The organism is Mesorhizobium sp. M5C.F.Cr.IN.023.01.1.1 (genome assembly GCF_003997585.1).
GTDB classification, from domain to species: Bacteria; Pseudomonadota; Alphaproteobacteria; order Rhizobiales; family Rhizobiaceae; genus Mesorhizobium; species Mesorhizobium wenxiniae.
This window is the reverse complement of the sequence record NZ_RZSU01000003.1, coordinates 1-57,671: the sequence shown is the minus strand read 5'-3', so window position 1 is coordinate 57,671 and position 57,671 is coordinate 1. Positions and strand designations below refer to the sequence as shown.

Below are 57,671 nucleotides of genomic sequence, written 5' to 3'. Positions count from 1 at the left end.
CTACAATCGGTTGGGCGTGGCGCAGACATTCGCGGGTCAGACGGCGGAGGCGCAGGCCACTTTTGCTCAGGCGTTGAAACTCGCGCCCGGGGATCTCGACGTCGAGAGCAACATGGCGCTGGCCGCAGCGCTCGAAGGCAATTCCACCACGGCACTGCCGCTGGTCCAGAAGATCTCCGCCGCAACCAATGCGCAGTTGCATCACAAGCGCAACGTCGTGGTGGTCTACGGACTTCTTGGCCAGGCCGATCAGGTGAGGGCCTCGCCGCCGATCGGCCTGGCGACCAAGGAGGTGGACACCTTGCTTGCGCGTGCCAGAACCATCCGTTCGAAGGGCAGCACTCAGACCAGAGCGAAAGCGCTCGGCTCTATCCTTGGCTAGCGCAGCGGACCGGAAAACGCGAAGCTGATTTGGGTCGAGTCCGACGCCAAAACAAATGGATAAAGTAGTGCTACGCGGGCAAGGCCGCATCGGCTCACTCGACCGGGAGCGTTGTTTGCGGAGTCAGCGGCCCGCTATTGGCTCCACCCATGGGAGCCTCTTCGCCATTGAGGTAGCGCCGGGCGGCATTTGCAGTCGGTGCGGCCGCCGCCGCCCCCATGCGCCGGCCCTCGACGAGGTCGCGCTGGCTTTCGGCCATGCGTTGAAGGTTGTAGGCGTTGGCGCAGCCGGACGGCAGGTGCGAGCCGACGCCGGAGACGATCGTCAGATCGGTCGCAGCGGCAGAACGGTCGTCATCGGCCGGTTCGTTCAGACATGCATTGGGAGCAAGGACGGAACCGCCGACGCCCTTCTCGGAGCCGCCGGTGTCGGTCGAAACATAGCTGTAGCCGGGAGAATATTCCTGCGGCTGTTGCGGGCTGTTCACGCAGCCGGCCAGAAGCAGCACCGAAACAGAGCACAAAGCGATGCGAAATGTCATGTTCGGTTCCCACTACTTGATGATCAGGCCCATCGCCGCCGCGTCATTGGCGCGCTTCCGGCTGTGGCGTTTGGCTGCCGGACGATCGAGCGGCGTCGCGAGACTGTCGCGCACCGGCTCGACCAGATAAGGCGTGATCAGGATCACCAGTTCCGTCTCTTCGCGCTGGAAACGCTGTGACTGGAAAAGCGGGCCAAGGACCGGCACATCGCCGAGAACCGGAAACTTTTCCAGATTACGCGAGGTCCGCTGCTGGAAAAGACCGGCGATCGCAAAGGTCTGGCCGCTCGCCACTTCGACCGTGGTGTCGGCCCTGCGCACGACGAAACTCGGCATGGCGAAGCCGTTGGCGCTTACTGAGCCTGCTTCCGACAAGGAACTGACTTCCGGCTGGACATGGAGCGCAATCCGATTGCGGCCGATCAGCGTAGGGGTGAACCCGAGGGAAACGCCGAAGGGCTTGTATTGAACGGTCACGACGTCGGTTCCTTGCGGAATCGGAACCGGAATTTCGCCGCCGGCAAGAAAGCTTGCGGTCTGACCGGTCATCGCCGTCAGGTTCGGTTCGGCCAGTATCTTGACGATGCCGTTGCGTTGCAGCGCTTCGATGAGAATTTCGAAGTTGATGCCATGCGTCTGGTCCATGTTCAAACCGAAATTCCCGGTGCCGGAGGGCACACCATTGTCCTGGAACATGTTGAATTCGAAGCCGCCGCTCCTGTATCCGACAGACCAATCGACGCCATATGATTGCAACTCCGTGCGTGAGACTTCGGCGAAGCGGACCCGGATGTTGACCTGCTGCGACCCCTGCACGGTCATGTTGTTCAGCGGCGGCTGTTCCGGCGGCGAGAACGTGCGGGCGATGTTGTCGACATCCGTTGCCTCCTCGACGCCTCGTGCTTCGCCCGTCGCAACAATGCGGGTTCCGAAAATCGAGAGATTTGTCGCCGAGTTCGGTTGCATTGCGTATTTCGCTTCATTGGCAGGCGTGACATCGGGGGTGACGCGGAACTGGGCCGTTGCCTCGACCCGCTCATCGGCTGTGATTGCAATGAGGTTGGTCAGGCCGGGCTTTAGGCCGAAGACATAGACCATTCCCGGCGACACGACCTGAAGGTCCGCGATCGTGGTGTCCGCGATCAGGACGGATTCGACGGGTTCATTGAACCGCAGCAGGCGTCCTTGCCCGACCGGCAGGTCGACCGTTGGCTTGCTCGGCAATGGCGATATGTTTTGTGCCATCGTGTCGGCAAGTGTGAACAAAAACGCCAGCAAGACGCCAACCGCCGCGATAGCGAGCCAGCGCATAGCCGTCCGCCCGGCGAAAGTGGCGGATCGAACGCCTGCTGCGGTATCGTGGATTATCATGCCGTTCCCCTCTTGAGCATGTAGATTCCCCAACTGTCCCAATCCGCCCGGCCGACATCATGAGGCTGCCTCTTGTCCGGCTTTCGCCTGAGCTGCTGGCAGCGACTGAGAGACATTGCGTGCTATGCCCGAGCGGCCGGTTATCGTCGCCAGTGGCTGGACGTTGAATTCTTGTGCGAGTTCCTGAAAGGACAGAACCGGAAGTTCGATGGCATTGTGCGTGAGCAGGCTTCGCATATGACGGCGTACATCCATCGCCGCGAGGACGACCGGTGAGACATCGGTGGCGTTCTGCGACAAGGCTCGTTCGATTTCGGCGATCAATGCCTGTGCATCGTCATCCGAAAGGTTCAGGAACGTGCCGGTCGATGTGCTTTGCACCGCGTTTCGCAGGATATCCTCGGCCGAGCGCTGCAGAACATAGGCTGCGATGATGTTGTTACGACCAGCGAAGCGGAAGCTGATCTGGCGTTTCAAGGACGTGCGGATATATTCCGTAAGCAGAACGACGTCCTCTTCGCGTTGTCCCCATTCGATCAGCGCTTCGAGGATCAGGCGCAGGTTGCGGATCGGCACGTTTTCACCGACAAGTCGCCGAAGCACCTCCGCGATCTTCTGCAGCGGCACGATCTCCTGCGCCTGTCTGACCAGATCCGCATAATCCGGCTCCATGTCCGACAGGAGCCTGCGTGTCTCCTGAATACCGACGAAATGGCCGGCATAGAGCCGAAGTGCATTTCCGGTCCATTTGGCCGCTGTTTGCGCCGGTGTGGAGAAGACGAAGCCGGCTTCCTTCAATGCCGAAATGTGGCGATGATCGACCCACATGAATTTGCGCTGACCGGCAATCGGAGAACCTTTTTCGTAAGTCACATCGAGCAGATCGAGATGCGTTGGGTCCGCTTCGACAAGAACGCGCTCGGCGGGGATTTCGGTATCCAGGATGGGTGCGCCCTCCAGATCGATCCGCATGCTTCTCGCTGAAAGCATCTCGTCGACCTGCAGGCCGATAGCGGGAACATCGACACCGAGATCGCCGAAGAGTTCGCGGCGCACGCCATCGGCAAGCGTGGCGAATTCGGGTTCCGGGATCGAGCGCCCGAGGTCGGTTCCGAAGCGAACGACGATGCGGGATGAAGAAGGCAGTGTTCCGACGGGCGTTGCTGAAAGCGACGCCGGACGTCCCGGTTGTTCGGTCATGGCGATCTGGCCGATGCCTTTGTGCTCGGATTCCCGGGCGGTGCGGCGATTGATTGCATAGGCGCCCGCTCCGAAGCAGGCACCAAGGATCAGGAATACAATGGACGGAAAGCCCGGCACTATGGCAAGGCCGACCATGATCACCGCCGCGAGTGCCAACGCCCGGGAGTCCCGCAGCAGCTGGCTGGTTATTTGCCTGCCAAGGTCGCTCGTGCCGTCCGAGCTGCCGACGCGCGTCACCATCGTACCGGCGGCCACAGCGACGAGCAGTGCCGGTATCTGCGCAACCAGCCCGTCACCCACAGTGAGCAGTGAGTAGGTCGCGGCGGCGTCCCCTAGCGACATATCGTGCTGCAGCGTTCCGATCGCGAAACCACCGATCAGGTTGACCAGAATGATGACAATGCCGGCGATGACGTCGCCTTTGACGAATTTCATCGCGCCGTCCATCGCGCCGAACAGCTGGCTCTCACGCTCAAGCTGCTGGCGCAGCCGGCGTGCCTCCGCCTGATCGATGTCTCCGTTGCGCAACTCCGCATCGATGCTCATCTGCTTGCCCGGCAGCGCATCGAGGGTAAAGCGCGCGGCAACCTCGGCAACGCGTTCCGCACCCCGCGCAACCACGATGAACTGCGCAACGGTTATGATCAGGAAAATGACGAGGCCCACCGCAATACTGCCGCCGACGACGAATGTACCGAAGGCGGAAACGATCTCGCCTGCGTCGGCCTGAAGCAGGATCAATCGCGTCGTCGTGATCGTGATCGCCAGCCGGAACAAGGTAGCGATGAGGATGACCGATGGCAGCGACGAGAACTGGAGCGGATGAGAAACGTAAAACGAAGCCAGCAGGATAAGCACGCTGACGGCGATATTGGCGGTGATGAGAATGTCGACGAGGAAAGTCGGCAATGGAATGAGCATCATCACCACCGCGACGAGCATCAGGACGGCAATGACCAGATCGCTGCGGCGTGACAGCTTGGCAAGGAAGTGCAGAAGTCGCTCCGACACCGTCATTCGGCGGCTCGACGCGATAGGAAGTTTCGCAAGGCATTGTGCGCCTCGGCCTTGCGGCCGGCTACAAGCAACGCGCGGCTCTTCAGCAACGCTAGCGTCGGGTGGTCCATTCCCTCCAATGTCTCCAGCCTGGCAATCGTGGCAAGCGCTTTGTCCGCTTCGCCATCGAGTATGAGCAGATGCGCCAGTGTCCGCAGGACGCCGGCATTTCCCGGCGACAGCTGTGCAGCGATAAGCAGGTATGCCGCGCCCCGCTTTGCCTGCCCGTGACACCCGTAGAGATAGCCCAAGACATGCAGCAGATGCACTGTGTCACGCGGATCGGTCAGGTTTCGATTCCTTCCTGTATCCGGCCAAGCAGATCGCGATGACGCTCGATTTCATCCTCCATCAGCGTTCTGGCAAGTGTCTTGAGTTGCTCGCCACCCTCAAGGCCGGGAACCAGATGCGTTACAAAATGCTGGAGAATAGGTACTGAGCGACGCAGGATGGCTGGCTCGGGAATACCCGGCATGACGAAGTTGATGAGTGCCTCGTCGAGCGATTCGCTACTCGTGCCTTGAGAGGGCTGGAATTCCGCGTTTTGTGGCTTTTCCGTACCAGCGGCCGATGTCGTCCCCTGAGCACGGCTGGCGGCTTTGTCGACGCCATTCATCCGCCGCCGGTTGATCGCCTGACCGCGCACACCTTCCGCCTGCCGCACTTCGCGGCCGGTTGTATCGATCCTTGACGTATCGAATCGCGGCCCTTCAAGCCGGCGGTTCACGGATATTTCAGCGCGACCGTGGCGCCGCCCTTCGTCAGGAGAAGTTCCGTCTCGCCAATGTGCTTGATGGTCCAGCCGTCATTCGTGAATGCACCTTCATGATAGCGTGCGCCGTCGGCGGCGATGACGTAGGGCCGCTCGCCATACCAGATCGCCTGCAGTCTCAGGCGCGGAGCCTGCTCGGCGTTGCCGATCATAACATTGGAAACGAGGGGAATGTGCGCGCCGAACGTCTGGTCGAACCAGGATTGCGTTTCGGTCCAGGCACCATCCTTGTCATTGGGGATCATACCCGAGACCGCGAGCCGTCCAGGTGATCGCTGAACAGCCAAAGTGCTGATGCCAGATTGATCGAGGCGCAGCCTGAGCTGGCTTTCCGCTTCGGCAGTACTGGGTATTTGCGTTGGCGATGAATCGTTCAGGACACTTTGCCCGGTCTCGCCAGCAAAGGCCACTCTGATCGGGTCACGGTCTTGAGCGGATATCTTTTTGCCAATGTCGGGCTTGGCGAAAGAGAACCCATTCGCAGCGACGGAAACAGCGAACACGGCAAAGAGCACGCTGCCTGCAACCAGGAGGGGGCGATCAGAAACGGACCAGCGATTCGGCGGGCGTTCTGGGTTGACCAGCCGGAAATGGGCATCGCCGATTCTTATCGTGAGCGGCAGCTTGCAGCGGCTGCCTTGGCCTTCATGGATGATCTCGCCCGTGGCGAGTGTGACGTCGCCGCCGACGGCTTCAATTTCAATTTGGCTGCCCTTGCGCCGCAACCTTGCGTGGACCGGCGCGATGCCAGCATCCCTGAGGACAATGTCGGACTCCGTGCTGGAGCCAACAGTATACAGAGGCTCGACCAGACTGAGTTGGGCGCCCGCGTGAAATCCGTGAGTTACGCTGAGCGCAATGGAACGTCCGGATCTTGGGGCGTGGGTGATAATCGATCGGAGCCGGCGCGCGGGCTCCGCATCCCAATATTTGCCGATAGAGTTAGCGGTCATGCCACTTCATCTCCCGCCGATGACAATTCAGACGCAGCCTGACAACGGCGTCGAAGCATTCTTGCCGTGCACGTGCGCCGCCGGGTGCTTGCGGCGGCGCAGGGTTCGAGAATCCCCGCCTTAGGCCTTTTCAGCCGACTGGCCGAGCGTCCTAGCGGTGCTCATCAGCATGTCATGTTGGGATTTCGCGATCTCTTTTGTGATCTCGAGGCTAAACATGCGCTCCTGATGCTTGATCATCTTGTCCAGGTTCTGTTCCGGCGACCCGGCAGAGCCGGACGTAATGGGAGGGGTAGCAGCCATCATTGTCTCCTTGAGGGGCCGTTCAAGTTACAAACTCCGGGATCACGTCGAAGCGATCCGGCAGGTTGCAAATGCAGCTTAAGGCAGGGCGATCGAAAATGAAAGTCCACTTGGAATATATGAACCACTTCAGTTCCAACTGTTGCATTGCCGCCATTCGGGGAGTAACCTGCCATCGGGGTGAATGGGGTATGTTAGAATGGAACAAGGTCCTTTGGCGGAGCTGTTGGTCGAACGCTTCGAGAATATGCCGCCGCAGTTGCGGGTCGCCGCGCGTTTCGTGCTGGATCATCCTAAGGACGTCGCACTGATGTCGATGCGCGAGCAGGCGCACCAGGCCGGCGTTTCGCACAGCACGATGATGCGGTTGGCGCGATGGCTTGGCCTTGAAGGCTACGAGGATATGCGCAGCCTTTATGCGCGCGCGCTGCGTGAGACAGGCACCGGTGAGCCGGCGCGACAGGGTATGGGGCAGGACGGCGATCCGGCATGTTCGATTGCAGGGGTCGTCGCCGACACGCTCGCGGCCCAGATTTCAAGTCTAGGTGAATACGGCAATGCCTCACAATTCGTTGCCACTGCCGAGCTCCTTGCACGATCGCGCAATCTGTTCGGTCTCGGCTCGCGCTCCGGTTATCCGGTCGCGAACCACTTCGTTCACATCATGTCGTTTCTGGCTGGCGGTGACCGCAAGGTGACGCTTGTCGGCGAGATGGGGGGACATGGTCTGGATGCCTTGCAGGGTGCGGGACCGGGCGACGTCCTCCTTGCTGTGGGCATGTCTCCTTATGAACGCACGACGATCGACGTGGCGCGCCAGTCGGCCAGGCAGAGTGTCGGCGTGGTGGCAATCACCGATAGCAGCGTGTCGCCGCTGGCCCGGATCGCGCGGGAAACAATCATCGTTACGTCAAATTCGCAGTCGTTCTTTCGCAGCATGGCGCCGGCGTTCGCTGCCGTCGAAATTCTGGCGGCACTGACGGCTGTGCAGTCTGAAGTGAATGCTGCAGAACGAGTAAAACGGTCGGAAGAGCAACTCGCTGCTTTCGGCATTTATTGGAAGCCGCCCCGGTAAGCGGCCCGGGCATCCACTGTCGGGCGCGGGGGCGTTGACGGCAGGCAGACTGCCTGAACCAGGACTGGACCGGCTCCGGAGGTTGTTTGATGATCCGCCCGATTAACACCCTCAAGCCCCCGCCGCCGCCCAGGGTCGACCCAAAGGCCAATGCCGAGCAGATTACGCGGCTGCAGGCAGAAGCCACGAAATTGCACAATGAAATCCGGCTCGCCAACAAGATGGGCGAGGCCGACGCGGCCGCGAGCGCCCGCCAGCGGCTGACGCAGGTCAATGCGGAACTGACGACGGCACAGCCGACGCCCCCGGCGGCGCAGCCAGGACCGGAGCTGCCTGCCGCAGTCACCGCGGCAAACGGCAACGGCGGCACCACTGCCGCGCCTGCGCTCTTCACCACGCAGAATTTCGGCGGTACGCCAAACCTCCTGCTGACCAGTGGTGAGCCCGACGCCGGCGGTGTTTCACCGGACGTCGCCACGGCGAATGACATTCTCAATGCGATCGAGGGCGGCAAAAGTATCGACAACATCGCCCACGAGCGGAACATGTCTCCCGAGCAGGTGGTGGCGGCTCTGAATGTCGACAAAATGACGGCGACGGCGACCGAACATGCCAACGGCGACACCCGTATGGTGGTGATCAAAGACGGCAACGGCCGCACGATCACCGAAAACCAGGACTATCACCACGGCGGCTACTACACCGAAGTGACGGGTCCCGACGGACACGCGACCTCCTCGCCGATCCGTGACGATCTCGGCCGCAAGGAAACCACCAGTGTCGACGCGGCGACAGGCGCGATCACGACCAAGTTCGTCGACGATCTCGGCGACGGCTCAGTCACCGAACGCACGACGAATCCCCAAACTCGTATAACCACAACCACCGAAACCAACGGAGACGGTGCCGTCACCGTCACCAAGAACCTGCCGAATGGGTCGACCGTGGAGACGGTGACGCCCGCCGGCGGCCCCGCATTGCCGGTAACCACGGTCACGGGTCCAGGCGGCGAGGAAACCATCCTGGCGCATTCGCAGGCAGCGGACGGCTCGGGCGCGCCATCGATCCAGGAACAGCTTGCCGAAGGCAAGAGCTTCGAAGAAATCGCCGAGGCGAGCAATCTCACGCCCGAGCAGGTGATCGCCGAGTTGAACGCGGCAGGCCTCGAGGTCACGCAGGGCGGCGACCCAGGCGAAACCCTGCAGATCGTCGTCACCGATCCGGAGACCGGCAACACGGTCACCTACAACAACGACTACCAGCACGGTTCGACTTCGGTGACGACCGTCGATGGGAATACCGAGACGACGGATACGGTCGACGGCAACGGCAGGACCAGCCATACCGAGCGCAACACCGAGACCGGCGAGCAGACCACCACCATCGTCGATCCCAAGAACAACACCGAGACGACGATCGTCTTCGACAAGGACGGCCGGCGCACCGAGACCATCGTCGAGAAGCTGGGGGACGGCGAGCCGATCGATTACGAGGTCCAACCCGGTGACAATCTGAGCGACATCGCCGAGGCGCATGGTGTGACGCTGGAGGATCTCGCCGAAAGCAATCCGGAGCTGTTCACCTCTCCGCGCGACCCCGACCTTATTCATCCGGGAGAGACGGTGGTGATCGAGGATGCTACCAAGACCACCGTCAATGTGACGTTTAATGGCTACACGCTGACCACGTCGCCAGACGGCAAGATCACGCTGACCAACGATACGACCGGCGCCGTCACGGATATCGCGGCCGGCACCGCACAACAGGCGCTGGCCAAACTGCTGCTTTCCATCAATCCGAACGGCAGTGATCCGGAGCAGGCGAAGGAGGATCTGGTCGTCAAGACGACGCTGGACGGCATATTCGGCGGGGCGACGCCAGAGCTGACCACGGAGGCGCTTGAAAAGCAGCAGGCCGTGGTCGCTGCAATGGAACAATATGGTCCGGGACAGGACGCAACGGGCGCGACTCTCGACGGTGGTCCTACGTCGGTTGGCCCATACGGGGATCCACCGTCCCCCACCGCTCCTTCAGGCGGGAAGTGGGTGCCGTTGCTGGTCGACGGGAGCTGGAAATGGTTCGACCCGGAGGTAGCCATGGCGATCGCAGCCGAGAACGTGGCGATTGCGAACCTCGGCGAGGCACAAGCAAAGTCCCAGCAGATCGCGGCACAGCTCGATGTTTATGCGCTGGACCCTGAGTTCAAGAACGCCATGGAGGGTGCCGAGTCAACGCTCGACGAGGCGTTGGCGCCTTATGGACTGGATTGGAGGCCGCCTGAGCCGAAGGGCACGCTGGCAGATGCGCAAGACCGGTTGACCCTCGCCAATAACGCGCTCGAAAGCGCCAGCACTGCCCGGGCCGAATACGAGCAGGGCCAGACGTCACTTCTCGAAGCGATCGACAAACAGGCAGACCTGCCGACGCTCAGCGATCCCAACCAGACGGCTGTCCGCAGCCCGGATGGTCCCAGCGCCGAGGAAACCAACCAGCAAGGAAAGGCCGCGCACGCGGAGGTCGCCGAGCTCTTTACAAACCTTTCGCTACACACCGCCAACGGCAACAAGGCCACGATCGACCTAATGATCAGCTCGACCGAGCTGGAGCTGAAGCTTACCGATGCCAAACCTGGAAGCCCCGAATACACGGCCATCGAAGAGCGGCTTGAAGGTCTGCAAACGCTCCAGGGGGCCGCGGCCAATCAGGTGACGCTGGCCGAGTCATATCAGGAGTATGGGGTTGCACAGGCAGAGGCGGCGGATCTTGCCGTAACCATGGAGCCTCTCAAGCAGCAACTGCTTGCGCAGGCGCAGGAAAGGAACCCGCACCATTTCGATTGGGAAGGATATACCAATGGACGTGGCGAGTTTACCGGCAAGATAAAATCGCAGGACATAGTAGAGGAGAACGGTCAGCTCTATGTCGTTACCGTCTATGAGAACGACACCTTCACCGACGAGAACGGTGATGACACGAACGTACATAAATCTGCCCTGACATACGACCTCAACGACGAGGGTATCAGGGAAGATTTCCGTAACGATCCACTGAACAAGCAGTGGCAGGAGATGCTGGCCTCGACGCAGGACATATCGTCGGCGCCGGTATGCACACCCAACGGCACGGGATCGCAATCGGCGCTGGACGCGGCCAAGTCGAAGATTGTCGGCGTGCAGGTCGATCAGCTTGATGCCGGGCTGAGAGATGCGAAGACGGCGCTCGTCGACGCGACGACGGCACGCGACCAGGCGATCACCGACTACGGGCCGGGAACCGTAGAGGCGCCCGCTGGCACGCTCAAGCCGGGCGAGACGGCGGTGAAGATCACGGTGAACGGCCGCGACCTGTGGGTCGCGCCGGAAGTTGCCGCGGGCGCAATCGGCGACAGCGGCAAGTGGGTCCAGATCGAGATGGACGGCCAGAAGCTGTGGGTGCACCCCGAAGTCGCGGCCGCGGAAATCGATCGAGGCCAGGCGGAGACCGAAAAGAACCAATTGGAGGACTGGGAAGAAAACGTGCGGCCGGCGATGGTGGCTGGGCGCGACTGGTACGCTTTTTCCGCAAGCCACCCCAAGCTTCTCGAATACGGTTCCGCCGAGCACGAGGCGAAACTCAAGTACGAGTATTTTGAAGAACACAAGGACCAGGCGCTGGCTGGATATCAGGTCCAGTTCGAGAACCTCTACGAGGCCGGCTACACCGGCGAATACGAGACATATACGCCGGACCAACTCAGCACTGCCGTTGGTCAGACCCTCGGGCTCGACGCGCCGAGTGAAGACGTCCGAAAGGTCACCGAAGAAATCACCGACCGCGCCGGCAACGACGCCGAGGTCAAGATCGTGCCGGTGTTCTCCCTCGACGGCGGGAAGGAATCGACGACGGCTTTGTTCGCGATCAAGAGCGGCGGCGACGAAATCGGCTATGTCGACAGTTCTGGTAAATATTACAGCACCTTCGATGAATTCCAGCACGAGAACCGCATCTTCAGCGAGAAGGGCAATCTGGTCATGGCCAAGGGCGGCGACATGTCGCTCGGCGAGGATGGTTTTTCGCTCGACGAATTGGAAGTGGCCGACGCGCGCAAGGTGGATTTCTGGGACAAGGCTACCGACATCGGCCTTGGCATCGTCGCCGGTGTCTCCACCATCGTCTCGTTCGTGCCGGGCGGTCAATGGGCGATTCCCATCGCGATCGGCTCCGGTTCAATCCTTGGCGGCAAGGCTCTGATCAAAGAGGGTGATCACCTCCTGCAGGGCGGCGACTTCGACAGCCAGTCGGCCTGGAATGTCGCGACCGGCGTAACCGCATTCCTGCCCGTGGGCGCGGGTGCCCTGCGAACATTCGGCTTGGCAAAGACAAGCCTGTCCAGATCCCAGGCTTTCGCGGGCGGCTTCGGGATGACCCGCATGAAGGATGCCAGCTGGGGCATCGGCAGATTCCAGGTGAACGTAAAGGAGGCCTCTTATGCCGGTAAGGTCTCGGAGTTTATGCAAGGCGGCAACAGGCTGACCACCGCTGCGTGGCGCCTCGATGCCGGCGCCGTGGTTACCGGTGTTCCGTTGCTCGGCAAATCGGTGGAAGATCTCGCGGCGCATGGCGGCGAGATGTCCCTGCTCGAGCTCGCGAACGCAGTCGTGGGCATAGGCGTCGGCACTGTCGGCACAGGCCTGGGCGGCCGCTCGCTGTTGTACAACATGCCTGGAACGGGCGGTACACGGAGCGGAACTTTTCCTGGCGGACCGGATTCGGGGCCGCAACCGCGGGCCGTCTACGAGATGGGCCCCGACGGTGTCTACAGGCCTACCGGCGAACAGGTCATGCCGGATCCAGATGAGATCATCATCGATGGCGACGTGGTCGGCGAAACGTCCGGCCAGCAGGGACCTGGCTTCGGTGCCCGGAACGGTTTTGACAACACGGGAGGGGCTAACAGTCCACCCGGTCCACGGGCGCTGCCGGCCGGCGAGTCAGACGGTCCGAACCCGCCGCCACCCACGGGCGGCAACGATGATCCATCAGGCGGCGGCCAGCCGTCGCGGCCGATGGTCGTGCATGAGCAGGGGCCCGACGGCGTCTATCGCCCGACCGACAAGCTGGTCTTCCACGATCCCAGCCACCCCGTCGTCGAGGGGACGGTTATCAACGTCCACGATGAAGGGCCGAGCGCCCCGGGCGAGCGCGGCGATCCCGAGAATGCCAGCGACCGAGACGCCCAGGGAGCGCGTGAGCAGAATGTGCGCCCCCCCGCCGACGGCGATCCGATTGTGGTTCCGCCGGTCCGCGGCGACGGAACGACGCGCCCGGCCGAGAGCGGCTTGCGGCTCGTCTGGGACCCGGCGACCAAGACGTTCACCGGCATGCCAAGCCCAAATCCCGCGGAATACGTCTACACCAGCGGCAAGGATCCGCAGCAGACGGGCTACCTCGACGGCGCACGCCCTTCTGACCCGGCCGTGCTGGCCACCCCGGACAAGCTCCTGCTCCAGTCCGAGACGGAAACACGCGGGGCGGAAGGCACCCGCCCATTGATGCGCTACACTTTCGGCAACCGCCATACCGGCGAGATGCTCGTCGATTTCAACCTACCGGAAGGGCAGAGGGTTGTCGCCATACCCGAACCCAAGGCGATCACGGCCGCGCCGGAGCCGGTGCCGGCTCCTGTCGAGCTCGACCCTTCCTTGCCGGTGCTTTATCTCGGCGCCGACGGCCGCTGGACAGCCGATCCGAACGCCCGCACGCAGCCGCCGGCCGTGACGGAAACCGGGCATCCCAGTCCGGCTCGGCCCGACGGCACGCCGATCATCAACAATTTCTCGTCAAACCCGTACAGCTTCGGGCAGACGTTCAATGCCGTCAAAGCCGGCCTGCGGCGCATCGGCACGCGTTACCTGAATACTGAACCCCGCTATGACTATCCGAAGCTCGGTGAGTTGGTCGACAGCATCTATCACCGGCCGGTTCCGCAGGACGGCGTCACCGCCGGACAGGACATCTATGTCGAGGCCGGCGGCGAATATCTGCCGGCCAAGGTCATCGTGGCCGGCCCACAGGCGAGCATGACCCGCGACACCGTCCTGCCGGGCGAGCATGCGACGGATGCCGGCTACCTCAGTTCCGGCCCGACCGTCGAACGCGCCAAGCGCGGGTCCATAACCACACCGAACGGCCAGCTCAGGGTCAACACGCCGGCACGAGAAGTCCATACGTTCGATCCTGCCGACAATCCGGAAGTCAGCCATCGCTCGGCGCTGGGCGAGACCCTGGCCGCGACCTTGCCGGCGCTTCCCGACGATGCGGCGACGCCCGCGCCGACCTGGATGCCCGAGCAGGTGGAACTCGTCGGCGACTACCTCCATTCCCTCGAAGGTTCCAGCGATCCTGTCGTCCGCAATGCGGTGACCATGACCAGAGTGCAACTCGGGGGCAGGGGCTTGCCTCAGTCCGGCACGGCAATGACGCAGGCTCAGCATCATGCGCTTGGCGAAATGCTCAACGCCGACCGGAACAGTCCGTTCACCGGCTCCAAGCCGGTCGGCCAGCTTTCGATGAACGGCTTGACGACCCTCCAGGTGTTCAGCGCTCAGGGCAAGCTGCCGCATCTGTCGCCAGGAGAAGTGATCGATCAACTCGGCCTGTCGTCGGACGGCAGGCTGCCGCGCGGCGAGCAGTTCCTTACCGCCGGGGCGCTGCCAGGAGAAGCCGGCTGGACCGACGCCGGCCGTGGCATCGTCGGCGATTACCTCAAGGCTGCGTCAGGCTCCACCGATCCGAACCTTGCCGCCGCGGCAAATGCCGCCTCGCCGTTTTTCAAGGGGCGCGCCACGAAGCCCGGGAAGGCCGTGACCGCCGCGCAGCAGGATGCGCTCATGCAAGTCCTGGAGGCCGACAGCGGCAGCACGTGGGTCTACGGTCCGAAGCTTCAGCCGGAGTCCTCGTTCAAACCCGCCGGCAAGCTTTCGCCGGAAGGCCGCTACAATGCGAAGGTTCTGTCCGGCCACGAGACCTGGACACCGTATCTTTGGCGAGAGATGCGCGGTTACGCCGCCAACCAGCAGAAGTCCGCGGACCCCGCGGTCCAATCGCTCGCCCGCGCCTTGGAGAACGCGCTGCCCCCAAGCAAGCCCAAGGCCGGGACCGAAATCAACAGCGAGGTGCCTGTCCTGCTGGAGCGGTTGCTGGATGTCGACAAGGCGAGTTCGTGGCGCGTCCCGACATTCTTCACGGATGCACAAGGGGTCTGGCGGTCCGACCGCGCGACCGTTTCCTGGTTCTTGCAGGAACACGAAACCAATGTCTTGGGTGGACCCGTTCTGAACGATATGGCCACCAATACAGTTGGCCTCGGCCGATCGATGCTCGGCATTAAGGTGCCGCTGCCCAGCCGGCAGGTCTATGGAGAACTCAGCCTGAAGAACAACGGTCCGGACGGCACTGGCTTTCTTCTTCCCGTCCACCCCAATGACGCAAAAGGCCATAAACTCTTCGCCAATGGATTCCGGCCGAATTTCGCTTATGACGATGCGGCGGCTCCCTCCGCCCAGTGGGTCGCATCGGCGCCGATGCTGTCGAAGAACACGTTCCAGAAAGAAAACGCCGCTGGCGTTTCCATATCCATCTTTGGGTTCTCTGTGAGTGGGGCCTACGTCAAACGCACGCTGCTCTATCTCGGTGGCGAAGGCGGCCGGCCGGGATATACGCACAGGGAGCCTGGCCCGCTGAGCCAAAGGGCAGCCTCCTTCTGGGAAGAAGCTACGAGAGGTGGTGCCAGCCACTATAGCTCCGAAGGCAAGGTGCCCGGTTTCGAGGATCGTCTCCTCTACCGGAACTACAACGTCATTCCGCCCTTCGGAGGCGGCAAGGAACCCTGGCGCGGTAGCCCTGCCTTCGAGGGCGTTCCGCGCGAGACGGGCGCCGGGCCGCTCAACCGCCTGGATCGCACGGACCACGGCGCCGGTCTCGCCGTGAACTTTGGGCAATGGCCGGTAACGACGGTAGAACTCGGCACGGTGAGGAAGGACCTGGTGCCGCATACCCGTACCGCCCGCGCGCACCCCGGATCCTCCGAAGGCGCGCAAAAGGTTTTCTCTGCGCTGGAGATTTCGGATGGGCGGCTGACGCCGGACGTCCTGCAGCATCTCGACGCCTATCTCGCCGAGGTTGCTGCATCGCCGCACGGCGATTTAAAGTTCGCTGGTCAGCGCGTGTTGGATGTGTTCCCGGAATTGGGCGTGGCGCCATATCCGGACCAACTCGCCACCACCGGCGGACGGCCCGACTGGATGGGCAAGCCAGCATGGAAAGCATTGCGGCAACAGCTGGATCAGCAGGCCCGCGGCGAACTGACGCCCACGCAGGCCCACTACCTCAACCGGCTGCTCGAGCTGCACAATTCGCCGCCGGCAAACGGCTTGCCGCCGGCTGGCGAGGGCCCGATCGCTCCCCGCAGTCCGGCGCCAAGGCCGGTGCGGAATGGGCAGGATTTTGCAGCAGATGGGTCATTGGGCCGGTCATTCGCCAAGCCGCTGACGCAGGCCGAAATCGCGGCCAACCGCCAGGAGGCGGCGAGCCTGCTCGACGACATGCTCCATCAGAACCTCGGCATGCCGGAAGTCACCAAGGCCAATCTTACAGATCAGCTCAGCCGGTCGCCGACGCTGATGGAACTCCTGCGCGGCGCTCACGCGAAAGGCGTACGCATCGTCAACCCGGCGCGGCACGACCTCCGGATTTTCGACGCCAACTCCGGCGACGATCTGACGGCGACTGGATCCCAATACGTCCGCGACGTGGGAGTAGTCTTTGTCGATGCTGAGACATTCCGCGCAGCCGATGCGGACAGCGATATCGTACTTGCCGAATTCGTCGACATGCTCGGCCACGAGTTGTCCCACGTTGCGGACGCTAAAATCGAGCTTCATCCCGACAATTTTCCAGATCGGCAGGCATATAAGGATGCCGTGGTCTCAGCCTATTTGAACGTCGAGGGCGAAGCTGCATTTGTTCAATATGCTGCTGCCGACGAGCTTGCGGTTAACAGCGGCAAGCCTGCTGCTATCCTCGGCGCCGAGTGGAATTCGGCCCAGGCCGATATATTCGCCCGGTTCAAGGCTGGCGAGATTGGTCGATCGCAAGCCGTTGAGGAAATGGGGACGCTATTCACGGACAAGCAGCCGAGCGCTGCGGACGGAACGTACGGGGAGTTTTATGGCCGCTACGCTGATGAGCGATACGACCACTACGCGTCCACGGGTTCCCATCTCCCGGCTGAAACTCGCCGTCCCGCACCAGCAAACAAGGGCCAATCCGCTCCGAACAACGGACCGCTCACCCGAGATGGCGTCAGAGCGACCCCGCTTGACCAGGTGCCAGATCTCGTCATGGGCGATTTCCAGCCGACCCAGATTCCCTGGCTTAAGCGCGAGCAGGTGGCCAAGCTGACGGAACAGCAGTTCCGCGACATGGATCAGGCCGGCTTGCTGCCCTATCTGACCAAGAGCCAACTGCGCGGCATCCCGAAGGCAAAGATAGGTCAGGTCAACATCGCGGGCCTCGACGGGAAACAGATTCCTTGGCTGACCGAGGGCCATTTCCGGAATGTGACCGACCAGCAGTTCCGGGATGTCGGCAAAGCCGGTTTGACGCCTCACCTGACGAAACCACAGTTGCGGGTGATAAAAGGAGACAAGATCGAGCTCGTTGACGTGTCGAAGTTGGAAGCGCGCCAGGTTCCATGGTTCAAGCCCGGCCAGGTTGCGAAGTTCACGTCACAGCAATTCAAGGATCTGGGCGAGGCCGGATTGCTGAAGAACCTCACCGAGCCCCAGGTTCCGGCGATCCCCGAAACCATGGTCGATTCCGTGGACGTGGCGAAGCTCGATCCCAAGCAGGTGCCGTGGCTGAGCGAGAAGCAGATTCCGGTGCTGAACCGCGATCAGTGGGGTGCCTTCACGATCCACCACACCGAAGCCCTGACCCAGCCGCAGATCGAAGCGGTGACACCAAAACAGTTCGGGGAAATGAGCCCCGGCCAGTTCCGCAAGTTCACGCTTGAGCAGTTCGAGTGGATGAGTGGGGATCAGACGAACGCCCTCTCCGTGCTGCAGCTGACCACCTATCGGGCGACCCATAAAAAGGCGATGACGCCGGATCAGGCCACCAGCGTCGATCTGGCCCTCAGCCATGCCAGGACGCGGGAAAACACTCAGGCACTCGCCACCTTTGGCGGCATGTCGACCACCTCCGTCATGTTGTGGAGCTCGCTGCCGCCAACCTGGACCGCCACCGCCGGAGCGGTGGCATTTGGCGTGCGAGGCGTCGTTTTCGGTGCGCAGGCGCTCTTCCCCAACGCAACCGCAAGTCACAAGCCGTTCGGGCGATTCCTCAACGCGCTCGGCGGAGCCACATTCATTGCCGCAGCGCCAGGTGCCGCGACCGGGATGATCCAGGGTAAGGATCTTGTCGTCAACAGCACGTTCACGCTCGGCAACATCGTCTATGGCACGAAGTCGATGCTGCAGTCGTTCACCGGCAGACCGGTGATCCGAAACCTGGCCGAATATCTGGCTGGACCCGGCTATGTGCTTGGCTGCGCATTCTATACGGTGCACTCCTGGCCAGCGCCGATCGCCACAGTCGCCGGCACCATGTTCACCTTCGGCTGCGCGGAATTCTGGGCATCGGCCATAAGGACGGACCGGATGAATCGCCGTTCAGTGCCGCGAACCGATGCTGATATCGCGGCGGCGGAAAAGTCCGACAAAAGATGGGCTGCATGGGACCGGTGGACTCTGGGCATCACCTTCGGCGTTGGGATGCTTCTTTTCTCACTGGACGCCCTGCTCGCGGAGCCTTGGGAAGGCGCGAAGACGACTCCTCCACCCGATCCGAAAAAACCGGATGGCGATGCATCGTCCCAGCAACCCGATGATCCTTCGGATGTCCCGGATGAGCCGCAAACCCCGCCGGAGGATTTCCCGCAACTTGTCGTGGTCGCCGATGACGGTCTGAATTTGCGGGCCCAGCCTGACGAGGATTCGACTGTAGTGACGGTTCTGCAACCCGGGACATTCGTCGAGCAGACCGCAAAGCCTTCGACCGATCAGTCAGGGGAGACCTGGATACCCGTCGAAGGTTTTGGGCCGGACGGCGACATCCATAGCGGCTGGGTTTCCGGCGATAATGTCGAGGCTCACCCCGACGGCAGCAGCAATCCTGAGGGCCGCACGAATCCAACGTTGGAGAAAAACGGCTACCAGTGGGTCGAAGTCCAGAATGGCGACAGCATTCGCCTGATCGCCAAGACCCATTCTGCGGATGTGGCGGAGACGGTGGTGCTCAATATGGATCATATCCTGAGCCCGGATGTGATCTTCTCAGGCGACCGCATCTACCTGCCGGCCACTTTCGTCGGCTGAGAAACTGCGGGCCTGAGCTTATCGGTTCTCGCAGCATATGCATGCGCAACACAGGCGGCCAGCTTTGCCGCCCGCTCCGCAATCGGATTGGATGGTTCGGAGGAGTAGGAGGCGGTAAACTGCAGGTCGGACGGGTGCCATTCGCATTCGACGACGCGCAGTTTACCGCTTGCAATATAGTCTTGGACGACTCCCTCAGGCAGCGAGGCTATTCCAATTCCGTTGAGCGTCATCTTTATGGAAGCGGCCAGCGAATTGGCCGGAAAAATGCGCGGCGTTTCTTCGAATTCGCCGGTGAGCTTGCGGTAAAGTTCGCTATAGGGTCGCGTGGTGCGCGCGTAGCTGATGATTGGAAACTGCATCAGGTCGTTGAGCGTCACCTTGCGTCGGTTGGGCAATTCCAATTGCGGCGAGCAGACCCAAACAAGAGGAAACGACGGCATATCGATATTCTCGATGCTGTACTCCAAGACAGGGCCCATCAGCACCGCAAGATCGAGCCGGTGTGACATGAGTTCGTTGCGAAGGGTCGTCGTTGCATCGACGACGATATCGGTCTCGACAAGCGGATAATTTGCTTTCAGCGCCTTGAGGAAATCCGGCAGCCAAGTGTGCACGATCGTTTCGGCAACCCCAAGCCTCAACACCCTCGTCGTATCTGAAGTCTCTGAAAGAGAGCTGGCCATCAGTTGCAGCCGCTCCGCTACGCGCAGAACCCGTTGGGCAGGTGGTAGCAGCCGTTGTCCCTCGGCGGTCAGCCTGACCGTGCTGCTCTGCCGCTCGAACAGCTTGGCACCAAGCGCTTCCTCCAACCCGGCAATTCGGGTGGACACCGCCGGCTGCGTGGTGTTCAGGCGTTCCGCCGCCTTTCGAAAGCTTCCAAAGGTGGCCACCAGGAGAAAGGTTTCGAGCTGCTTGATGTTGAAAGGTATCACGACGGCAGGTCACTCATTTGCGGGCTTTCGGGGAGGGTGCGTCGAACCATCAATGCCGTACAATGATCTGGGCACCGATCTTCACTCGGTCATAAAGATCGATGACATCCTCGTTGGTCATGCGAATGCAACCGGAGGAGTTGGCCTGTCCGACGGTCCATGGCTGGTTGGTGCCGTGGACGCGATAAAGGGTGTTGCCGATATACAATGCTCGCGCGCCCAATGGATTGTTCGGTCCTCCCTCGACATGCGCGGGCAGGAAGCGGCCTTTTGCTGCTTCTCTGGATCGCATTTCGGCCGGCGGCCGCCAATCTGGCCAGTTCTTTTTGCTCGAAATCGTGGCGCGGCCGGACCACTCCAATCCCTCTTTTCCAACGCCCACCGTGTATCGCAGTGCCCGGCCGTTCCCCAGGATGTAGTAAAGCCGCCGCTCCGTGGTGTTGATCACGATCGATCCCTTCGGTTGAGACTCGCTGAAACGCACGATCTCCCTAGGGATTGCCGACCACTCGGGCCGGATTTCTCCATCCGAAGTCTGGTCGGGAGCGGCAGGCGAGACCAGCACATTTCTTGCCGGATCATAAGTCCAGCTTCGTGGGTCATAACCGCTATTCGATTGGGCCTGGGCCGGCGCCATGGCGGCAATCAATGTGGCAGCTATCAGAACTGATGCGCACAATCTCCGGATAAAGCGCGGGCTGACCAGGACTTTGCGTTCCGCAACGCTGACGGGGACAGGCAAGTTCGCAAGCCGGATCATGATTGCCGCCACCAAGAACGATCCCTTCTGCATCCAGGCGTTCAGCCGGCGATCACCTGATTCCAGCGCGCACCATATCGCTTTGCGGACGGTTCGCAACATTTGGCACCAAATGCTCATGCTCAATCCAATTGGACTTCCAATTCTGCGATGCGCACGATAGAGTGAATCGGCGGATAAACCATGAAACAAGCGACGCGGGCCATCGCTCGTGCGTCCCTTTGCGATAGGACCGATTTTGACGGGACGCGATACCTGCCATGCGGATCGGTGCTCGGGAGCCAGGGCTGCTTTCTTTGCTTGCGGTCTTTCGACGATCCTGGCGTTCCTTGCCTCGTCGCAGGCCAACGCCGCCGAACCGCGGTGGCCTGCCGGCCCGTACAGCTATATCACCGTCGATCAGTCGGTGACCGACGCGCTGGTCGAGCTAGGCCGCAACATGCGGACGCCCATGCGTGTCAGCAAACTCGTCAAGGGGCGTTTAAGCGCCGGCATGCCGGTTGGAACGGCCCGCGAGTTTCTGCAAGAGATCTGCAATCGATATGGGTTGGTCTGGCATTTCGACGGTATCGTCATGAACGTCGCGACCGAAGCTGAAGTCCGGACGGAAATGATCCCGCTTGATGCCAATATGGCTGCCAGTGCGGAAGATCGGCTTTCGCGGCTGGGGGTCATCGACCCGAAGTTTCCTATAAACGTGTCCAAGCAAGACGATGTTGTCTCGGTATCGGGGCCGCCGTCCTACGTTGAACTTGTCAGGAAAACGCTGGGAGTTCCTGCGGCGCCGAGCACGAAGCAGGATGATGGCAAAGTTGTTCCGGTCCGCGTTTTCCGCGGAAGGCAGGCGGAGGCGCAGAATGTTCCCTCCGGCAAACCGAACTAAGGAAGCAGGAGGGCAGGTTCATGCAAATCGCGCCGATTGGAGCCCTGGAAGCTACACTGGCAAACTTGACCACCAGCATAGCTTCGCAGCAGCAGATCACCGCCGGCACGGCAGCGCAGCCGGGTAACCGAATGGTGGGTGCCAATCAGGAAAAGCACGATGCCGCAAAGGTTACGATGCCTGAACGCGGTGATGTCGCTACACGGGCAGGCCAGCAGGTGGCGCAGGCATCTTCAGGAGCCAGTCCGGCAATGGCCGGACAATCCTCCAAACTGGAAAGGACCGAACCGGTCGCCGAACACAAGCTGTTCGACTATCTGGCCGAGGTGGAAAAGGCAGGGGGCGGGGCGTTTGAGGATCCGTCGGCATTGTTCGGCTCTGCGGTTCAGTCGCTGGAAGGAACCATGCAGCAGGTCCAGAAGGCCCTTGGCCAGGCAAATGCCCCAGCGAATGCTGAAACGGCCGCCATGCAGGATGGCGCCGGCAAGACCGCCCCATCAGCCAAGGAAGGCGAAAACGCCACCGCAAAGAATGCCGAGCAACTCCTCGAACGATCCATTTCGGTGATGTGGGCAGCCGCCAATCTCGAGGTGGTCACGAGCAGCGTGACGGCCGTCACGTCATCCACCAGCACGCTGATCAAGCAACAGTAAGCCTACGGAGTGTTCGTGCACACGCTATCCTTGCCGCGGCGGTCAACACTATTGAATCGATGCGGCGTCCGGTGCCGCGTCGCGCTCGTTGTGGTGGGCATGCTTGTGCTCCAGGCGTGCTCGGTTGAGCTGTATTTCAACCTCAACCAGCGGCAGGCCAACGAGATCGTGGCCACGCTGATGCGTCACGGGATTCCGGCCCAACGCGAGGCCGGCAAGGACGGCAAAATGACGGTTTCCGTACAGAAGGACCGTTTCGCCGAAGCCATGGCGATTCTCGACGAAAGCGGATTGCCCAAACAGGAATTCCAGACGCTCGGCGACGTGTTCAAGCGAGACGGGCTTGTATCCTCGCCGGTCGAAGAGCGGGCGACGATGATCTATGGCCTAAGCCAGGAACTGTCGCAGACGATTTCGGACATCGACGGCGTGCTTTCCGCACGCGTTCATCTCGTATTGCCCGAAAACGATCCGCTGAGACAGCGACTGGTGCCATCGTCCGCCTCCGTCTTCATCCGGCATCGCGCATCCGTTCCGATGAATGAGCTGATCCCGCAGGTCAAGATGCTGGTGGCCAAAGGCATCGCCGGGCTGACCTATGACAATGTATCCGTCACGCTCATTCCGGTGACCGCTGCAGTCCCCGAGCACGCAACCGTCGAGGCAGGTTTCACGACATTCCTCGGCCTCTGGCTGCATCCGGACAGCGTCGTCACCGCGATGTGGCTGTTTTACGGCATGACGGCGGCCATACTCGCCCTGGCTGCCCGGCTAGCTTACGTCCAGTGGTATCGACGGCCCGGTGTCTATGCGCTCGACGCTTCGGCAATGCCTGTGAAGAAGACATGATCCAGACTGGCTCGAAGCAAACTGCCAGCCCGGAATGGTGGACATTCATGTCCAATCCTGCAGGCTATGTGGATGCGGCCCGGCTGGCGCAGTGCTTTGACGGCATGATCGGCGAGGCTGCCTGCGAGCGTATGCTACAGTCGCAGCGCCTGCATGAGCGATTGTCGAAGCTTCTGCTCGACCATTATGGACTCACTCGCGCAGTTTCCGACGAGCCCGCCGACGAGGTGGACCGGGCGATCGCTTTGTCGACGGGTGTGGAGTTGGAGGAACTTGCGCTTCGCGCGGGCGCGATCTACTGGGCCGGCAGTCTGGCCGCCGTCATTGATGGACGCGAGGCGGCCGCCTTGCAGGCGGCACTCGGCGCGGATCTCTGCGCTATCGCCGTCGCCAACCGCGATCTGGCCGGTCCGGTGCAGCCGTTGGAGCCCCTGGAAGATATCCATCGTCGTGTCTATGCCGACGGCTTGAGCTGCCTTGGCGCCTGGTGTCAGGCGATGCCCGGCGATACGAGCATGCGGGTTCGCCTCAAGCTGATGCCGCACGAGCTTGTTGACCAGGCGACAGCCGCACCATTTGCCGAAGCTGGTCCGGCGATCGTTCGACGGGCGATGAGTTAGACGAGATGGTCGAACCGGGTAAAGCGACCACTGGTGCGCCGAGGCGTCCTAAAGGCCGGATTCTGCGCGCTGCTGAGGCACGCGCCTGGCAAGATGGGCACGCCTTTCTCGACGAAGCCAGGCGTGATGCGCAGCAGTTGCGTGACGCCGCTCGGCGAGCCTATGCGGCCGAATATGCGCAGGGCTACGAAGATGGCAAGGCGCAAGGCGACGCGGATGCCGCGCGTTTGGTGAGCGAGACCGCGGTCAAGGTAGATCGCTATCTTGGTGGGCTGGAAGCCGAAATCATCAATCTTGCCCTCGATGTCGTCAGGCGAGTGCTGGGAGAATTCGACGTCAGCATGCTTGTCGCCAAGGCGGCCAGGCAGGCGGTCGCTGAAATTCGCCGCGCCAAATATCTGAAGGTCCGACTTCATCCCGCTTCCGTTAACAAAGTTCGCGACGAACTGTACGTGGTCCTGCGCGAGAGTGACTTGGGCATGACGGTCGAGATCGATGCGGATGATACGCTCGCGAGGGGCGCCTGCATCCTATTGACCGATATTGCCGTCATTGACGCCAGCATCGACGCACAGCTCAATGCCTTTGCCGCTGCGATTTCATCAAATGCCGAGGCGCCGGCATGACAAGTCCCGCCACCGAGATCGAGAGCCGCCTCGCATCGATCGTCCCGAACCTGCGTTCCGGTCTGCGTGACGATGCCAGCCGACCCAGGAAAGGGCGTGTACGGCGAGCGACCGGCACGGTCATTCATGCGACGGTGGAGGAGGTTCGGATCGGCGAGATATGCGAACTCGTCGATCCCAGGACCGGCACGGCGACCAAGGCGGAAGTCGTCGGGCTCATGGACGACATGGCGATCCTTGTTCCGCTTGGCGATCTCACCGGCCTTTCAAGCCTCACGGAGGTTATTGCGACCGGAAAGACCCAAACGGTTTCCGTCGGGCCCGGCCTGCTTGGTCGGGTGATCAACGCGTTCGGCGAGCCATTGGATGGCAAGCCGCTTTCGCCGGGTGGCATTACCGGCAGCTATCCGGTCAATGCCTATCCGCCATCTCCGCTGGAGCGCAGTTTGATTTCCGAGCCTATCCAGCTCGGGATCCGCGCCCTCGATGGGCTTCTCACCTGCGCGCGGGGGCAGCGCGTCGGCATCTTCGGCGAGCCTGGTGTCGGCAAGTCGATCCTGCTTTCGGATATCGTCAGCGGCACGGACGCAGATGTTTCCGTGGTTGCTCTTGTCGGCGAACGCGGACGTGAGGTGCGCGAATTCATCGAGCATCAGCTCGGGCCGGAAGGGCTGGCGCGGGCAATCATCGTCGTCGCGACGTCCGACCGGCCGGCGATCGAGCGCGTCAAGGCCGCCTATGTGGCAACCAGCATTGCCGAATATTTTCGCGACCAGGGCAAGCATGTGTTGCTGGCAATGGACAACATAACGCGGTTTGCCCGTGCGCAGCGCGAGATTGGCCTCGCTTCAGGCGAGCCACCGACGCGTCGCGGTTTTCCGTCTTCGCTTTTTGCAGTTCTGCCCCGATTACTCGAGCGCTCAGGGCCTGGCCGCGTCGGCTCCATTACAAGCCTCTACAGCGTTCTTCTGGAGGGCGATGGCACGCTGGATCCGGTTGCCGAAGAAATCCAGGCGCTTCTCGACGGTCACGTCTTTCTGTCCAACGAACTGGCGCAGCGCAATCATTTCCCGGCCATCGACGTGCTGCGCAGCCGCAGCCGCCTCATGGACACGGTGGTGCCGTCTGAGCACCGGTCGGATGCCGGCCGCTTGCGGGAGCTGCTCGCCCGCTACGCCGACGTCGAATTGCTGCTGCGCGTCGGTGAATACGAGAAGGGCAGTGATGCGGTGGCGGACGAGGCGGTGGCGAAGATCGACACCATCAACACCTTCCTGCGACAGCCGTCCGCTACACACGAGACCATCGAGAGGACACGCGAACGCATGCGGGGGATCGTCAATGAAAGATCGTGACATGATCGCACGATTGCACGACCTCAGGCGCCGCGGTGAAAAGCGCGCAAACGAAGCGGTCATAAGGAGATACGCCGCTGCGCAGCGGGCCGCCGGTGAGGTTCAGAAAGCGGCCGCCACGGTCAGCGAACACCTGCAGAGCATAGCCGACGCCGAGGATGCAGCGTTCGGTTCGCTTGTCGGACAACCGGTGAAGGCCACCAGCCTTTACAGGCTTCAGGGACAGTTCGAGATCGCCGCCAGGCAAACCGAGCAGCTCCGGGAAAACGAGAAGATGGCCGGCGTCACCGAGCAACGACGCAAAGCGGAGTTATCGGCAGCCCGCAATGATCATCGCGCGAGCATGAAGGCCGTGACGAAACTGGACGGGCTGCTGGAGCATCTGACCAAACGCACTGCGCGTCACCGCCTCGCACTTGCCGAGCTTTCCGAGGAAGACGAGGGCAGTTCGCTGCGGTTACCTACACAGCGATAGTCCAATCCGTGATCGTGAATATGGAAGTGTGATGCCCCAGGCCTTGGCGTCGGCAAAAAAGAAAGCGCGCGTAGAACCGGTGAGACGCACACGCTCGAGCGTTGGCGAGCCGCTGACTTTGGAATCTGTTGCGGCTGTGGAGGTTGAGGCATTGAACGCCTTCTACCGCCGCCGTGCTCCCGCACAGATTACGATCGCGGGGATAACCATGGCTATCGCGGCCGCCTGGCCGGCACCGAACCCTGGGGACCAGCCGCTGAGCACGATTGCGTTCACGGTTGGCGACACGGCGGGCAAATTGCGCCTGCCGCTTTCTGTAGTCGAACGAGGGCTTGCCAAGGCTGACGAGCTAGTCGACGTGAAACGACTGGCACCCGCTCACGCCGCGCTGCTGATGGAGTCCGTATTCGAAGAAGATCTCGAATGGATCGAGAGCAGGCTGGGCGAGAGGATCGCTATCACCTCGATCGAACCAAGAGACACCGTTTTGGATAAAAGCGCGTTCGCGTTCGTCCTGACCAGCAAGGACGAAACCATAGATTGCGCCTTGCACACCGATGGCGTTGGTCTGGCCGTGCGGGCCGGGGGCTTTCTCGACGAGATCGTGAAAGCGAGGCCATTAATTCCTGCCGAATTCCCGTTGCCGGTCTGCCTTTGGCGCAATGCGCTTACAATCAGCCTTGGCGAGCTTCAAGATCTGCAGCCCGACGATGTGGTGCTTTTCGATGACGAAGAGGAAGAGGCGGCATTCGTCATTGCCGAGCGGCTTTATGCCCCGGCCATCCTGACTGCGAGTGGGCCGCAACTGCTTGCCGCCCCGACTGCAATCGCTGGATCGAAATGGGAGTGGACCATGAATCAGAACACACCGCCGCACGCCGACCAGACATTGGAAGAGTCAACTCTGGACGAGTTGCCGGTTGCGCTTGCCTTCGAGCTCGGCCGCACGGCAATGCCTCTCGGCGAGGTAAGGCAGCTTGCGCCCGGCGCCATCGTTCCGCTCGCCAATGTGACGAAGGAGACGGTCGACATCATCGCCAACGGCAAACGCGTAGGCCGTGGCGAGATCGTGCGGATTGGGGAGAGCCTGGGCGTGCGGATCGCCCGCATGTTCGACAATGCTTGACAATTCGCCCAACCTGCTTGGGATTCTGATTGCCGTCGGCTTCGTCGGTTTGCTGCCGCTGGCAGTCGTCACCATGACCGGATTCCTGAAAATCTCGGTCGTGCTGTTCCTCATCCGCAATGCGCTCGGCGTCCAGCAGATGCCGCCCAATTTGGTCCTCTACGGCATAGCGCTCGTGCTCACGGTCTATGTCACGACGCCATTGCTGAGCGAGATGACGGGCCGGCTTCAGGAAGGGCAGGTTCAGTTCCAGACTACAGACGACCTCGCCAGGGCGGCGCAACTGGTCAGGGAACCATTACAGCAGCACCTCATCAAATTCACGCAGCCGGAAGAGCGGCAGTTCTTTCTTGACGGAACGAACCGCCTGTGGCCGGAACAGGCACGTCAAAATCTGAAAGACGACGATCTTTCGATACTAGTCCCTGCCTTTGTCGCGTCCGAGCTTACGCGCGCGTTTGAAATCGGCTTTCTGCTCTATCTTCCCTTCCTTATCATCGACATCGTTGTTGCAAACATCCTGATGACGCTCGGCATGATCATGGTCTCGCCGGTCCTCATTTCGATCCCGCTGAAACTGTTCCTTTTCGTCGCCATAGATGGCTGGTCGCGGCTGATGCACGGCCTCATCCTGAGTTACGTCTGACGCCGCTAGGAGGTTTGCATGAGCAATGACTTCATCCTGGCGAAGGTCCAAAGCGCGCTTCTGACAGTGCTGTTCGCGTCGAGCCCGGCGATCATCGCGGCGATGGCCGTCGGCATCCTTGTCGGGCTTGCCCAGGCGCTGACGCAAATTCAGGACCAGTCCCTGCCGCAGACGATTAAGCTCGTCGTGATCCTGCTGGTCATCATCGTCTTCGGCCCGCTGCTTGGCCAGCAGATCGCGGAGCAGGCCTCAACGGCGCTGGACGAATTCCCCGTCGTCACGCGTTGAGGCACGCAGATGCCGGTTGAACCATTCTTCGCGTCGGTCAAAGAGCTTCAGTTCTATCTTTTGGCCGGAGCTTTCGCGCTCGCACGCATGACCGGGTTCATGCTCCTGATGCCGCTCTTTTCGCGCGTGCCGCTATCGGGCCTTTTGCGCAACGGCGTTGCTCTGGCGCTGGCGGTTCCGGTCTTCCCGATGATTGTGAACAAACTGACGAACACTGACATCGCGACGACGATGATCGTCGTGTACATGCTCAAGGAGGTCGTGGTCGGGGTAACGCTCGGGCTGGCGATGGGCATACCGTTCTGGGCGGCCGAGGCTGCCGGCGATATCCTGGACCTACAGCGCGGCTCCACGATGGGGACGCTGATCGATCCGATGATGACCCATGAGACGAGTGCCACCGGCACCTTGCTCGCCGTTATCATGGTCACGATCTACCTGGCTGCCGGCGGCCTCGAACTTTCTTTGACCAGCCTCTACGACAGCTATGGCCTGTGGCCGATCGACCAACTTCTGCCCGTGTTCAGCAAGGATGCGGCCGGAATCTTCCTCGATCTGCTGAACCGCATTCTGATGATGGCATTGACCCTCGTGTTCCCGCTCATCATCAGCATGCTCTTGTCCGACATTGTGCTGGCCTTCTTGGCGCGCGCCTCACCGCACCTCAATGTTTTTGCGCTTTCGCTGATCGTGAAGACGCTGGTGTTTAGCCTCGTCTTTGTACTCTATTCTGCTTTCCTGCTCTTCTACATGAACCGGGACCTTGGCTTTCTGCATGAGGCAGCCCGACAGATAGAAGCGATCGGCTGCCGCAGCTGTCAATGAGAACGGGAAGGTTTGCGCAAGCGTCGGTCGTAAGATGACGCAATCGTTGGCCGGCCAATAAATACAATTTATCGTTGAGGAAAGATTCTGACAATTTGACAAGCAGCCGAGCCGCCAACGATCTTACGCCCTCCCGACTTGTCTCTGAAACGCGCATACCCCCTCGGAAGCCATGGCTCGCCTGACCACTTCACCAATCTTCGAGGACCTGCGACTGGTCGATGCGGATAGGCTGCGCAGGCTTGTCAGAATGGGCGCCTATGAGGGGCATACAGGGGGGCTGGCGCGCGGCAAGCTCCAGGCCAATGTTGTGATTGTCCCCCGCAGCTTTGCCAGCGATTTCCACCAGTTTTGCATCCGCAACCCCAAATCCTGTCCATTGGTCGGCGTGAATCGCGCCGGCAGTCCATTGATCCCGGCGCTGGGCGACATTGACATCCGCACCGATGCCCCCCAGTACAACATCTATCACTTCGGGGAACTGACCCGTCAGAGAACGGACATCATTGACCTTTGGCGAGATGATTTTGCCGCTTTTGCGCTCGGCAGTTCGCTGACCGTCGAAGCCGCACTTGCCGAAAAGGGCGTGAAACTCCGCCGCATCGGCTGCGGCAAAGCCTCACCAAAGTTCCGAACCAGGATCAGGACTTGTCGCGTCGGACCGTTTGGTGGCGAAATGGTCGTCTCGATGCGTCCGATAAGCCATTGCGATGTCGACAGGGTTCGCGCCGTCACCGCACGCTTCCCGCATGCCCACGGCTCTCCCATCCATGTCGGAGAGCCCACGGTCATCGGAATAGCCGACTTGATGGCTCCAGACTGGGGCGAAGCGGTCAAAATCATGGACGGGGAGGTCCCTGTATTCTGGGCTAGCAGCATAACCGCACAAGTTGCACTTACTCGTGCCGAACTCGCGACCTCGATCACGGTATCGCCGGGGCACATGCTGATCACCGATGTGGATGCGCGAGCCGATGCGGGCGCTTTCAAGGTCTATTAGCAGTTCATCTGGGTTTCGGGCCGGCAAATAGTCCCACGACGTGTTAACCCTTTGGTAACTCTCCTAAGCCAAAGGCCAAAAAATACTGGCTCCTTTTGCCCTCGATAAATGTTAGGGCTGCCATCGAGGCGAGACAAAGGAGAAAACACCGGGATGGCCACGGTACTGAACGCCAAGGGCGTTCCACTTCCCTACAGCGGATCCTCCGTAAAGTGGTATTCGGCGACGAATTCCGGCCCAACGCTTTATGGCAGCACGTACAACGACTCGATGTATGGCGACGGCAACGTCACCGTCACAATGCGTGGCGGCAAGGGCGATGACATCTATTATCTGTATTCCTCGAAAAACAAAGCGGTCGAGCTGTCCGGCGAGGGTGTCGACACCATCTCGACCTGGATGAGCTATAAGCTCCCAGCCAATTTCGAGAACCTGACAGTCACGGGCGACAAACGATATGCTTTCGGAAACGAGCTGAACAACATCATTACCGGCGGCTCCGGCCAACAGACGCTCGACGGCTTACGGGGCGATGACGTTTTGAAGGGCGGATCGGGGGCGGATATTTTCGTCGTAACCCCCGGCAACGGCAGTGATCTGATCCTGGACTTTGGCGCGACGGATACCGTTCGCGTCGGGAGCTACGGGTTCACCTCCTTCGAGGAGGTGCGCGCCAACATGGTCCAGTCGGGAGCAAACGTCCGACTCAATCTGTCTGACGGCGAGTTTCTCGTCTTCGCCAACAAGACCATCGGCGAGTTCACCGCAAGTCAGTTCAAGCTGGCCGTGGACAGGTCGGCTCTGGAACTCACCTTCTCGGACGAGTTCGACACGCTGGACCTGTGGAATGGCTCGAGCGGCACCTGGGACTCGAATTTCTGGTGGGGGGCCGCAAACGGCAGCTCGCTTACGAGCAACAAAGAGCTTCAATGGTACATCGACACCGACTACGCCCCGACGAGTTCCATCAACCCGTTCAGCGTCGAGGACGGTGTTCTCACGATTACCGCCGCCCGGGCTCCTGAGGCGATCCGGCCCTACATAAACAATTACCAATACACGTCAGGTTTGCTGACGACCTACGAATCGTTCGCGCAGACCTACGGCTATTTCGAAATTCGGGCCGACATGCCCGAAAAACAAGGAGTATGGCCGGCCTTCTGGCTTCTCCCGGCGGACGGTTCCTGGCCGCCGGAACTGGATGTCATCGAGATGGTCGGGCAGGATCCGAACAAGCTCATTTTGACAGGCCACTCGAACGCGACGGGGACTCATACAAAAGTGTCCTCTACCGCCTATGTCGCGGATACCGCAGGGTTCCACACATACGGGGTGCTGTGGACAGAAGACGAACTCGTCTGGTATTTCGATGACGTCGAAGTTGCTCGTGCCGCAACGCCTGCCGACATGCACGAGCCAATGTATATGCTGGTCGATCTGGCGGTTGGCGGCATCGCGGGAACGCCTGCCGACGGGCTTGCCACGCCTGCAGAAATGCAGATCGACTACATCCATGCCTATGCGTTGAACGATTGGGTTATCTAGGCGTAACACCTGACGGTGGGCTCGGCACGGACACGTTCGTCATCAGGCCTGATTTCGGGCGCGGTCATTGCCGCCTGAGACTGAACCGTGACTGATGTGAAGGCGATGTCGCATCCCCATCCATCCGAGCCGCGAACGACCCTCGCAGCGGTTCTGGCTTCCTTCCGGCGAGCCTTGGCCGGAATTGCGTTGATGAGCGGCGTCGTCAATATTCTGGCGCTGACCGGCTCGTTCTTCATGCTGCAGGTCTATGATCGCGTCATACCTGGCCGCAGCGTGCCGACGCTCGTCGGGCTCGCCGTGTTTGCCGGCACGCTTTTTGTTTTTCAGGGCGCTCTTGAGCTCATCCGGTCGCGTTTGCTGGTGCGCATCGGGATGGCGCTGGACGCGCGCTTGAGCGGACAGGTCTACGCCGCCCTCATGCGTTTGCCGTTGCGCACCAAGGTCGCCGGCGACGGCCTTCAATCCTTGCGCGATCTTGATCAGGTGCGTTCGTTTATGTCGAGCGCCGGTCCGACCGCGCTTTTCGACCTGCCCTGGATGCCGCTCTATCTCGCAATCTGCTTCCTGTTCCATTTCTGGATCGGCATGACGGCACTGGCCGGCGTGGTCATTCTCTTCAGCCTGACATTGCTTGCCGAAATTCGCACGAGAGCGCCCGCCAGAAAGGCAAACAGTCAAGCGGCGGCGCGCAATACACTTGCCGAAGCGACACGTCGCAATATCGAGGTTCTGCAGGCCATGGGCTTTGGATCACGCATCGCCGAGCGCTGGTCAGGAATCAATGCTGACTATCTCGACACCAATGCAACAGCGAGCGACCTTGCTGGGACACTCGGAACGATTTCGAAGATCCTGCGCATGATGCTGCAATCGGGCATCCTGGCGATAGGCGCTTATCTCGTCATCCATCAGGAAGCGACCGGCGGCATCATGATCGCCAGTTCGATCATGATGAGCCGGGCGCTCGCACCGATCGAACTGGCTATCGCCCACTGGAGGGGTTTCGTCACCGCCCGCCAGGCCTGGGCGCGGTTGACCCAGCTTTTGGTCCTGCTTCCCGAAACTGCGACAAGTGTCTCGCTGCCTGCGCCGAGATCTGCTCTGTCGGTCGAAAGTATCAGTGTCACGCCGCCGGGGGAGCGTCGTATGGTCGTGCAAGACGCCACCTTTGCATTGGAAAAGGGCGTCGGCCTCGGCATTGTCGGGCCGAGCGCTTCCGGCAAGTCATCGCTCGTGCGCGCTATTGCCGGCATATGGCTCCCAGTTCGCGGAACCGTCAGGCTGGATGGCGCAACGCTCGACCAGTGGTCCCCGGAAGAGCTGGGCAACCATGTCGGCTATCTGCCGCAGGATGTGCAACTGTTCGATGGCACCATTGCCGAGAACATCTCACGCTTCGAACCGCAAGCGCCCTCGGACAAGATACTGGCGGCTGCGCGCGCGGCCGGCGTTCATGATCTCGTCATCCACCTGCCGGAAGGCTACGAGACGCGGATCGGCGAGGCCGGATCGGCGCTTTCGGCGGGCCAGAAACAGCGGGTTGCGCTTGCCCGGGCTCTCTACGGTGACCCGTTTCTTGTTATTCTCGACGAGCCTAACTCCAACCTCGATGCGGAAGGCGAGGCCGCGTTGACGGAAGCAATTCAAGGTGTTCGCGCGCGAGGCGGTATTGCCATCGTGGTCGCCCACCGGCCGAGCGCGCTGGCGAGCCTGGATCAGGTTCTTGTGATGGCGAACGGCCGTATCCAGGCCTTTGGTCCGAAGAATGAGATCTTGAACAAGATAACTCGCCCAGCAGGCGTTCCCTTAAAGGTCGTCTCCGGACTTGAAGAGACGGCATCCTGATGGCGCAACGCACGATATTCGCGGCGGATCGCACCATTCGACGCTATCTGCTTGGCGGTGTCGCAACCTGCATCCTGCTGGTTGGCGGGGCGGGGAGTTTGGCCGCCGTCACCGAGCTTTCCGGAGCCGTTATCGCTTCGGGAAAATTGGTCGTCGATTCCAGTGTCAAGAAGGTACAGCATCCAACCGGTGGCGTGGTCGGCCAAATCTTTGTCCGGGAAGGCGATGCCGTGCAATCGGGCAAGGTTTTGATCCGCCTGGATGAGACGATCACTCGGGCCAATCTGGCGATCGTCACGAAGAGCTTGGACGAATTCGAGGCGCGCCTGGCTCGCCTTGAGGTCGAGCGCGACGGCAAAGGAAGCATCATCTTTCCAGCTTCGCTTGTGTCACGGCAGGATGCCCCCGAAGTTGGTCGGGCGATGGCCGGCGAGCAGTCTCTGTTCGAATTTCGCCGACAGGCACGCGCCGGTCAGAAGGCTCAGTTGGAAGAGCGTAGTGCGCAGCTTGCCGAAGAAGTTTCCGGCTTGACCGAGCAAAGAGATGCCAAGAGCCAGGAAATCAAGTTGATCGGGTTTGAGCTCGAAGGCATGCGCATACTTTGGCAACGCAAGCTGGTTTCAATCGATCGCATTACTGCGCTTGAACGCGATGCAGTGCGGCTTAAAGGTGAGCACGGGCAACTGACTGCATCGATTGCGCAGGCGAAGGGTCGTATCGCGGAAACCCGGTTGCAGATCATTCAGATCGACCAGGATTTGCGCAGCGAGGTGGCGAGCGAGCTGCGAGACGTCCAGGCAAAGATCTCTGAATTCGTCGAGCGCAAGGTTTCGGCCGAAGATCAGCTCAAGCGAATCGATATACGCAGTCCGCAGAACGGTGTCGTTCATCAGCTCGGCGTGCACACGGTCGGTGGCGTTATTTCTCCGGGAGAGCTCATCATGCTGATTGTCCCGGTGACAGACGACCTGACCGTCGAGGCGCGCGTGGCTCCGCAAGACATCGATCAATTGACGCCAGGGCAAAGCGCGACCCTGCGGCTGTCGGCATTCAATCAGCAAACAACGCCGGAACTGAACGGTGCCGTCAGCAAGATTTCCGCCGACCTCAATGTCGATGAGAAAACAGGCGCCAGCTTTTATACGGTGCACGTAGTTTTGCCGCGCACAGAGCTTACCAGGCTCAAGGGCCTGGCCTTGGCGCCTGGAATGCCTGTCGAAGTGTTCTTTTCGACCGGCAATCGCACCATGCTGTCTTATCTCGTGAAACCTCTAGCCGACCAAATCCAGCGCGCTTTCAGGGAGGAGTAGCTGCGTCTCTCGACGACCCCACGAGCTGAATTCCGGAACAAGGACGCGATTTTGCCGTTTCGCCTGAAATTGGAAGCGATCCCAGATGTCCGAGTTGACGAATGAAGAGATCGAGGGGCGGCTGACTGCCCAGCGAGAGACTCTGGCGCTGGTCGTCGCGCTGCTTGCCGGCCTCGACGCGACTTCCGAGCGAATATGGGCCGAACTGGAGGCCCGTTTTCAATTCCAGAACAATCAGGAAGACCCCGGCGCTGTGCCAAGCCGTGCATTCGCCATTGAGAGCGCGATGATGCGGGAGTTCAAGCTGATCGCCGACGAAGCGCGAGCACGCAGGGCGGAATGGAACGCCGAATAGGGGTGGAACAATCCGTCTCTCCGGATCGATAGCAACAATTTTTCTGACCTGCCCCGGAAACATTTCCGCCATGCCGGTGTTAACGCACTGAGTAGGCGCGAGGCGCAGTTCCTGTCAGTGAGGCGATCCTCCCTTTGGAGTGTGATGATGCCGGCAACCGACATGACGGAGGTCGAGGAGGTCAGGATCGAGCCCGACGGGCTCATAGGGCTGCTGGGCGTGCCGCACGCTGCGCAAGGCATCGTCATCTTCGCTCATGGCAGCGGAAGTGGACGGCTCAGTCCGCGCAACAACCACGTGGCCGCCGCACTTCGGCAGGCCGGACTGGCGACCCTTCTCGTCGACCTTTTGACGTCGATCGAGGAAGGCGACAGGCGAAACGTCTTCGACATTGACCTGCTCGCATCGCGACTCGCGCTGGCGACGCATTGGGCGGCTGCGGAAGCGCGGACAAGAAAGCTTGTTCCGCTCTATTTCGGAGCAAGCACTGGCGCGGCGGCCGCGCTGGTGGCCGCCTCACGCCCGGATGCAGGTATCGCGGCTATCGTCTCGCGCGGCGGCCGGCCCGATCTGGCGATGGACGCGCTGCCGGCGGTGCTTGCCCCAACACTGCTTCTGGTCGGCAGCCTGGACGGGCCGGTGATCGGGATGAACGAGCGTGCTTTTGCCGCGCTGCAAGGCGAGAAACAGCTGATCATTATCGACGGTGCCGGCCACCTCTTCGAGGAGCCGGGCGCGATGGACGATGTGGTTAGGCACGCCACGCGATGGTTCCTCGAGCATCTCGCGCCTCCGCAAAGGCCGAGGCAATGATCCTCGAAAACCAATCAAGCACCAAGGTGCTGAGCGAGCCGGGGGAGGCCAAAGCGCTTCGCGCCATCGGGCCTCTCTTCCAACGCGGTCGGGCCTGATCATGGCAAATCACGGCACGGCCCTTCCGACGGTTCTTATCACCGGCAGCAGCGGCTTCCTGGGGCAGGCGATCGCGCGAGGCTTGATCGACCGCTATCGCGTCATCGGCCTCGACGTCGCAAAACCCAAGCATGCCCCCGCCGGGATGGAGACGATCGAGATCGATCTCACCTCCGATGAGGGCGTGAATAGGGCTGTGGAGGCCGCACGGGTGCGCAGCGGCGGTCGCATCGCTTCGGTCGTCCATCTTGCCGCCTATTACGACACGACCGGCGAGGACAACCCGAAATATGACGCTGTCACCGTGCAGGGCACGCGCCGGCTCCTGAAGGCGCTGACGGCGGTCGAGACCGAGCAGTTCGTGTTCTCCAGCACGCTTCTCGTCCATGCCCCAAGCCCGGGGAAGGGCACGAAAATCAATGAGGACTCGCCGCTCGACCCGGCCTGGGCCTACCCAAAATCGAAAGCCGAAACCGAGGCGCTGATTTCGAGGCAGCGCGGCGAAATCAAGACGGTGATCCTGCGGCTCGCCGGCGTCTATGACGAAGACTGCCGGGCGGCCTTTATTGCCCAGCAGATCGCTCGCATCTTCGAGCGCTTGCCGACCGCCTATTTGTTCGCCGGCGATATCACCGCCGGTCAGCCCTATCTGCACAAGGACGATCTCGTCGATGCGGTGGTGCGTACCGTCGACCGGCGCGCCGAACTTCCGGCCGAGACCGTGCTTCTGATCGGCGAAGAAGACACACCGTCATACGAGGAGATGCAGAAGCGCATCGGCCGGCTCATTCATGGCGAGGACTGGCGCACCTTAGTGTTGCCGAAGCAGCTGACGAAGCTGGGCGCGTGGGTGCAGACAGAGGTACTCGATCAGGACACCGACATCAAACCGTGGATGATCGAGAATTCGGACGATCATTACGAGATCGACATCTCGCGAGCCAAAACTCTGCTGGGCTGGGCGCCTAGACACAGCCTGTTGGACACATTGCCGGAGATGATCCGCCGACTAAACCAGGACCCCACAGACTGGTACGCGGCCAACAAACTTGATCCGCCCGTTGTCGCGGCTTCGGATCCTGAGATCGAGCAGGCCGAAAGGCGACTTAAGGGACCGCTCGAACGAAGCAAGGAAGACGTCGAAGCGGCGATAAAGCGGCATCGGTCGAGGACGCTCTGGGCGCCGATGACCAACGCTGCGCTCGGACTGTGGCTGGCCACATCGCCGATGACAGTTGGCCTGTTCGACCCCGTCGCAGCCGCAATACCCCCCGCTCTGGGGCACGCTGTTGCGGAGCCACAATTCCGCAACGCCGGTCTCGGTGTCAGCGAGATCGTTTCCGGCCTGCTCGTGACGGTCTTTGCGTTGATGGGCATGTTGCGGCCCTGGCGCTGGGTGCAGTGGGTCACGGCGTCGCTCGGTCTTTGGGTGATGCTTGCGCCGTTGCTGTTCTGGACGACCAGCGCCGCGGCCTATGCCATCGACACGCTCCTCGGCATGCTGATCGTCGCCTTTGCTGTAATGATCCCGCCGACCCCCGGCATCAGCCGCCGCGCGCTGGCGGCCGACGACGACCGCCCGCTGGGCTGGACCTATTCGCCATCTACCTTCACGCAGCGGATACCCATCGTAGCGCTGGCCTTCGTCGGCCTATTCGTTTCGCGCTATCTCGCCGCCTACCAGATGGGCCACATAGATGGGCTGTGGGATCCGTTCTTCGACCCCGGCGGCGCGCCAGTGCGCAACGGCAGCGAGGCGGTGGTGACGTCATGGGTCTCGAAGGGTTTTCCAATCGCCGATGCCGGGCTCGGCGCTTTTGCCTATAGCCTCGACATCCTCGCCGGCGCGATCGGCGACCGCCGGCGCTGGCGCACCATGCCGTGGATGGTGCTCCTCTTCGGTTTGCTGATAGTTCCGCTTGGCGTGGTCAGTGTGTCCTTCATCATCATTCAGCCACCGCTGATTGGTGCGCTCTGCACGCTCTGCATTTTTCAGGCCGCCGTCACGGTGGTGTTGATTCCCTACTCCGTCGATGAGGTGCTGGCGACGATCCAGTATCTCTGGGGGGCCACGAGGGCGGGCGAGCCGTTCTGGCGTACCTTCTGGATGGGCGGACCGGCGCTGTCGGAGAACCAGACACCTCACACCGACCTCGACCGCCCTGTGTCCGAGTTGCTGAAGGAATTCGTCACCGGCGGCGTTAATTTCCCATGGACGCTGGTAGCCAGCACGCTGCTTGGCGCCTTGCTGATGACGACGCCATTGATCTTTGGCACGCAACCACCGCTCTACTTCAGCGATCACGTTGTCGGCTGTCTCATTGTCATGGTCGCAGTCACAGCCATGGCCGAAGTTGTCCGGCCGGTGCGCTTCTTCAATGTAGTGCTTGGTGCATGGATCGCGGTGTCACCCTTCGTGCTTTCCGGCGGTGGGACCACCGCGATCGTGGCGAACGTTGCGATCGGTCTGGCGCTGATCGTGCTCAGCCTGCCGCGCGGCACGCGCAGCGACCAACATTATGGCGGTTGGGATCGGGCGATTGTCTGAGTAACTCATAGCGAGCGCGCGTGACGAACTGCAAGAGCAGGTCAAGGAAGAGATCGAGTTCCCTGAACGAGGCTCGGCCTGACCGGGGCCGGCTAGATTTGTTCGCCGAGCAGGATCCTCGCATCCTTGGCCGCGACGATGAACGCTTGGCGCGCGACCCTTGGCGGCTTTTCGCCGCGGATAACAGCAAGGCAGGCTTCGATTGCAGCGAGCCGCGTCTTGGACGCTGGCGTCGGCCAGTCCCTCAGCAGCACTTCAGCCGCGTCGGAGACAGACAAAACAACCCTGTCGCGATCGATCCGACCGGGTTGAACGACAATTGGCTTTCTGAAACGTCTCGTACGCACGACACTCTCCAAAGCGAGGCTATGCTAGCCGTGTCTGATCGTTTTCGCCACCTCAAATGCACTGGTGCGCGGCTCGAAAAACGTGGTCAACACCGACAGCGGTCACGAGATCCACAAGGATCAATCGCGACTCGATCCGCGAAGTGGTCGACGCCGTGCGCGCCGGCAAGGCAAGCCTGGAGCCCTGACAAACTTCCGCCAGGTCCGTTATTTCGCCTTCTGAAGCGGTGACACCGTGTAGATCTGATCCAGTATCTTCACCATCAGGGTGTTCGCGGTTGCCTTGCCATCGGGCGACAGCGTCAGGTTTGTCCATATGATCAGCGTGACATCGTTGGCCGGGTCATGGCCCATGAAGGAGTTGTAGCCGGGCATCTCGCCGCCATGGAAATAGACCTTGTTCGGCCCGAAGGTGATCGCGGAGATGCCGTATCCGTACTTCTGGCCTTCAGGCTTGCTTGGGTCCTCTGGCTCGGGACTGTCCAGCCACTGGCGCTGATAGTCGGCATTGAGAACCTTGCCGCCGACGAGCGCGCGTATCCAGGTCGCGAGGTCGTCCGCGGTCGAGACGACGCCGCCTGCGGCAAAATACGGCGAAGGGTTTTGCCACGTGTCATCGTTCGGCTTGAGCGTTCCTGCCTTGGCCGCCGCCTGGAGATCGTCCGGATAGGGCGCATCAACCAGAGCGTATGAGGTGCCGCCGTAGAGGTAGCCGTGCGCATAAGGCTCGGGGATGGCGTTCGACGTGCTCACCGGCAGCGCCGTATTCTTCATGCCGAGCGGTCCGAACAAGCGATCCTGGAAGATGCTGGCCAAAGGCTGGCCTTCGATCTTTTCGGCGACGAGGCCGAGCAAGTAATAGTTCGTATTGTTGTATTCGAATTGGGCGCCCGGTTCGAAATGTGTCGGCCGATCGAAGGCCAGGGCGAGTACCTCCTTCGTCGTCCACACCTTGTCCGGATCATGGTCCAGGCTTTCGGCAAGTTCCGGCGCGTTGGTGAAGTTATAGAGGCCACTCCGCATCTTAAGGAGCTGGCGAATGGTGATCTTGTCACCGTTCGGGACGCCCTGAACGTATTTCGAGATCAGATCGTCGAAGCCCAGTTTCCCTTCCTGGACCAGTTGCACGATGACGGCGGCCGTCATCGTCTTGGTGTTCGATGCGGGCCGGAAATGGGTATCGGCGCGCGGCGGGTTCGTGACGCCGAGCTCGGTCGTTCCGTAGCCTAAAGCAAAGTTGCCCTGCGGAGTCTGCAGAAGAACCATGGCGCCCGGCAGCAGGAGTTCCTTAGCCGCACCTTCGACCATTGTCTGAAGCGCGACCGGTTCGATCGGCTTGAGAGCCGGCGTAGACGCGCCCATGGCGCTGCCCGTTGCACACACCGCAATAGCCACGGCGCCCAGTGTTCTCGCTATCATTGTCTCACTCCCTGGCCAGATGGACGAGATGAACCGCTTCGGAAACCCTAGCCTCTGTCTGTGACCGGAAATATCAGCAACGGAGGGATGTCGCCGATGACTGGCTCTTATGAGCTGAGATCGGCGAGGGGATGACGAACCGATTGCCGGCCGGCGTGGTTGCGTGTCAGTTGCCTCTGGACTGCTGATCATCTCGTAGCGAGACCCTATCCCGTCCACGGCGAGATAGCCATGGCGAGGGGCGTTACTCGGCGCACTCGTCACCGACGTTTCGGCGGCGCCTCTCCGGAGTTTCTGCTTCTGGCGCGTTCCGGAGATGGTTCAGACCCGACTTCCGGAGTTCAACCAGCGGACTCCCGTTAGCCACAGCTCCCACGTGTCGATGAGCTCACGGCCCAGGTTCTTGCGATCTCAAGGTAATGCCACGAAGGTCCTTGATGGAAGCCCCCGGCCGCTGCCAACACAAGCAGAGGTGGCCAGAGCGCGCTGGCGCACTATCTCATCGCGCTCGACTGGCTCGACGAATGTATGGCGAGGTTCGGACATTGTCCGCAAAGGCTGTGAACGACCATGATCTATTTCACGGCCGACACACATTTCAGCGATCCCCGCATACTGCGTATTGATCGTCGCCCGTTCGGCTCGCTGGCAGAACACGATCGAACGCTGATTTCGCTCTGGAACGAAACCGTCAGCCCGGACGACGAGATCTGGCATCTCGGCGATTTTGCGAGGGGATCGGCCGAATTCGTTTCATCGCTACTGTCGTCTCTTCATGGCCAGAAGCATTTGATTATCGGCAACAACGATGGCGCGGCGACCATAGAGGCTGCGGGTTGGGCCAGCACACAACATTATAAGGAGCTGACGATAGACGGCAGGTTGCTGATCCTTTGCCACTATCCTTTTCGCACCTGGAATCAGATCGGCAAGAAATCGATCGATCTGCATGGCCATTCCCACGGCAGACTGAGCCCGGTTACACGTCAATACGACACGGGCGTCGACAGCTGGGATTTTCGCCCGGTCACCCTTTCCGCGATCCTTGCAAGCGGACGGCGACGAACGGTCCGCCGGTATATTCAACGCAAGTGATCAAAACGCAGATCATACCGGCTATTGCCTAATGGCTGGTATTCTTCGTCGCGCGGTTGAGAAGCGCTTACGGCGACTAGATTTGCCATGAACTCTGCACGCAGTTCATCCTCGTGTCCGAGATAACGGGGCGAAAAGTGCATCGGCACGGCATGTTCAACACCTGCAAGCCTGGCGATAGTGCCGGCTTCGGCTGCCGTGAGATGCCGCTTCGCTGCGGCAAGCTCGCGATCTTCCTGCAGGAAGCCCGCCTCGATAAACAACTGGTTCGCGCCGTGCGCAAGCGCAACGACACGCGCAAGATTCGCCTCATTGAAGGCGAGATCGGTCGCATAGACAATCCTCTGCCCGGGACCGGTTCTCAGGGCTCCGGCACCCAGCAGTTCGCCGACCGAGATATGCCGATCCGCGGTTGGCGCCAGCGTCGTTTTCGGATCAGCCCCGCGCCGGACCACACGCTTGGCTTCACTCAACCAAGGTCCGACGCGCAAACCCAACGCTTCCAGTTGCGGTTTTTGCACATTGACCCGGATCTTTTCCTGAAACGCGAATGCAAGGCATGGAACGCCGTGGTCAAGCATTGCTGCTTCGACACGGAAATCGGGATCGTCGAGCAGGACATTTCCTTCGGCTGAGATCGAGGCAGTATCCTCCCGAGCGAAGCCCGATCGCGCTCGAAACAGGCGGCAATGGTGAAATCCGCCCGGCGTCCAGTCGCAGGCCGCTATCATGAAATCGTGGGACCGTTCGTCGAGGAGATTCCACGTGTATGCGTTGAGCTTGGCTTGCACGGCCGCAGTCAACCCAGGCGGGCCGAAGAAATGCACTGTTCTATTCCTGTATAGAAATAACCGCAGGAGCCGATCGAAGCCGGCGAAATGGTCCATATGCATATGTGATACGAATACATGGCTGACGCGCAGGATTTCGCGCGGCGAAAGTGGCGACAGATCACCAATGTCGAGGAGCATCGCCCGGTTGCCGAATCGGAAATCCAGAAGGAGCCCCGCATCCGAGAAGGGATCGTTCACTAGGCGCGGCTGAACCAGCAACGTCACCGAATTCACCCGATACTGTTGTCGAATTTGGCCACTAGGCGCTCACCTTCAGACACGATCTGGAGCTCACGTCTACCCCTCTAATCGCGCGCTCCGGGTAGCGGTTCCCGACGTATATCGTTCGAAAGGACGCAGAAGACGGCGAGCCGGCCAAGCCAGGCTGAACGTTTCCGCCATCTTGCGCGTTCTCTTGGGGCGGAGCGAATCGCGGGCCGAAACATCGGCAATCCGCGGCCACAATGAGGTAGCACCGGAACGAACTAGATGACCGAGCACAGAGGCACGCAGCCGAGCGAGGCAAAAGGCACCGTGATCGCATTCTCCGCGCCGGGCTGCGAGCCCCTCTACGCTCACGAACGGGAAGCTATGGCTGCCGTTGCCCGCACGATTGCGAGTCTCAAGGGATTTGCCTTCCAGCAGGGTCTAGGCAACAGCGGCGGCAACGGCTTGTATTTCGTGCCGGACGACAGCTTGCTTGCTCCCGATGCGGCACGGCTAGGTATCAACGGGCCGCAGGATCTCTTCGGCGGCGTGGTGCCTTGGCGCTTCGCAATGACCAAGGCGATAACCCATGAACTGGTCGACGGCTTGGCCAAGCGACCGAAAGAATGGTCAACCGACTTCGGCAGAACTGTCAGCGCAGCAGTATTGCCTGGCTACACGGTATTTTCGCGGCACGATGCGCTGCGAGCAGCGGAACGTCTGCTGAGGCTCGGGCAGGCCCGGCTTAAGCCACCGCTTTCCTCGCGAGGCCAGGACCAGCACATCGTTCGCACGGTCGCTGACGTCGAGGGACTGCTGGAGCGATACCGATTCCTCGACTTGGACGAGTGCGGTCTGGTGCTCGAAGCGGACCTTCGTGACATCGTCACGCTAAGTGTTGGCAGAACGGAGATCGACGAAATAAGGGTCGCCTACTACGGCACTCAAAGGACGACGACCGATAATGCGGGACAATCCGTTTATGGCGGATCCGATCTCATTGTTGTGCGCGGCGGATGGGAAGCTCTCGAACACCTTCAGCTCCCTCGCGCACTAGCTTTGGCAACGGCGCAGGCGAGGGCCTATGACGCGGCGATGGCTGGCTATCCCGGATTTTTCGCCTCGCGGCGCAATTACGATATCGGCCAGGGGGTCGACTCGTCGGGTACCTGGCGATCCGGCGTGCTCGAAGCCAGCTGGCGTATTGGCGGCAGCAGTACTGCCGAGCTTGCGGCAATAAAAATTATGAAGCAAGACCCGGCCATCCAACTCGTCCGTGCGTCCGCAGTTAAGGCGTTCGGCAATACCAGCCGGCTACCAGTGAAGGCGGATATTCACTTTCAAGGAGAAGACCCCGATGACGGGCCGATTACGCGCTATACCGTGGTCACCTATGCGACCCGGGAGCCGCCAAGGAAAGCGGCCGATTAGCATCGTAGACTTGCCCTGCGCCATCGATGGTCGCTGCACAACTCTGTGCCATTTGCGCCGGCCAATGAGCGTCAAATTTAGGATCGCAAAATGCTTAAGGGCCAGGGAACATCCGTGGGCGGCTTGAGTTGTTCCGGCATAAAAGGAGCTGCCATGCCAACCATCTACAACAAACGACAGGATTCGGAGGGCTTGTGGGAAGTCTATGACGACGAGAGCGAGGAAGCCGTCGTAGTTGACGGTTTGCCGCTCTCCGGCCTGGATGAAATCGAAGCCGACGAAGCCATTAGAAAACTCAAGCGGGGGGAAGTGACCTCCGACAACATTCCGCCGACGGCTCAGTCTGGGTGGCCTCCGACCAAAGACGGGATATGATGGGCTCAAGCTGTCTTGACTCGAACCGAGAGCGGACTGTTTCAGAGTTTCACGATCCGGTGTTCAGAACATTCGGCCGCAGCCAAGACGCGCTCGTGTTCCTGGAGGATCGCGACAATCCGTGATGCCGATCGCTGTACATTTTCGGACCAAGCCCGTCGGATCAGCGCGAGCTAGGTTGCAGGGGCCACATTTCCGGTGCATTCTCGCTGTCGTCAATGACCAAACAGTACCTTAACCACCAGTTGGAGTGCCCTTATTGCCTGACAATAAGGCTGAGGATTCCGGCCGACGCCGGTCCCGAGGACAGGATCGTTTGCGACGACTGTGGCGAATTCCTGGGTACATGGGATGATTTGCTTACCGACTTTGAGAAGCAGGGCGGACAGGATGGGGTGTTCCGTCTCGACAAGGGCCGTATCAGACGGATCGATTGAGCCGATTGCCCGGCGCGGGCCGATCGGGGGCGGGCCGAAAGGCCGGCGCTGCGCCTCCGCTCGCCAGCGTAACCCTTTGCATCACCTGACTATGCGAACCCGGGGCCTCGGAAAATTTCCAGCGGCTCGAATCATAGGGAACTTGTTGCCGGCCGGCGGGGTTATCGGACGCCTTCCTAGTTAGGGAGGCTAGCTCCAACCCCAGCGGGAGAAGACCATGCCAACTGCGAAGAAATCCGCGAAAGCGACAACCAAGGGTCTTGAGGACCTGTTCCTCGACGGGCTCAAAGATCTCTACTACGCCGAAAAGAAAATCCTGAGGGCCCTGCCGAAAATGGCGAAAGGTGCGGAGTCGGAAAAAGTGACTGCTGCCTTCGAAAAGCATCGTATGGAAACGGAAGCTCACGTCGATCGCCTCGAGGAGGTGTTCGAGAAATTTGGCAAGGCAGCACGCGGCAAGACCTGTCCGGCGATCGACGGCATCATTGAAGAAGGCTCGGAAATCCTCGAAGAATATGAAGGTGCTCCTGCGCTCGATGCCGGACTGGTCGCAGCGGCGCAAGCCGTCGAGCATTACGAGATCGCCCGGTACGGTACTCTTGTTGCCTGGGCAGAACAGATGGGAAAGGCCGATGTCGTCTCGCTTCTCAAAGCAACGCTCGAGGAAGAGGTCGCGACAGACGAAGCGCTGACGGGTCTAGGCGAGGGTGGCGTCAACGAACGTGCTCTTCAAGCGGCCGCGTAATCCCCTATGACATGGGCTTGCGGGGTTCCGGCAGGAATCGCCAGGGGCCCCGCTCAGATACGCAGGTATCATTGCCATCTGAGTACTGATTCGGCAGTTGAAGGAGATTTGCCTGCAACTGCCGAATCAGCCGACAATTCAGACCGGCTTGAGGATCGGTGACCCTGCAATTGCTGTTACTGGGTGGATCACCGGCGTAGTGGTGCTAGCGCACAACGCGCTCGCGTCCAGTGCGGTTGGCGGGTGTATTCCTAAAGCAATCAAAGATACGACTCCGGCGGCAGCGTATCGCCGGCTGTTTTATCATTGGTCTGGTCATTCGCACGGCCGTGAATGGAGGAGCGGCCGGTTGCTGTAGCCCACCCCAGGCAGCTATCCATTCGCTCCGGCCTCACAGTCGCTAATCAAACGGCGGGCCGTTGCCCGCCTTCCATGGTTCAGTTACTCTCGCCGCCGAGCTTTTTGACATTGCTGCAGAATTCAGGGTGGGTGTTGGCGGCGTTGGCGTTCGCTGCCTCGTCAGCGCAGACTTTTGTCATTGCCATACGATCCTCGTCCGTCAGCGCTTTCCAAGCTGCCGTGAACTCGTCATCGGACCGCAGGGTCGTCATGCTAGTGTCTGTGTAGAACGGCTCCATCTTTGCGGGGTCATCCAAGGCAGACGTGCCTGTGTCGGCGCCTGCCGCGAGAGAAACGCCGCTTACCATAGAAAGCGCCATCGCGCCTAGACAGATCATCTTGTAGCTCATGACAAGATCCTTCCGTTGTTACTGGTCGCTAATGCAACGACCTGCTGGCAAACGGCCTGTTTCAGAAAAGGTTCCTTTCTCACTTGCTGGCACGGCACTTGACCCGTGCTTTCTACAACCCGGATGGCCATCGCCAAGAGCGCGCTTACCTCTATCCTAAACTGGGGCGAAATCTGCTAGCGTTCCTTAATGGCTAATCACCAGCTACCATTGGCGTCGAACGAGCCGACGCCATGCCGCGCTCTTCTGTCGGCGAGGAAAGTGTAAGATGAAGCAGAGCGGTGTTGTCTTGCAAGACGATGGCGCGCGGGCGACGCCAGTTCTCGGCTTCGATGTCCATATATGGCGGATCGCCCTCGATACTCCAATTTCACAAATGGACCTGACCGCGCTTAGCCCAGCTGAATTGACCAGGGGCAGTCGGTTCGTGTTTGAGCGCGATCAACGGCGTCACTTGGCAGCTCATGCCGCCTTGCGCACTGTGCTGTCAGTTTACATCGGCCAAGCGCCAGAAGAGCTTGATCTGCGCGAGACCCCCGAAGGAAAGCCGGTCCTTGCAGACGGGCGTCTCGCCTTCAACCTTTCGCATTCGGGCGAGCTTGCCCTTGTGGCCGTTGCCGCCGCCGGGCAAGTCGGCGTGGATATTGAACTCGTCGCCCCCCTGAACGACGAGATGTCCATCGCCCGCTCTCTGTTCGCGCCCGGTGAGGTCACCCAGCTCGAATCCCTGACATCAGACGCCCGTCGCCTGATGTTCTACCGGTTTTGGACGTGTCGCGAAGCCTTGCTCAAGGCGGCAGGCGTCGGCCTCTCCGGAGAAGGACTCGAAATAGGCATGGAGGCGAACGGCGAGGCCTATGTCCTATCACCGCCCCTGGGGCTGATTGAGCCGACCAGGCTGGGTGAGTTCCGCCCAAGCGCGCACCATGTGGCCGCCGTTGCCTGGAGTGCACGCGGTCCCCAGGCCGTCGCACGTCTCTTCGACTTCGACAGTACGGCTTTGCCTTGACGCTTTCAGCAATATCAAGCCTGGCGCGGACGATTGAGCGGACGGCGCTACTCTCAAAAAATAGTAAATCGGCTTAAAAAAGCAGTCGGATCGGCTTAAAAAGCAGTCATATTGGCTTAAAAGCAGTCAGATCGGCTTAAAAGACACATCTTGCGACAAAGATGCTTGCCTGGTGATTTTGCTCTTGGAGCTTCCGCAAGGACATGCATTTAAATACACCGTGGGTTGTGCAACCCACGGTGTATAAGCTAGGCGGGGGTCTGGGCATGAACATTCATCGTGGGGGCGATGCGCCCCAGCACGTCATTGACTCTACGCAGCCAGTCGCGGTTATCGGGATCGGTTGCCGGTTCCCTGGAGGGATTCAGGACGCGGAATCGTACTGGAACTTTCTCCTGGAGAAGAACTGCGGCATCGTTGATATCCCGGCGGACCGCTGGAACGTCGACGCCTTCTACGATCCGGAGCCCGATGCGCGGGGAAAGATGCGGACGCGCTGGGGCGGATTTCTTGCCAGCGATGTTTTCGGCTTCGACCCGAGTTTCTTCGACATGTCGCCCCGCGAGGTGACAACGATGGACCCGCAGCAGCGCCTGGCGCTGCAAGTGGCGTTCGAGGCCGTCCAGGACGCCCACCGCACATTGGCCGATCTGCGTAGCGCACGCACTGGTGTATTCGTTGGCATCTCGACCAACGATTTCGCGCAGAACCTTCGTCGCGGACGTGTCGGTGGCGGAGATATCTTTGCCGGCACGGGTTCGGCGTTCTCGATCGCAGCTAATCGAATCTCCCACCGCTTCGATCTGAAAGGGCCGAGCATTGCCGTCGACACGGCATGCTCGTCGGCGCTCGTGGCCATCGATCAGGCAGTGCGTCACCTGAGCACGGGCACCTGCGACATGGCGCTGGCAGGCGGCGTCAACTGCATGCTCGATCCAGGTCCGTTCATCGCATTCTCCAGCGCCAATATGCTTTCGCCGACCGGCGGCATCTACACGTTCGACGAAAGGGCGGACGGCTTCGTTCGCGGCGAAGGCTGCGGCTTCGTATTGCTGAAGCCGCTCGACCGCGCAATTGCGGATGGCGAGCGGATCTATGGGGTGATCCGTCATTCGATGGTCAATCAGGACGGATATACGCCAACCCTGACGTCTCCGAGTGGGGAAGCGCAGCAAGCGATGCTGGAGGCGCTCGTAGAAGGCGCTTCCATCGATCCGGCGGATGTCGACTATGTCGAGGCACATGGAACCGGCACGCCGGTCGGGGATCCGATCGAGGCGGCTGCCATCGGCCGCGTGTTCGGTGTGAATTCACGGCCAAAGCCGGCCTATGTCGGATCGTTCAAGCCCAATCTAGGCCACCTCGAATCTGCTTCCGGTATCGCTGGTTTCATCAAGACCGTGCTGACGGCGAACCATGCCATCGTGCTGCCGAACCGGAATTTCGAGCGCCCGAACCCGAGCATTCCCTTCGACGCGCTAAACATCGCCGTAGCAACGAAGCCGACGCCAATCGACCATCACGGCCGACCGGCCCTGGCGGTGGTCAACTCGTTCGGCTTCGGCGGAACCAATGCCTCGATCGCTGTGGAAGGATGGCGGGGACTGTCGCCGAGCGTCAATCGTGCGCCAAGGCCGGTAATAGCCGGCCATCCGATAGCCGTCCCGATCTCGGCCGGCAGCACGGCGGGACTGGAGCTGTGGGCAGGCCGTCTGGCGGATGCTCTGGAGGAGGGGGGCTCCCTGGCGGAGACGCCGGTCGAAGACATCAATGCCCATTTGAGCAGCGCGCGCGATAACTTCGCCCAACGGGCCGCGCTTATCGTCGAGCCAGAGCGCACCGCGCTCCAGACCCAGCTGCGCGCATTGGCGAAAGGAGCCGTTCAGCAGAACGCGGAAGGGCCGACCATCATCACCGGCAGGGCCTCCTCCAACCGTCGGCTCGCCATCGCCTTCTCGGGCCAGGGCGGCCAGTGGTGGGCCATGGCGCGCCGCCTGTTGAAGGAAGACCGCGCGTTTCGCCGAACGGCCGAGATATTCGACGAGGTGCTGCGTCCGATGGTCGGCTGGTCGACCGTCGAGGAGATGCTACGGGACGAGACAAAGACCCGTATCAACGATGCCGATGTCACGCAGGCCTCCATCTTCGCCACACAGATATCGCTCTACGAGCGCTGGATGAAGATCGGCGTGCGGCCTGAGCTTCTGATCGGTCACAGTTTCGGCGAGGTCGCGGCCACGTATGTTTCAGGCGTCATCGACCTCGAGACGGCGGCCCGCATCATTGCCAAACGCGGCCTCATACCGCTGAAAAGCGAGCGGCGCGGTGCAATGGCCACGATAGGGCTGACGGTCCAGCAGCTCGAGCCTTTTCTGCCCGACGACGAAAGCGTCGTCATTGCTGCCTATAACGGCCCGATCGCTCAGACGATCTCCGGCATGGAGGACGCGGTGCTTGGCCTGCTGGCCAAGGTCGCGGAAGCCTATCCCGACGCGACGGCCCGCCGCATGACCATGGATTTCGGGTGGCACAGCGCGCATCTGGAAGATTGCAAGGAATGGTTCCTCGGCGAACTTGGTCCGGTTGCCTGGAAGGAAGGCCGCCTGCCGATCATCTCGACTGTCACCGGCATATTCGAAACGAAGTTTGACGCTGACTACTGGTGGGCCAATTTGCGCCAACCTGTCAGCTTTACCAAGGCATTGGACTTCACCCTCGATTTCGGCATCAATACTTTCCTGGAAGTCGGTCCGCACCGCACGCTGACGCCGCTCATCCGAGGCATTTCGCAGGAACGCGGGGCAGACGTCGCCGCGGTGAACTCGCTCGATCGCAAAACTGATGATTTCTGGACGCTGGCGCGGGCCGAGGGCAGCCTGCACGTTGCCGGTGTCGAATTCCACCGGCCGAAACCATCGAGCGGTCGGTTGGCCATTCCCAAACTACCCTGGAACAACCAGCGCCTGCTGAACACGTCCGAGGAGACCAAGAGCTTCCTGTTCGAGGCGCCCCGGCACGCTCTGCTTGGATGGCGCGACTTCACGGCGGGACCGTCCTGGACGAACGAAATTACGCTCAGAGGCTTCAAATTCCTGGCTGACCACCGCGTCAGCGGCGACTGCCTGTTCCCGGCCGTCGGTTACATCGAAATCATGGGTGCCGCGCTGCGCGACCATTTCGGATCCGAGTCCGTGGAGCTGCGCGATTTCAAACTGTACGAAGCGCTTTCCATCGCCGAGGACGACGTCATACTGGTCACGACGACGTTCGATCCGATCGGTAGCAGGCTGCGCATCTCGACGCTCCATCGGGATTCGGAAGACGGCTGGAGGACGCGTGCCGAGGCCTATGGCTTCAGCCACAAATACGAACTTGCACCAGCTCCCGCTGACCTCCTGCGGGATCGCCCAAGCCTTGTCGAAAAGACGGAATTCTACCGTCTCGCCGAACGGCACGGCCTTGAATACGGCCCCTATTTCCAGTCAGTGAGCGCGCTCGATATCATCGGCGACCGCCTGGTTGCCAGGCTGTCGAGCAAGGATCCCAACCTGTCGAAGCAGTATTTCGCCTTTCCCGGACTGCTGGACGCCGTGCTCCAGGCCGGCATCGGCCTGGCTTCGCATAAAGACGGCGTGTGGGTTCCTGGTGAACCGCTGCCGCCGGCGAATGAAGACAAGGCCCAGTACCAGCTGCGCCTGCCGACCGGGGCGCGCAAGATCCTGCTGAGCGCCCCGATGACACCCGACGTGATCGTCGACATCCGGCCGGGCCTCGATCCGTACTCGATGCGGTTCAGTGTATTCTCGCCGGAAGGGCAGCCGTTGATCGTTCTCGACAACCTGCAGACAATGGCGCTGGGCAAGGTCAGGGTCGGCCGGACCAAACAGGGCGCCGGCTCCGTCTCCAGCGTTTTCGAGGAGCATTTCGAGAAGCAGGAAGCCAAACCCGCAGCACCCTCATTGCGTTGTGCTCACTGGCTGGTGGTGGGTGACGGAACGCAGCGTCTGGAAGCGACATTGGCCGAGTTGGTCAGCCGCGGAGTGACGGTCGAAGTCGCAAATCCCGCGCCGTTCTTGAATCTCGATGCGGATGAAGCGCTCGCCACGATCCGGGCATTCATGACCAAATCGGATGGGAAGGGTGGCATCCTGTTCAGCGCCGCCGTCGCCGAGACGCTCGACGAAAAAGCAGGCGGGGACGCGCTTCTCGCCACGATTACGCCTGTCGTCCACCAGTTGATCACACTTGGAAAGGTCGTCGACCGGCTGCACAGCTCGTCCGAACCGCGACCCGAACTGGTTGTCTTCACGTCCGGCAGCCGGCTCATGCAAGGTGACCAGCCGATGAGCCTTTCCGGCCTGAGCGAGAGCGCCTTGATCGGTATTTCTCGCACAATGGCAAACGAGTTCAAGGGCTTGAGCATCCGTCTTATCGATGCGGATACCAGGTCGCTGCAGTCAGGGATAACGACTTCGGACGCCGTGCTGGAGGAAACTGCAGAAACGGAATTCGTCCTGCGCGGCGCCGAACGCTATGTCCCGCGTCTGGAACAATTGGCTTTGCACGAAGTCGCGCCGTCGCGGCGGACGCTGGAGACCGCGCGGGATTCTTCCAACTTCGCCGTCACCATGACGGGACCCGGCACCATAGACAACATAGTACTGCGCGAAATCGCCGATCCCGAATTGGCGCCGAACGAGGTCATGGTCGAGGTCGCCGCGGTCGGCCTGAATTTCCGCGACATTATGGCGGCTACCAGCATCCTGCCGGACGAACTGGAGAATGACGAGGCGTATTGGCGCAATCTCGGGCTGGAGTTCGCCGGGACCGTTCGCAAAGTCGGTGATCGGGTGACCAATCTCAAGCCCGGCGATCGCATCATGGGCATGGGCAAGGGCTATCTCAGACGCTTCGCCAAGATCCGGGCGGATCTCGCCATGCGCGTGCCCGACGGCATCGATCTGATCGAGGCCGCGACCCTCCCGACAGCCTTCCTTACCGCTCACTACGCTCTCACGCATATCGGCAGATTGGCGGAGGACGAAACCGCGCTCATCCATCTGGCGTCGGGTGGCGTCGGCCTCGCCGCCATCCAGGTCGCGCATGACGTGGGCGCTCGAGTCTTTGGCACTGCCGGCAGCGACACGAAACGCGCCTTCCTGAAGAAATGGGGCGTGGATGAGGTCATGAACTCGCGCGCCCTCGATTTCGCCGACGAGGTGCGTTCCCTGACGCGCGGCCGCGGCGTCGACGTGGTGTTGAACGCGCTGTCTGGCAATGGCATCGACAAGAGCCTGGAGTGCCTGGCGCCGTTCGGCCGCATGGTCGAGATCGGCAAGCGCGATCTCGCCGACGACAAGCCGATCGGACTTCGCTCGCTCTATCGCAATAACGCCTATTCAGTCATCGATCTCTCGACGCTTCCCGTGGAGAGGGAGAAACTCTTCAGGCAATTGCTGGCGGAGGTGGAGGCAAAGGTTGCCGCCGGGGCTTACAAGCCGCTGGAGGCGAGCCGTTTTCCGGCATCGCGTGCTGCGGAAGCCATGCGCATGCTTTCGCGAGCGCTGCACATCGGCAAAGTGATCGTCACTTTCGACGAACCTTCTGTGGACATCGAACTTGACCTCGGCGCACAGTTCGCCGTCTCCGCTCAGGCCTCCTATCTCGTCACCGGTGGACTCAAGGGCTTCGGCGTCGCGATCGCCGATTGGCTGAGTCAAAAGGGCGCGGGAACCATCATCCTTGCCAATCGAAGCGGTGTTGCCGATACCGAAGCGGCTGCAGCCATTGATACAATGGAGCAACGCGGCACGCGGATCGTTCGCGCGGCTTTGGACGTCACAGATGCAGCAGCCGTCGACAGGCTGATCGAGGAACATGCTGCGGGAGACGCCCCACTGCGCGGCATCGTGCATGGCGCTGCGGTGATCGAGGATGCCTTCGTCTCGCAGCTCGATGCAGGCAAGATCGACCGCGTGCTGCGGCCGAAGATAACCGGCGGATGGAACCTGCACGTCGCCGTCGTCGAACAAGATATTCCCCTCGACTTCTTCGTGAATTTCTCCTCGATCGCGCAGGTTATCGGTTCGTCGGGGCAGGCCAACTATACGGCGGCCAACTCTGTTCTGAACGCAATCGCCACCTATCGCAGAGGTCGCAACTTGGCTGGCTCCTCCACGGCCTGGGGCATGATCGCCGGCAGTGGATTCGTCGCCAGGTCGGAAGCAATGACCAACTATCTCGACAGCGTCGGCATCAAGCCGGTGCAGGATTCCGAAGCGGCGGCAGCCTTGTCCTATCTGTTGCGCGCCAGATCGGAGAACCTCGGCTTTGCCAATATCGACTGGGCCGCGATCGCACGTACGAACCCGGGCGCAGCGACGAACCCGAGGATTTCGCCGCTGCTTGGAGACAGAACTGGAGGGCGGTCTCGCATTCAGGCCGAGCTGGCGGCAGCGCCACGCGAGGCGTGGGACGACTTGCTTGCGGACATGATCCGGCGCGAGGTGGCGAAAGTCCTGAAGGTCGAGGCAAGCGCCCTGGCTGATGACCGCAAGCTCAGCGAACTCGGTCTCGACTCTCTGTCGTCGTTCGAGCTGAAGAACCGCGTCGAGGCCCAGGTCGAAGTCGATATCCCTGTCGCCAAGTTCCTGCAGGCGCCGACGATCGCGGGGCTCGCCCGTCTCGTCGCGTCCGCCTTTGAGGCGAAGCTCAAGGCATCCGCGTTGCTGGTCTCGGCCGCACAGGTGAGTTCCGACGGCGCTGCAGTGCAGGAAGCCTTCCGGCCTCTTGGCCGCCAGGTCCATGCGATGATGCTGGATGGACGGCCGATGTCGTCGGCCGTCGCAAAGGCTGACAATCAGATCCTGGTCGAGACGAGCATCGCGCCTGGCGTGTCGCTGGCCACGCTTGCGTCAAGACTGGCTCGACTGGTCGAGAGCCACGATGCGCTCCGGATGACGGGTGCGACATCGGCGTCCGGCGCGGTGGAGATCGGCTTAGAGGCCCAACTTGTTGTTGAAGTGCTTACGCCGGGTGGTCGTTTGGGCGATGTCGCGCTCCCTGGTCCGCTGTGGCGCATCGGTGCGTGGCAGCGGCAGGATGGCGGTCATGAACTGCAAGTCAGGGCTCATCGCGCGGCTGCCGACGCTTTGTCGGTTCATCTTCTGCTCGCGCTGCTCGCGCAAGACGAGGAGGAAGCGGTCGATGCCAGGCCCAGTTTTGCCGACCATGCACGCGGGGTCCATCCGGTGCCTGGATCGAGCGAGTACCGTCGCGATCTCGCCTACTGGAAGGAGATCCTTCACTACGCGCCTGCGATCGTACCGATACCCGGCCGCAGTCGCGCCGCGTCTCCCGCCGGTATGGGATCGAACCGGGGCCGTGTCGGGCTGCTGGAGATCACGCTTCCCGCCGCAGCGTTCGCGCCGAAATCGGAGCTGCCGGCCGCGCGCTTCCTGACCGCCTATGCCAAGACCTTGGCAAACCGCTTCTCCCGCCGGTCGATGGTCATCGACCGCTGGTATAGCGAGCGCGGGGAAGGGACACCAAACGGGTTGATGGGCCCCTTGGACGGGTCCTATCCGGTTGTCCTGCGAGCCATGGATGAACCCGGTTACGATCTGCTCAGGAAGGTCGAGCGCGCCGACGCAAACGGTCACGCGCACCGGTCAATGGATACGTCGTCCCTGGAACTGGCGCTCGAAGAGGACCTGCGCGTTCGCCATATTTCGCTGCGCCAATTCGGCTTCGCTTTCCTCGATGGGAGCCAAGTTACCGCGCTCGCCCCTCTCGACCATCCTCTCGACGCGATTGCCGCATCCGCGCACGAGATCCAATTGTCCGCAGCGGTCAGCGAAGCCGCTGTTGTCTGCCGGCTGACGGTGGATCTCGACGTCGTCGAGGAAGCAACGGCGCGGTTGCTGCTCGATGAGTTTCTCGGCGAGCTTTCCTCCCAGCTTGAAACGTCAGGCCCCCTGGTGCCCGAGGCAATGCTCTGGAGGGTGCGCGAGTGGTCTGGCCAGCCGAGTGCAAGCGTGAACGTCGAGCGCTCGTTGCTCGATGGCGTGCCCAACGTTGAAAGAGAGATTGCGGTGACCAGCACGCAGCTGGGGTTGCTGCGTTTCCAGGAACATCCGGACGCGACTTCGCATGCCCGTGCCGCGTTCCTGGTGAGCAAAGAGTTCAAGATCCGGCCGCAGATGGACGCCGACCGTCTCAGGCGAGCGATCGAAACGATCATGGCGCGCCACGAGGTGATGCGTACCCGGTTCTTCCGCAAGGGGGCTGGATATGGCGCATATCTGGAAAGGACGCCGACGGAGTTCTTCAGGGTCGAGCAAGTTGCCGACGAGGCCGAAGCAATGGAGCGCGCAACGGAACTTGCGCAGGAACGCATAGACATTGAGGCACCGATGTTCCGTGTCACCGTCATCCGGTTCGGCTCCGAGAGCGATCTAATCGTCGCCAAGGCACATCATCTCGTCGTTGACGGCTATTCTCTCGGCCTCATCGTCGAGGAGACAGTCAAGGCTTATCTCGGCCTGCCGCTTGATCCCGTGGAAATGAGCATCGACCGGTTCATCCGGGATTTTGACCATGTCGGAAAACCCGGCTCGTTCGAACGGCGCGACGCATTCCTCCGCAAGGTATTCGCCGAGCCCTTGCCGGATATTCCCAATCTCGGGCGCAAGGCGAAGGGCCGGCGGACGAATGTCAATCTGGTCGATTGCAGCCTCGGCGAGGGCGTGACGCTCTCGATACCCGGCGACCAGCAGGATATGCTGCGCAACCGTGCCAGGGCAGCCGGCACGACGGAAACGGCCATGATCATCGCGGCCTTTGCACACACCATTGGTGCGCGGGGTGGCGTGGATGATATGATCCTGCAAATCCCAGCTGCCTTGCGCCACGACCGGAGGCTAGAGAACTACGTCAACTTCGTCGCCTCGGACGTGCCCGTACGCGTGCGTCTGTCCCGGTACGAGACGCTCGAAGCACTCGCCGTTTCCATCGGAGAAGGGATCGACGAGGCCATCCAATTCGCGCCCTTCATGGATTCGAATTATTTCGGGGACGTTCATGACGATGTCGTGGCCAAGGGGTCCTACACCTCCCTCTTCGTCGTCGGCACCCAGACGGTCGAAAGATGGACGCAGGCCACGCAGTCGGCCCCGCTTCAAAGGGCCAATGCAACCGGCGAGCTCGACCTCGGCATGTTCAAAGTAACGCCCCTGCCTGACATGCGGCGAGAAAAGCCACGCACCAGCGAGCTAGACCTGCGTACCTATCCGAGCGGGACCGGTCTTGGTCTGTTCATGACATACGATCTGCTTGGCTATGACGATGCGGAGGCGCATGACATTCTGCGGGAGGTCATCGAACGGCTGGTGGCCGGCCAATCGACAGTCGATGCCGTTGAGCAGGCGGCGGTGTAGTATTGCGCGATTCTTGGGTTGACGGGGCCGGCCGAAGCCGGTGCGGGTAAAGGCACGTGGTTCGCTTCATCTTAATCTTGTTTGCCGTTCTAGCGGCAGTCGGGCTCTTTTCCGGATGGTACATCTGGCCCGCTCAGGTCGAGTCCTATGTCGCCCAGCAAAGGCTGATCGCGCGTGAGATCGCCGGGCCTGGCCTGCTTGGCGCGACCAATCAGGTTGTCGTGACGGCACGGATCCAGGCGTTCCTGGCCGAGGTCCGCGTCGATCGGAATGACGAAGTGAAGACAGGCGATATACTCGCCACCCTCAACGCGACCGAACTCGAGTACCAGCTTGCCGCCGCGGTCGCCAACGACCGGGCCGCTGCGGAGAGCGTGCGCGAGGCCGAGCTGGAGCGCGACCGGCTGGCCATCGCCGCCGGCACCGCTCAGGCCGATCTGGGGCGCAGGAAGCTCCTCCTGGCCAGCAAGTCGATTTCCAAATCCGAGTTTGACCTCGTCGAGGGCACCCAGAAGCAGGCTGAGGCCGCATTGGCGCGAGCGACTGTTACCATCGAGCGTGCAAAGGCCCAGGCCGCGGCCTCGGCCGCCGAGGTCGAGCAACTGCGGAGCCGCGTCGGCGAAACCTCCATACGCTCCCCAGTTGACGGTGTCGTGGTTTCCCGCAGTCGCACAGTCGGCGACCTGCTTTCGCCGGGCGTCGAACTGATGCAGATCGTCGATCCGAAATCATTGCTGGTCTTTGCACGCTTCGATGAATCCGCAATGGGGTCACTTCGGCCTGGGCAGGTCGCGAAGGTCACGTTTTCATCGAATCCGCAGCGGCCCTATGCCGCTTCGATCCTGCGGATCGGCCGGCAGGTCGACCAGGAGACGCGTGAGTTCACGGTCGATCTGAAACTGGACGAGGTGCCTGCGAACTGGGCGGTTGGGCAGCGTGCGAGCATCATCATCGA

General features: G+C 61.1%; 42 protein-coding genes (1 of these 42 running past the window's edge). 29 read left to right on the top strand and 13 right to left on the bottom strand.

Features of this window, described 5'->3' with window-relative positions; genetic code table 11:
* Positions 1–382 carry the 3' portion of a tetratricopeptide repeat protein gene (locus EOA78_RS02180; RefSeq protein WP_127313669.1) on the top strand. The gene continues 422 nt to the left of window position 1, outside the view, so 382 of the gene's 804 nt are visible here — the last part of the coding sequence; its start codon lies beyond the left edge, outside the window; it ends in the stop codon at positions 380–382.
* Positions 383–476: 94 nt separating this feature from the next.
* On the opposite strand, the gene EOA78_RS02175 is transcribed toward EOA78_RS02180, so the two are convergent.
* The 7 genes from EOA78_RS02175 to EOA78_RS02145 form a co-directional block, all read right to left on the bottom strand.
* Complete coding sequence (locus EOA78_RS02175; protein ID WP_127313668.1) at positions 477–923, bottom strand: hypothetical protein; 447 nt, start codon at positions 921–923, stop codon at positions 477–479.
* A gap of 12 nt (positions 924–935) precedes the next feature.
* Positions 936–2,294 carry a type II and III secretion system protein family protein gene (locus EOA78_RS02170; protein ID WP_127313667.1) on the bottom strand — a complete coding sequence of 453 codons (1,359 nt, stop codon included), beginning with the start codon at positions 2,292–2,294 and terminating at the stop codon, positions 936–938.
* Between the two features lie 57 nt (positions 2,295–2,351).
* Positions 2,352–4,514 (bottom strand): type III secretion system export apparatus subunit SctV, encoded by a 2,163-nt coding sequence (gene sctV / locus EOA78_RS02165; protein ID WP_127313666.1) that lies wholly within the window; start codon positions 4,512–4,514, stop codon positions 2,352–2,354.
* Entirely contained in the window at positions 4,511–4,822 is a 312-nt protein-coding gene (locus tag EOA78_RS02160) for a hypothetical protein (RefSeq protein WP_245477095.1), read from the bottom strand. Before EOA78_RS02160 ends, sctV begins: the two co-directional genes overlap by 4 nt.
* A 17-nt stretch (positions 4,823–4,839) precedes the next feature.
* A complete protein-coding gene (locus EOA78_RS02155; RefSeq protein ID WP_245477092.1) occupies positions 4,840–5,280 on the bottom strand; it encodes a hypothetical protein in 441 nt (146 codons plus the stop codon).
* On the bottom strand, positions 5,277–6,278 hold the full coding sequence (locus tag EOA78_RS02150; RefSeq protein ID WP_127313665.1) for an FHA domain-containing protein: 1,002 nt from the start codon (positions 6,276–6,278) through the stop codon (positions 5,277–5,279). Before EOA78_RS02150 ends, EOA78_RS02155 begins: the two co-directional genes overlap by 4 nt.
* Before the next feature lie 120 nt (positions 6,279–6,398).
* Entirely contained in the window at positions 6,399–6,584 is a 186-nt protein-coding gene (locus EOA78_RS02145) for a hypothetical protein (RefSeq protein WP_065006916.1), read from the bottom strand.
* 181 nt (positions 6,585–6,765) lie between these two features.
* On the opposite strand from EOA78_RS02145, the gene EOA78_RS02140 reads away from it, so the two are divergent.
* Both EOA78_RS02140 and EOA78_RS02135 read left to right on the top strand, forming a co-directional pair.
* Positions 6,766–7,656, top strand: coding sequence for a MurR/RpiR family transcriptional regulator (locus EOA78_RS02140; protein WP_348628460.1), 891 nt, complete (start codon positions 6,766–6,768; stop codon positions 7,654–7,656).
* Between the two features lie 89 nt (positions 7,657–7,745).
* Positions 7,746–19,073: a LysM peptidoglycan-binding domain-containing protein gene (locus EOA78_RS02135; protein ID WP_127313663.1), complete on the top strand. Its 11,328-nt coding sequence runs from the start codon at positions 7,746–7,748 to the stop codon at positions 19,071–19,073.
* Here EOA78_RS02135 and EOA78_RS02130 read toward each other — a convergent pair.
* Together EOA78_RS02130 and EOA78_RS02125 are read right to left on the bottom strand one after the other, a co-directional pair.
* Complete coding sequence (locus tag EOA78_RS02130; RefSeq protein ID WP_127313662.1) at positions 19,046–20,008, bottom strand: LysR family transcriptional regulator; 963 nt, start codon at positions 20,006–20,008, stop codon at positions 19,046–19,048. The genes EOA78_RS02135 and EOA78_RS02130 overlap by 28 nt on opposite strands.
* A gap of 49 nt (positions 20,009–20,057) precedes the next feature.
* Positions 20,058–20,801, bottom strand: a complete 744-nt coding sequence (locus EOA78_RS02125; RefSeq protein ID WP_245477090.1) for a L,D-transpeptidase — start codon at positions 20,799–20,801, stop codon at positions 20,058–20,060.
* Positions 20,802–21,006: 205 nt separating this feature from the next.
* Here EOA78_RS02125 and EOA78_RS02120 point away from each other — a divergent pair, with 205 nt between their 5' ends.
* The 18 genes from EOA78_RS02120 (at position 21,007) to EOA78_RS02035 (ending at position 38,632) form a co-directional block, all read left to right on the top strand.
* Positions 21,007–21,651 carry a type III secretion protein gene (locus tag EOA78_RS02120; RefSeq protein ID WP_245477089.1) on the top strand — a complete coding sequence of 215 codons (645 nt, stop codon included), beginning with the start codon at positions 21,007–21,009 and terminating at the stop codon, positions 21,649–21,651.
* A gap of 20 nt (positions 21,652–21,671) precedes the next feature.
* Positions 21,672–22,304: a hypothetical protein gene (locus tag EOA78_RS02115; RefSeq protein WP_127313661.1), complete on the top strand. Its 633-nt coding sequence runs from the start codon at positions 21,672–21,674 to the stop codon at positions 22,302–22,304.
* Between the two features lie 9 nt (positions 22,305–22,313).
* Positions 22,314–23,153 (top strand): type III secretion inner membrane ring lipoprotein SctJ, encoded by an 840-nt coding sequence (sctJ, locus tag EOA78_RS02110; RefSeq protein ID WP_348628459.1) that lies wholly within the window; start codon positions 22,314–22,316, stop codon positions 23,151–23,153.
* A 47-nt stretch (positions 23,154–23,200) separates the two neighbouring features.
* Complete coding sequence (locus tag EOA78_RS02105) at positions 23,201–23,773, top strand: SctK family type III secretion system sorting platform protein (protein ID WP_164783601.1); 573 nt, start codon at positions 23,201–23,203, stop codon at positions 23,771–23,773.
* A 5-nt stretch (positions 23,774–23,778) separates the two neighbouring features.
* Complete coding sequence (gene sctL, locus EOA78_RS02100) at positions 23,779–24,399, top strand: type III secretion system stator protein SctL (protein WP_127313658.1); 621 nt, start codon at positions 23,779–23,781, stop codon at positions 24,397–24,399.
* The gene (locus EOA78_RS02095) at positions 24,396–25,754 is read left to right on the top strand and encodes a FliI/YscN family ATPase (RefSeq protein ID WP_127313657.1); all 1,359 of its coding nucleotides are present in this window, start codon (positions 24,396–24,398) and stop codon (positions 25,752–25,754) included. Before sctL ends, EOA78_RS02095 begins: the two co-directional genes overlap by 4 nt.
* A gap of 13 nt (positions 25,755–25,767) precedes the next feature.
* Entirely contained in the window at positions 25,768–26,229 is a 462-nt protein-coding gene (locus EOA78_RS02090) for a hypothetical protein (protein WP_128204536.1), read from the top strand.
* Positions 26,171–27,355: a type III secretion system cytoplasmic ring protein SctQ gene (gene sctQ / locus EOA78_RS02085; protein ID WP_128238957.1), complete on the top strand. Its 1,185-nt coding sequence runs from the start codon at positions 26,171–26,173 to the stop codon at positions 27,353–27,355. The genes EOA78_RS02090 and sctQ overlap by 59 nt, the downstream gene beginning before the upstream one ends.
* The gene (gene sctR / locus EOA78_RS02080) at positions 27,348–28,001 is read left to right on the top strand and encodes a type III secretion system export apparatus subunit SctR (protein ID WP_065006906.1); all 654 of its coding nucleotides are present in this window, start codon (positions 27,348–27,350) and stop codon (positions 27,999–28,001) included. Before sctQ ends, sctR begins: the two co-directional genes overlap by 8 nt.
* An 18-nt stretch (positions 28,002–28,019) precedes the next feature.
* On the top strand, positions 28,020–28,289 hold the full coding sequence (locus EOA78_RS02075) for a flagellar biosynthetic protein FliQ (RefSeq protein WP_065006905.1): 270 nt from the start codon (positions 28,020–28,022) through the stop codon (positions 28,287–28,289).
* A gap of 9 nt (positions 28,290–28,298) precedes the next feature.
* Entirely contained in the window at positions 28,299–29,114 is an 816-nt protein-coding gene (gene sctT / locus EOA78_RS02070) for a type III secretion system export apparatus subunit SctT (RefSeq protein WP_127313654.1), read from the top strand.
* A gap of 172 nt (positions 29,115–29,286) precedes the next feature.
* Complete coding sequence (locus EOA78_RS02065; RefSeq protein ID WP_127313653.1) at positions 29,287–30,114, top strand: DUF1445 domain-containing protein; 828 nt, start codon at positions 29,287–29,289, stop codon at positions 30,112–30,114.
* 153 nt (positions 30,115–30,267) lie between these two features.
* Positions 30,268–31,659 (top strand): family 16 glycosylhydrolase, encoded by a 1,392-nt coding sequence (locus EOA78_RS02060; RefSeq protein WP_127313757.1) that lies wholly within the window; start codon positions 30,268–30,270, stop codon positions 31,657–31,659.
* A gap of 105 nt (positions 31,660–31,764) precedes the next feature.
* Positions 31,765–33,507 (top strand): type I secretion system permease/ATPase, encoded by a 1,743-nt coding sequence (locus EOA78_RS02055; RefSeq protein ID WP_127313756.1) that lies wholly within the window; start codon positions 31,765–31,767, stop codon positions 33,505–33,507.
* Positions 33,507–34,817: an HlyD family type I secretion periplasmic adaptor subunit gene (locus tag EOA78_RS02050; RefSeq protein WP_127313652.1), complete on the top strand. Its 1,311-nt coding sequence runs from the start codon at positions 33,507–33,509 to the stop codon at positions 34,815–34,817. Before EOA78_RS02055 ends, EOA78_RS02050 begins: the two co-directional genes overlap by 1 nt.
* Positions 34,818–34,902: 85 nt before the next feature.
* Positions 34,903–35,172, top strand: coding sequence for a hypothetical protein (locus EOA78_RS02045; protein ID WP_127313651.1), 270 nt, complete (start codon positions 34,903–34,905; stop codon positions 35,170–35,172).
* A 147-nt stretch (positions 35,173–35,319) separates the two neighbouring features.
* Positions 35,320–35,985, top strand: coding sequence for an alpha/beta hydrolase (locus EOA78_RS02040; RefSeq protein ID WP_127313650.1), 666 nt, complete (start codon positions 35,320–35,322; stop codon positions 35,983–35,985).
* 100 nt (positions 35,986–36,085) lie between these two features.
* On the top strand, positions 36,086–38,632 hold the full coding sequence (locus EOA78_RS02035; protein WP_127313649.1) for an NAD-dependent epimerase/dehydratase family protein: 2,547 nt from the start codon (positions 36,086–36,088) through the stop codon (positions 38,630–38,632).
* A gap of 92 nt (positions 38,633–38,724) precedes the next feature.
* Here EOA78_RS02035 and EOA78_RS02030 read toward each other — a convergent pair whose 3' ends face one another.
* Positions 38,725–38,979 (bottom strand): DUF982 domain-containing protein, encoded by a 255-nt coding sequence (locus EOA78_RS02030; protein WP_029356128.1) that lies wholly within the window; start codon positions 38,977–38,979, stop codon positions 38,725–38,727.
* 207 nt (positions 38,980–39,186) lie between these two features.
* Positions 39,187–40,398 (bottom strand): serine hydrolase domain-containing protein, encoded by a 1,212-nt coding sequence (locus EOA78_RS02025; protein ID WP_127313648.1) that lies wholly within the window; start codon positions 40,396–40,398, stop codon positions 39,187–39,189.
* Positions 40,399–40,968: 570 nt separating this feature from the next.
* Between EOA78_RS02025 and EOA78_RS02020 the strand changes: the two genes are divergently transcribed.
* Positions 40,969–41,493, top strand: a complete 525-nt coding sequence (locus EOA78_RS02020; protein WP_127313647.1) for a metallophosphoesterase family protein — start codon at positions 40,969–40,971, stop codon at positions 41,491–41,493.
* Here EOA78_RS02020 and EOA78_RS02015 read toward each other — a convergent pair.
* Positions 41,481–42,551: an MBL fold metallo-hydrolase gene (locus EOA78_RS02015; RefSeq protein ID WP_206533399.1), complete on the bottom strand. Its 1,071-nt coding sequence runs from the start codon at positions 42,549–42,551 to the stop codon at positions 41,481–41,483. The two genes, EOA78_RS02020 and EOA78_RS02015, sit on opposite strands and share 13 nt — an antisense overlap.
* Positions 42,552–42,815: 264 nt before the next feature.
* On the opposite strand from EOA78_RS02015, the gene EOA78_RS02010 reads away from it, so the two are divergent.
* The 4 genes from EOA78_RS02010 to EOA78_RS01995 all read left to right on the top strand — a co-directional run bounded on the left by EOA78_RS02010 (position 42,816) and on the right by EOA78_RS01995 (position 45,521).
* A complete protein-coding gene (locus tag EOA78_RS02010) occupies positions 42,816–43,964 on the top strand; it encodes a DUF3182 family protein (RefSeq protein ID WP_127313645.1) in 1,149 nt (382 codons plus the stop codon).
* Positions 43,965–44,117: 153 nt separating this feature from the next.
* The gene (locus EOA78_RS02005) at positions 44,118–44,339 is read left to right on the top strand and encodes a hypothetical protein (RefSeq protein ID WP_065006890.1); all 222 of its coding nucleotides are present in this window, start codon (positions 44,118–44,120) and stop codon (positions 44,337–44,339) included.
* 218 nt (positions 44,340–44,557) lie between these two features.
* The gene (locus EOA78_RS02000) at positions 44,558–44,776 is read left to right on the top strand and encodes a hypothetical protein (protein ID WP_065006889.1); all 219 of its coding nucleotides are present in this window, start codon (positions 44,558–44,560) and stop codon (positions 44,774–44,776) included.
* A gap of 217 nt (positions 44,777–44,993) precedes the next feature.
* Positions 44,994–45,521, top strand: coding sequence for a ferritin-like domain-containing protein (locus EOA78_RS01995; RefSeq protein ID WP_127313644.1), 528 nt, complete (start codon positions 44,994–44,996; stop codon positions 45,519–45,521).
* A 437-nt stretch (positions 45,522–45,958) separates the two neighbouring features.
* Here EOA78_RS01995 and EOA78_RS01990 read toward each other — a convergent pair whose 3' ends face one another.
* Positions 45,959–46,270: a hypothetical protein gene (locus tag EOA78_RS01990; RefSeq protein WP_127313643.1), complete on the bottom strand. Its 312-nt coding sequence runs from the start codon at positions 46,268–46,270 to the stop codon at positions 45,959–45,961.
* Between the two features lie 268 nt (positions 46,271–46,538).
* Between EOA78_RS01990 and EOA78_RS01985 the strand changes: the two genes are divergently transcribed.
* The 3 genes from EOA78_RS01985 to EOA78_RS01975 all read left to right on the top strand — a co-directional run.
* Entirely contained in the window at positions 46,539–47,279 is a 741-nt protein-coding gene (locus EOA78_RS01985) for a 4'-phosphopantetheinyl transferase superfamily protein (protein ID WP_127313642.1), read from the top strand.
* Positions 47,280–47,545: 266 nt separating this feature from the next.
* Entirely contained in the window at positions 47,546–56,716 is a 9,171-nt protein-coding gene (locus EOA78_RS01980) for a type I polyketide synthase (protein ID WP_164783599.1), read from the top strand.
* Positions 56,717–56,772: 56 nt separating this feature from the next.
* The coding region (locus tag EOA78_RS01975) for an HlyD family efflux transporter periplasmic adaptor subunit (protein WP_127313640.1) at positions 56,773–57,671 on the top strand (899 nt) is incomplete at its 3' end.

Coding starts and splice junctions, on each gene's coding strand:
- EOA78_RS02175 (WP_127313668.1), bottom strand. CDS start 923: ATGACATTTCGCATCGCTTTGTGCTCTGTTTCGGTGCTGCTTCTGGCC.
- EOA78_RS02170 (WP_127313667.1), bottom strand. CDS start 2,294: ATGATAATCCACGATACCGCAGCAGGCGTTCGATCCGCCACTTTCGCC.
- sctV (WP_127313666.1), bottom strand. CDS start 4,514: ATGACGGTGTCGGAGCGACTTCTGCACTTCCTTGCCAAGCTGTCACGC.
- EOA78_RS02150 (WP_127313665.1), bottom strand. CDS start 6,278: ATGACCGCTAACTCTATCGGCAAATATTGGGATGCGGAGCCCGCGCGC.
- EOA78_RS02145 (WP_065006916.1), bottom strand. CDS start 6,584: ATGATGGCTGCTACCCCTCCCATTACGTCCGGCTCTGCCGGGTCGCCG.
- EOA78_RS02140 (WP_348628460.1), top strand. CDS start 6,766: ATGGGGTATGTTAGAATGGAACAAGGTCCTTTGGCGGAGCTGTTGGTC.
- EOA78_RS02135 (WP_127313663.1), top strand. CDS start 7,746: ATGATCCGCCCGATTAACACCCTCAAGCCCCCGCCGCCGCCCAGGGTC.
- EOA78_RS02125 (WP_245477090.1), bottom strand. CDS start 20,801: ATGCAGAAGGGATCGTTCTTGGTGGCGGCAATCATGATCCGGCTTGCG.
- EOA78_RS02115 (WP_127313661.1), top strand. CDS start 21,672: ATGCAAATCGCGCCGATTGGAGCCCTGGAAGCTACACTGGCAAACTTG.
- EOA78_RS02105 (WP_164783601.1), top strand. CDS start 23,201: ATGTCCAATCCTGCAGGCTATGTGGATGCGGCCCGGCTGGCGCAGTGC.
- sctL (WP_127313658.1), top strand. CDS start 23,779: ATGGTCGAACCGGGTAAAGCGACCACTGGTGCGCCGAGGCGTCCTAAA.
- EOA78_RS02095 (WP_127313657.1), top strand. CDS start 24,396: ATGACAAGTCCCGCCACCGAGATCGAGAGCCGCCTCGCATCGATCGTC.
- sctR (WP_065006906.1), top strand. CDS start 27,348: ATGCTTGACAATTCGCCCAACCTGCTTGGGATTCTGATTGCCGTCGGC.
- EOA78_RS02075 (WP_065006905.1), top strand. CDS start 28,020: ATGAGCAATGACTTCATCCTGGCGAAGGTCCAAAGCGCGCTTCTGACA.
- sctT (WP_127313654.1), top strand. CDS start 28,299: ATGCCGGTTGAACCATTCTTCGCGTCGGTCAAAGAGCTTCAGTTCTAT.
- EOA78_RS02065 (WP_127313653.1), top strand. CDS start 29,287: ATGGCTCGCCTGACCACTTCACCAATCTTCGAGGACCTGCGACTGGTC.
- EOA78_RS02060 (WP_127313757.1), top strand. CDS start 30,268: ATGGCCACGGTACTGAACGCCAAGGGCGTTCCACTTCCCTACAGCGGA.
- EOA78_RS02055 (WP_127313756.1), top strand. CDS start 31,765: ATGTCGCATCCCCATCCATCCGAGCCGCGAACGACCCTCGCAGCGGTT.
- EOA78_RS02050 (WP_127313652.1), top strand. CDS start 33,507: ATGGCGCAACGCACGATATTCGCGGCGGATCGCACCATTCGACGCTAT.
- EOA78_RS02045 (WP_127313651.1), top strand. CDS start 34,903: ATGTCCGAGTTGACGAATGAAGAGATCGAGGGGCGGCTGACTGCCCAG.
- EOA78_RS02040 (WP_127313650.1), top strand. CDS start 35,320: ATGCCGGCAACCGACATGACGGAGGTCGAGGAGGTCAGGATCGAGCCC.
- EOA78_RS02035 (WP_127313649.1), top strand. CDS start 36,086: ATGGCAAATCACGGCACGGCCCTTCCGACGGTTCTTATCACCGGCAGC.
- EOA78_RS02025 (WP_127313648.1), bottom strand. CDS start 40,398: ATGATAGCGAGAACACTGGGCGCCGTGGCTATTGCGGTGTGTGCAACG.
- EOA78_RS02020 (WP_127313647.1), top strand. CDS start 40,969: ATGATCTATTTCACGGCCGACACACATTTCAGCGATCCCCGCATACTG.
- EOA78_RS02010 (WP_127313645.1), top strand. CDS start 42,816: ATGACCGAGCACAGAGGCACGCAGCCGAGCGAGGCAAAAGGCACCGTG.
- EOA78_RS02005 (WP_065006890.1), top strand. CDS start 44,118: ATGCCAACCATCTACAACAAACGACAGGATTCGGAGGGCTTGTGGGAA.
- EOA78_RS02000 (WP_065006889.1), top strand. CDS start 44,558: ATGACCAAACAGTACCTTAACCACCAGTTGGAGTGCCCTTATTGCCTG.
- EOA78_RS01995 (WP_127313644.1), top strand. CDS start 44,994: ATGCCAACTGCGAAGAAATCCGCGAAAGCGACAACCAAGGGTCTTGAG.
- EOA78_RS01990 (WP_127313643.1), bottom strand. CDS start 46,270: ATGAGCTACAAGATGATCTGTCTAGGCGCGATGGCGCTTTCTATGGTA.
- EOA78_RS01985 (WP_127313642.1), top strand. CDS start 46,539: ATGAAGCAGAGCGGTGTTGTCTTGCAAGACGATGGCGCGCGGGCGACG.
- EOA78_RS01980 (WP_164783599.1), top strand. CDS start 47,546: ATGAACATTCATCGTGGGGGCGATGCGCCCCAGCACGTCATTGACTCT.